Origin of the sequence: Nostoc sp. (assembly GCF_036917455.1) — a bacterium.
Taxonomy (GTDB): domain Bacteria; phylum Cyanobacteriota; class Cyanobacteriia; order Cyanobacteriales; family Nostocaceae; genus Nostoc.
The window spans coordinates 1-57,671 of record NZ_JBALDK010000040.1 but is presented as its reverse complement, the minus strand read 5'-3'; the positions used below and the strand labels follow the sequence as shown (position 1 = coordinate 57,671).

The 57,671-nt window shown below is 41.8% G+C and carries 37 protein-coding genes and 1 pseudogene (1 of these 38 running past the window's edge); 9 read left to right on the top strand and 29 right to left on the bottom strand.

The features are described 5' to 3' along the window. From V7K42_RS04260 to fdxB, 5 genes are all read right to left on the bottom strand, one after another. A protein-coding gene (locus tag V7K42_RS04260) for a hypothetical protein (protein ID WP_334913845.1) crosses the window boundary here: on the bottom strand, window positions 1-414 show its 5' portion. It extends 72 nt beyond the left edge of the window; only the first 414 of its 486 coding nucleotides appear in the window; the start codon lies at window positions 412-414; the stop codon falls past the left edge of the window. A gap of 100 nt (window positions 415-514) precedes the next feature. Next, complete coding sequence (locus tag V7K42_RS04255; protein ID WP_334913843.1) at window positions 515-1,114, bottom strand: cytochrome c oxidase subunit 3; 600 nt, start codon at window positions 1,112-1,114, stop codon at window positions 515-517. A gap of 364 nt (window positions 1,115-1,478) precedes the next feature. Further along, window positions 1,479-3,167 carry a cytochrome c oxidase subunit I gene (gene ctaD, locus V7K42_RS04250; protein WP_334913841.1) on the bottom strand — a complete coding sequence of 563 codons (1,689 nt, stop codon included), beginning with the start codon at window positions 3,165-3,167 and terminating at the stop codon, window positions 1,479-1,481. 111 nt (window positions 3,168-3,278) lie between these two features. After that, entirely contained in the window at window positions 3,279-4,325 is a 1,047-nt protein-coding gene (locus V7K42_RS04245; protein WP_334913839.1) for a cytochrome c oxidase subunit II, read from the bottom strand. Window positions 4,326-4,909: 584 nt separating this feature from the next. Further along, entirely contained in the window at window positions 4,910-5,203 is a 294-nt protein-coding gene (fdxB, locus tag V7K42_RS04240) for a ferredoxin III, nif-specific (RefSeq protein ID WP_334913837.1), read from the bottom strand. Window positions 5,204-6,237: 1,034 nt separating this feature from the next. Between fdxB and V7K42_RS04235 the strand changes: the two genes are divergently transcribed. After that, window positions 6,238-7,833: a helix-turn-helix domain-containing protein gene (locus V7K42_RS04235; protein WP_334913835.1), complete on the top strand. Its 1,596-nt coding sequence runs from the start codon at window positions 6,238-6,240 to the stop codon at window positions 7,831-7,833. 81 nt (window positions 7,834-7,914) lie between these two features. On the opposite strand, the gene V7K42_RS04230 is transcribed toward V7K42_RS04235, so the two are convergent. After that, window positions 7,915-8,583, bottom strand: a complete 669-nt coding sequence (locus V7K42_RS04230; protein WP_334913833.1) for a cadmium resistance transporter — start codon at window positions 8,581-8,583, stop codon at window positions 7,915-7,917. A gap of 329 nt (window positions 8,584-8,912) precedes the next feature. Between V7K42_RS04230 and V7K42_RS04225 the strand changes: the two genes are divergently transcribed. After that, a complete protein-coding gene (locus tag V7K42_RS04225; RefSeq protein ID WP_334913831.1) occupies window positions 8,913-10,190 on the top strand; it encodes an aliphatic sulfonate ABC transporter substrate-binding protein in 1,278 nt (425 codons plus the stop codon). A 245-nt stretch (window positions 10,191-10,435) separates the two neighbouring features. Here V7K42_RS04225 and V7K42_RS04220 read toward each other — a convergent pair whose 3' ends face one another. After that, window positions 10,436-11,413: a sucrase ferredoxin gene (locus tag V7K42_RS04220; protein ID WP_334913829.1), complete on the bottom strand. Its 978-nt coding sequence runs from the start codon at window positions 11,411-11,413 to the stop codon at window positions 10,436-10,438. Window positions 11,414-12,476: 1,063 nt separating this feature from the next. Here V7K42_RS04220 and V7K42_RS04215 point away from each other — a divergent pair. Further along, entirely contained in the window at window positions 12,477-13,229 is a 753-nt protein-coding gene (locus tag V7K42_RS04215; protein ID WP_334913827.1) for a Mut7-C RNAse domain-containing protein, read from the top strand. Continuing rightward, on the top strand, window positions 13,230-14,213 hold the full coding sequence (locus V7K42_RS04210) for an ROK family protein (protein ID WP_334913825.1): 984 nt from the start codon (window positions 13,230-13,232) through the stop codon (window positions 14,211-14,213). Window positions 14,214-14,363: 150 nt separating this feature from the next. Here the strand turns inward: V7K42_RS04210 and proB are convergent, their stop codons facing one another. Both proB and V7K42_RS04200 read right to left on the bottom strand, forming a co-directional pair. Then, window positions 14,364-15,467 (bottom strand): glutamate 5-kinase, encoded by a 1,104-nt coding sequence (gene proB / locus V7K42_RS04205; protein ID WP_334913823.1) that lies wholly within the window; start codon window positions 15,465-15,467, stop codon window positions 14,364-14,366. A 280-nt stretch (window positions 15,468-15,747) separates the two neighbouring features. Further along, window positions 15,748-16,287 carry a YqeG family HAD IIIA-type phosphatase gene (locus V7K42_RS04200; protein WP_334913821.1) on the bottom strand — a complete coding sequence of 180 codons (540 nt, stop codon included), beginning with the start codon at window positions 16,285-16,287 and terminating at the stop codon, window positions 15,748-15,750. A 672-nt stretch (window positions 16,288-16,959) separates the two neighbouring features. On the opposite strand from V7K42_RS04200, the gene V7K42_RS04195 reads away from it, so the two are divergent. Then, window positions 16,960-17,760 carry an RMD1 family protein gene (locus V7K42_RS04195; RefSeq protein ID WP_334913819.1) on the top strand — a complete coding sequence of 267 codons (801 nt, stop codon included), beginning with the start codon at window positions 16,960-16,962 and terminating at the stop codon, window positions 17,758-17,760. Between the two features lie 366 nt (window positions 17,761-18,126). Here the strand turns inward: V7K42_RS04195 and V7K42_RS04190 are convergent, their stop codons facing one another. From V7K42_RS04190 to V7K42_RS04160, 7 genes are all read right to left on the bottom strand, one after another. Continuing rightward, entirely contained in the window at window positions 18,127-18,699 is a 573-nt protein-coding gene (locus V7K42_RS04190; protein ID WP_322639957.1) for a DUF3727 domain-containing protein, read from the bottom strand. 144 nt (window positions 18,700-18,843) lie between these two features. Further along, window positions 18,844-19,320: a Holliday junction resolvase RuvX gene (ruvX, locus tag V7K42_RS04185; RefSeq protein ID WP_334913815.1), complete on the bottom strand. Its 477-nt coding sequence runs from the start codon at window positions 19,318-19,320 to the stop codon at window positions 18,844-18,846. Further along, a complete protein-coding gene (locus V7K42_RS04180; protein ID WP_334913813.1) occupies window positions 19,320-20,558 on the bottom strand; it encodes a GNAT family N-acetyltransferase in 1,239 nt (412 codons plus the stop codon). Before V7K42_RS04180 ends, ruvX begins: the two co-directional genes overlap by 1 nt. A gap of 222 nt (window positions 20,559-20,780) precedes the next feature. After that, window positions 20,781-20,987 (bottom strand): hypothetical protein, encoded by a 207-nt coding sequence (locus V7K42_RS04175; protein ID WP_334887333.1) that lies wholly within the window; start codon window positions 20,985-20,987, stop codon window positions 20,781-20,783. 145 nt (window positions 20,988-21,132) lie between these two features. Further along, window positions 21,133-21,621 (bottom strand): hypothetical protein, encoded by a 489-nt coding sequence (locus tag V7K42_RS04170; RefSeq protein WP_334913811.1) that lies wholly within the window; start codon window positions 21,619-21,621, stop codon window positions 21,133-21,135. A gap of 193 nt (window positions 21,622-21,814) precedes the next feature. After that, complete coding sequence (locus tag V7K42_RS04165) at window positions 21,815-23,974, bottom strand: pentapeptide repeat-containing protein (RefSeq protein ID WP_334913809.1); 2,160 nt, start codon at window positions 23,972-23,974, stop codon at window positions 21,815-21,817. A 182-nt stretch (window positions 23,975-24,156) separates the two neighbouring features. Beyond that, a complete protein-coding gene (locus V7K42_RS04160; protein WP_334913807.1) occupies window positions 24,157-24,501 on the bottom strand; it encodes a hypothetical protein in 345 nt (114 codons plus the stop codon). 464 nt (window positions 24,502-24,965) lie between these two features. On the opposite strand from V7K42_RS04160, the gene V7K42_RS04155 reads away from it, so the two are divergent. Further along, window positions 24,966-25,397, top strand: coding sequence for a hypothetical protein (locus tag V7K42_RS04155; protein WP_334913805.1), 432 nt, complete (start codon window positions 24,966-24,968; stop codon window positions 25,395-25,397). A 136-nt stretch (window positions 25,398-25,533) separates the two neighbouring features. On the opposite strand, the gene V7K42_RS04150 is transcribed toward V7K42_RS04155, so the two are convergent. The 6 genes from V7K42_RS04150 to petB all read right to left on the bottom strand — a co-directional run bounded on the left by V7K42_RS04150 (window position 25,534) and on the right by petB (window position 30,692). Next, on the bottom strand, window positions 25,534-25,905 hold the full coding sequence (locus V7K42_RS04150) for a hypothetical protein (RefSeq protein WP_334714767.1): 372 nt from the start codon (window positions 25,903-25,905) through the stop codon (window positions 25,534-25,536). A gap of 81 nt (window positions 25,906-25,986) precedes the next feature. Continuing rightward, the gene (locus V7K42_RS04145; RefSeq protein ID WP_334913803.1) at window positions 25,987-27,168 is read right to left on the bottom strand and encodes a glycosyltransferase family 4 protein; all 1,182 of its coding nucleotides are present in this window, start codon (window positions 27,166-27,168) and stop codon (window positions 25,987-25,989) included. Window positions 27,169-27,181: 13 nt separating this feature from the next. Then, the gene (locus tag V7K42_RS04140) at window positions 27,182-28,171 is read right to left on the bottom strand and encodes a GDP-mannose 4,6-dehydratase (RefSeq protein WP_334913801.1); all 990 of its coding nucleotides are present in this window, start codon (window positions 28,169-28,171) and stop codon (window positions 27,182-27,184) included. 338 nt (window positions 28,172-28,509) lie between these two features. Next, on the bottom strand, window positions 28,510-28,953 hold the full coding sequence (locus V7K42_RS04135) for an ATP-binding protein (RefSeq protein WP_334714769.1): 444 nt from the start codon (window positions 28,951-28,953) through the stop codon (window positions 28,510-28,512). A 349-nt stretch (window positions 28,954-29,302) separates the two neighbouring features. Then, window positions 29,303-29,785, bottom strand: coding sequence for a cytochrome b6-f complex subunit IV (gene petD, locus V7K42_RS04130; protein ID WP_334913799.1), 483 nt, complete (start codon window positions 29,783-29,785; stop codon window positions 29,303-29,305). A 259-nt stretch (window positions 29,786-30,044) separates the two neighbouring features. Beyond that, a complete protein-coding gene (gene petB, locus V7K42_RS04125; RefSeq protein WP_322643226.1) occupies window positions 30,045-30,692 on the bottom strand; it encodes a cytochrome b6 in 648 nt (215 codons plus the stop codon). A 505-nt stretch (window positions 30,693-31,197) separates the two neighbouring features. Between petB and ctpA the strand changes: the two genes are divergently transcribed. Further along, entirely contained in the window at window positions 31,198-32,442 is a 1,245-nt protein-coding gene (gene ctpA / locus V7K42_RS04120) for a carboxyl-terminal processing protease CtpA (protein ID WP_334913796.1), read from the top strand. A 503-nt stretch (window positions 32,443-32,945) separates the two neighbouring features. On the opposite strand, the pseudogene V7K42_RS04115 reads toward ctpA, so the two are convergent. From V7K42_RS04115 to V7K42_RS04095, 5 genes and pseudogenes are all read right to left on the bottom strand, one after another. Beyond that, window positions 32,946-33,119: pseudogene (locus V7K42_RS04115) on the bottom strand (ATP-binding protein); the annotation flags it as partial. Between the two features lie 229 nt (window positions 33,120-33,348). After that, window positions 33,349-39,561, bottom strand: coding sequence for an ATP-binding sensor histidine kinase (locus V7K42_RS04110; RefSeq protein ID WP_334913794.1), 6,213 nt, complete (start codon window positions 39,559-39,561; stop codon window positions 33,349-33,351). Between the two features lie 87 nt (window positions 39,562-39,648). Continuing rightward, the gene (locus V7K42_RS04105) at window positions 39,649-45,315 is read right to left on the bottom strand and encodes a trifunctional serine/threonine-protein kinase/ATP-binding protein/sensor histidine kinase (RefSeq protein WP_334913792.1); all 5,667 of its coding nucleotides are present in this window, start codon (window positions 45,313-45,315) and stop codon (window positions 39,649-39,651) included. Window positions 45,316-45,389: 74 nt separating this feature from the next. Then, window positions 45,390-51,326: a trifunctional serine/threonine-protein kinase/ATP-binding protein/sensor histidine kinase gene (locus tag V7K42_RS04100; protein ID WP_334913790.1), complete on the bottom strand. Its 5,937-nt coding sequence runs from the start codon at window positions 51,324-51,326 to the stop codon at window positions 45,390-45,392. 158 nt (window positions 51,327-51,484) lie between these two features. Next, window positions 51,485-52,219 (bottom strand): MBL fold metallo-hydrolase, encoded by a 735-nt coding sequence (locus tag V7K42_RS04095; protein WP_334913788.1) that lies wholly within the window; start codon window positions 52,217-52,219, stop codon window positions 51,485-51,487. 177 nt (window positions 52,220-52,396) lie between these two features. On the opposite strand from V7K42_RS04095, the gene V7K42_RS04090 reads away from it, so the two are divergent. Next, window positions 52,397-53,917 carry a site-2 protease family protein gene (locus tag V7K42_RS04090; protein WP_334913953.1) on the top strand — a complete coding sequence of 507 codons (1,521 nt, stop codon included), beginning with the start codon at window positions 52,397-52,399 and terminating at the stop codon, window positions 53,915-53,917. Window positions 53,918-54,235: 318 nt separating this feature from the next. Here the strand turns inward: V7K42_RS04090 and V7K42_RS04085 are convergent, their stop codons facing one another. Continuing rightward, window positions 54,236-54,802 (bottom strand): phycobiliprotein lyase, encoded by a 567-nt coding sequence (locus V7K42_RS04085; RefSeq protein WP_334913786.1) that lies wholly within the window; start codon window positions 54,800-54,802, stop codon window positions 54,236-54,238. A gap of 75 nt (window positions 54,803-54,877) precedes the next feature. Beyond that, window positions 54,878-55,558 carry a HEAT repeat domain-containing protein gene (locus tag V7K42_RS04080; RefSeq protein ID WP_334913784.1) on the bottom strand — a complete coding sequence of 227 codons (681 nt, stop codon included), beginning with the start codon at window positions 55,556-55,558 and terminating at the stop codon, window positions 54,878-54,880. Window positions 55,559-56,337: 779 nt separating this feature from the next. On the opposite strand from V7K42_RS04080, the gene V7K42_RS04075 reads away from it, so the two are divergent. After that, window positions 56,338-57,513 (top strand): tyrosine-type recombinase/integrase, encoded by a 1,176-nt coding sequence (locus V7K42_RS04075; protein ID WP_334913782.1) that lies wholly within the window; start codon window positions 56,338-56,340, stop codon window positions 57,511-57,513. Window positions 57,514-57,671: the final 158 nt, after the last annotated feature.

The following is a 57,671-nucleotide window of genomic DNA, read 5'->3' as shown; positions in this document are numbered from 1 at the left end:
TATCTGTTTGACTCTGGTGCTGATTTCTTTGGCTTGCTCAATTTCTCCTAACTTTGCTAGCACTAATCCAGAAGCAGCATAAGCATTTAAGTACAATCGAATTTGTGAGTCTTCTTTGCGATTGACTAATATCGGCTGAAGTTGCTCCCAGTCATCAGGTAATTGTTCTATTTCTTTAATTTTATCTAATAATTTGACTGTTGTTTGTAATGCAAGAGAATAATTGTTTTTATAATAGAAAAATCTATAGGCTGCTACCAAGACATCTGTATTATCACCAGTCTGGTCTAAAGCTTGTTGAATATATTTTTCGGATTCTGATGTATTTTCCCAGTTTTTTGCAGCTAAAATTAATAGATTTTTGATATCATCTGGAACCTGAAACCATGAGAATTTGTTTGTATTAGCTTGCATATTGGGAATGGGGGATTGGGGATTGGGGATTGAGGATTGGGGATTGGGCAATAACTCAACATAATTACGAATTACGAATTGTTAATGCCCCATGCTTAATTTAAAACAAAGTCAGAACGTACACTAAGGTGAATAAGACAATCCAAATAATGTCTACGAAGTGCCAGTAAATCTCTGTCATTTCGATGAAAGTATGATTGGTTGCTGAATATTCACCAGGGAGACGCGATCGCCACAATGCGCGTAATATCAATAACAGTCCCACAAAAACGTGCAAACCGTGGAACCCAGTCATGATATAAAAGCAGTTAGCGAAGACGTTGGTGGTCAGTCCGTATCCCAATGTTGAGTACTCATAAACCTGACCAGCCAAGAAAATTGCACCCATGATTGCAGTAATTGCGTACCACAGTTGCATTCCCTTGACGTTATTCTTTTTAATCGCCGTATCACCGAAGTGAATCACGAAACTACTAGACACCAGAATAATGGTGTTAATCGTCGGTACAAGTAGTTCTACTTCACTCCCTTCTGGTGGCCAAACTGCTGTAGTACTTTTAAAAAACAAGAAAGTGGCAAAAAATCCCCCAAACATCAGGGATTCAGAGGCGAGGAATGTCAACAATCCCCAAACTCTTAAATCTGGATGTTCTTCGTGTCCTGCACTGTGTTCTTCGCTTGTGGTTGTAGCTATAGTCATAGATTTTTTGACAATACGATCTACTCTGTCTGTGGTGGAAGCTTGAATAAAGAATGAAATCTGAACCAGCAAAATTTCCATTCTTTATCCAAAATCCTTATTTAGCCAAACTCTTGACTTGTTCAGGAATTCTCAAAATTCCGAATTTCGTGTTCTGAACTCGGCCTTTCATGTTCTGAACTCGGTCGTTCGTGTTCTGAACTCGGCCTTTCGTGTTCTGAACTCGGCCGTTCATGTTCTGAACTCGGCCTTTCGTGTTCCAAGCTTGAAGTTTCGGGTTCCAAGCTTGGAGTTTCGAGTTCTCAAATCTAATGACTAGAAGTTTCAGTGACTTGAAGTGCGATCGCAATACTGAATATACCAACTAAGCACTAGCTTCCGGTGTTGCAGATTGCTCTATTTCAAGAGGGTTATCATGACCGTAGTCATAAGGGCCGTGAGTCACAACCGGCAATACTTCCCAGTTTTCAATTGCTGGTGGTGAACTAGTTGTCCATTCTAAAGTCAAAGCTTGCCAAGGATTATCACCAGCCAAAGGCCCTTTCAACCAACTGTAAATCATGTTGATGGCGAAAGGAATTACCGATATCCCCAAAACAATTGAACCGAAGGTACAAATTTGATTGAGGTCGATAAATTGGGGGTCATACATTGCCACTCGTCGGGGCATTCCTTTCAAACCCAACTCGTGCATGGGTAAAAAGGTGAGATTCGTGCCGATAAAGGTAAGGGCGAAATGAATCCGTCCTAAGCTTTCATTCAACATTCTTCCGGTCATTTTGGGGAACCAGTGATAAATGCCGGCATAAATGCCAAACACGGAACCGCCAAACAGAACGTAATGGAAATGTCCAACAACATAATATGTGTCGTGGACGTGAACATCAAAGGGCGCTGTTCCCATCGTCACACCACTTAAGCCGCCCATGACAAACATAGACAACAAGCCAATGGCGAAAAGCATTGCACCTGTGAAGCGGATTTTACCACCCCAAAGGGTAGCAACCCAAGCAAAAATCTTCACACCAGTGGGAACTGCAACGATGAGAGTGGAGATGGTGAAGAACATCCGCATCCAGCCGGGTGTACCACTGGTAAACATGTGGTGTACCCAAACGAACAAACCCACAACGCAGATGGCTACACTAGAGTAAGCGATCGCTTTATAACCAAAGATTGGCTTGCGGGAGTGAACTGGAATTACCTCCGACATAATGCCGAAGATGGGCAGAATCATTAAATATACTGCCGGGTGAGAATAAAACCAGAATAAGTGTTGATAAATTACAACGTTACCGCCTGCATCTGGTTTGAAGAAGGATGTACCAAAGTTGAGGTCAAACAACAGCAGAACTAAACCGGCTGCTAATACAGGTGTGGAGAGAAGTGCTAGCAGGGAGGTTGCCAAGATTGCCCAGCAGAATAGGGGTACTTGATCCCATTTCATGCTAGGAACCTTCATCATCAAAATGGTGATTACGAAGTTCAGCGAACCCAAAATTGAGGAAGTTCCCACCAAAACGATCGCAAGTATCCACATAGTTTGAGCAATTGGTGCTGTCACCAAACTCAAAGGTGGGTAAGCTGTCCAGCCAGATTGCGAACCGCCGAAAATGAAACTACCTAATATAAGCGCACCTGCTGGTGGATTTAACCAAAAGGCGATCGCGTTCAGCTTCGGGAAAGCCATATCCCTAGCACCGACCATCAACGGCACTAAATAGTTACCAAATCCGCCAATAGCGCTAGGGACAATCCACAGGAAGATCATAATCGTCCCGTGATTGGTCATGAAAGCGTTATACAGATTGGGGTCGAGTACGTCTGATTCTGGTGTTGCTAATTCGACCCGCAGAGCGATCGCCATCAGTCCGCCGATGAGATAGAAGACAAACGCCGTCACCAGGTATTGAATACCAATAACCTTGTGGTCAACATTAAATGTAAAATAATCTTGCCATTTCCACGCCTTCGGATGGGAAGCGTGGCCAGCCACCATTTCCGGTTTCTTTCCTTCTGGTGGAGTATTCCGTGGAAATTCTACCTGCGTCATATTTTTGTCCTTTGTCGTTTGTCATTTGTCATTTGTCCTTTGTCTTTTTGTCCTTTGTCATTTGTCCGTTGTCATTTGAATGACTAATGACCAATGACCAATGACCAATGACTAATGACTCATGACTACTGACTCTAGAGTTGCTGCACTGATTCCCATATCATGGGTGTGGGGCGCGAGAAACTCTGATGTTGATAAGTCGGCTGGATTAACCCTTTGGGTTCGCGAGTTCCCCATCGCCGGAAACCGCCAAGACGGGGACTCGCTCACTGCAACAACTTGATTGAGGTTTTGCTGTTGAGCAATCTGGTTTTCTGTCCGCCAGCTTTTATATTCTTCTGGTGTGTGGACAATTACCTGTGTCCGCATTGAACCATGATAACCACCGCACAACTCAGCACAAACTACGGGATATGTACCTGGTTTTGTGGCGACAAATCGTAGTTCAGTAGGGATACCGGGAAGTGCATCTTGCTTCAGGCGGAAGTTTGGAACCCAAAATGAATGAATTACATCTTGTGCTGAAAGATTGAGTTGAACATCAGCACCAACGGGTATGTGCAATTCCCCAGAGGTAATGCCACTATCAGGGTAATTAAATAACCAGGCATACTGTATGCCTTTGACATCAACAACTAAATCAGCTGGTTTGTTTAGGGTTTGAGGAGACGCGCCAATACCGATTGTTGGGGCGATCGCTGGAGCAGTTGTTGCTTCAGAGGTATCGCTAAGTGTAGCTGCGATCGCCGTTCCTGGCTTATGAGCAACATGAGCCGCTGAATGAGGATGACCCGCAGGTTCAAAACCGCCCATTCGGTTAAAAACATCTACACTGTAGATTCCCAAGAGGAGAACAATCACTGTTGGAATTGCTGTCCAGAAGATTTCTAAGGGAACGTTACCTTCCACTTGCACGCCATCGGTATCGTCACCCTTGCGGCGACGAAACTGAATCAAAAAAAGTACAATGGTTCCTTCTACCACCAAGAAGAGTGCGATCGCAATGGTAAACATGACGTTGAAAAAACCGTCTACCAAAGGCGCTTGTAGCGATGCCTGCACCGGCATGAGAGTGTGGTTTTGACCGATCCAAATACTGATTGCTGTAACTACTATCCCAGCAACCAGAGTCCATAGTGAAACAGGAACTTGTTGCATACATGCTACCTGTGTAAACAGTCTTTAAAGGTGTGATTTTCTGGGAATAGGGAATAGGGCATTGGGCATTGGGAATTGGGAATTGGGCATTGAGCATTGAGGTAATAATTAATAGTTCTTCTTCCCCTGCTTCCCCTGCTCCCCCTGCTCCCCCTGCTCCCCCTGCTCCCCCTGCTCCCCCTGCTCCCTCATCCTCCCCATTCCCTTTTCCCTTTTCACTTATTAACTTTCTAACGTGCAGCCATTAAAAATGGGGGAAACTTCCAGATTTTTTCCATATCTTTCCCCCAAAAAAATACAAATTATATTTCAACTCCTATGAAAAAGTTAGCCCCCTGCTTTCAAAAAAGCTCGTTGTTCCAAGAGGGCACTGTTGACCTAATATTGATTAGGCTATATTAGCAGCAAGTTTAAATTTGTTAATAGCTGACATTTTGCGATTTACGGATTTGTTTACTGTGAACTATTTATTAGTTCCGGTAAATACTTAGTATTCCCCTCAAGTTACCTTGCCTAGCGCATTCGCGCTTTTTACAAACAGTGCCTCCTTGAATTAACAACAATTTGGACTAACTCTAAAAACTCTAATTATTTACTGCAACATGGGTGTAGCAATTTTTCGGACAAATCCGTGAACACGCTTCACAACCAATACAGTTTTCTGGAGAGGTAACTGCCATTACTTTCCGTTCAACTTCTTCATCATCTTCGTCTTCTACAAATTCGCCTTCTTCATTGAGCGCCTTTAAACCTAGCACATTGTACCCGCAGACTTTAACACATCTGCCACAGCCGATACATTTATCTTTGTCAATTTCTTGAGCAAATTTTGGTGTCCAAGCTTTACCGCCAAATGTCAAACCTGTTAGTTGTGCCATTAATAATTCCTTGGCTATTTTGCCTATCAATCTGTTTGTGCATTAATCATCATATTATCCTAATCTTTTATTCTTTTGTATTCAAAACTCACTTTCGCTTGATAAAAAATCGATGACTTTGAACACAATGAGAAATTATTTTTTAAATAGAAAATAAATGCAAATTATTGACAATAATAATTATCAATGCTTAAGTTTATCTCGTTCATCTGCTGGCATAAAAACGCATTCATTGAGTCAGAGACTCGATATTTGACTAGAGGCAGCAGCCGCTAATCAGCTATTCCCATACAGCATAAATTACAGGTTTGAAACCTACCCTCGTCGAGAAAGCCTGATGTAAACGCAAGTATATCGATAAAAGTGATGATATTATTTTTCAAATACTTTTAGATTTAGACAACGAAATGTAGATAAACAGTATACATATATACAAAAACAAATGTTCATTAATTACATTCTGATATGTGCAATATGTATTTTGCAAAGCAACAATTTGCAATTTAATCTGATTCAACTATTTATATAAATGATGACAAAATAAATATTAGTTTTACATTTAAATCAATATAATGAATTTATGAAGGGAACATAATCAATTTGTAAAGTAACTGTGATTTTTATGGCAGAATCCGAACCCACCTTAAATATTAAAATTATTAATAAATCAGATAAATTCCAATCTCATCAGGGTTCAATATGTTCTTAAAATACTTTATGTTTAAAGTTAAAATATTCATTCAATACCTAATTAAATGAATCTTAAGATATTTTTCTAAGCTCGGTACAAACAAATTAATGATTTTTTTCATGAAATGTATAGTTAATAAATAAGTTTTGTCCGGCTCGGTTTCAAAGCCTTAAATAGCTTCCGATTGGATGCAAAGTCAAAATATGGATGTGGGGAGTGAATATGGTGAGAATAATTTTTTCTCGCCAGAAAGATTATGTGATAGCGAGTCATGAATAGACAGGACTCATCCAGGGGAGACCTGAGACAGACATCTCAACGATTAGAGTGGGAAAAGAGCCAAATGCCTTATACAATTCCTAACAACAGTTGCGTTGGATGTGACAACTGCCGCCCCCAATGTCCTACGGGTGCAATCAGAATAGAGAACAATGAATATTGGGTTGATCCTGGTCTTTGTAATAATTGTGAGGGCTATTATTCAGAACCGCAATGTGTAATAGCTTGTCCAACTAATTCTCCGATTCTTTGGCAGGCGAAAAAAGGGAGATGCAAAGTTGAACCGAGAGATTCTACCAGTTTAGATTTGTTTTCTAACGGCAAGAATAATCCATTTGCTTCTGCGATCGCAATTTGGGAAGCTTGTAATGTACTAGCACAACGTACATCCCTACATTGGGAAACCGATGAAGATGGCTACATCAGTTACAGCCGACAAGTTAATCAAGGTAAGGGTGCGATCGCTTTCCATATCCAAGATCCATTTAAAGTTAACGACAAAGCCACAGATATAGCAGCAATTGAGGCGCTTGATATCAGAGCCGCTTGCATACATCTAATTTTTGCAGGTTATGCTACAGCTTTAGATCAACCTTGGGAGCAAGAATTTGCGATCGATGAGCGCCAAATCGAGAAATATTTGGGGATGGAGAAACGCAAAGACTTAAGCAAAGCTGCCAAGCTAGCTTTAATGAAAAATCTTGTCCAGCAAGCTTGCTCCCTAATTATCTCCATTGACTGGCCCCAACAAGGTCGAATTAACGGATTCTCTGTTACAAACAGCCGCTTATGGCACTTAGTAGATATTCAGCACCACTTTCAAGAAGACAATCTTGGATGCAAATATCTGATTGGGCTAACTTTTAAAGTCAAAGCAGGCGCATGGGCGCAATATTTCTTAAATAAACAAGCATGTAAAGAGCGAACCGCATTCTATCAATACGGTAGTCTTCCTAAAACACTACTAACCACAGTTATGAGTATTTGGCAGCAACATGAAGGCGCAGTCCGGTTAATGCTGTGGTTGCTGTTTAAAACCAAAATGGGCAAAGAGCAACGCATTACGATTCCTACCTTGCTGCGTATTGCTTACGGTGAAGAAAAAGTCGCCCTTGCATCCAGACAACGGGAAGAACGCAAACGTCTGCTGCGAACCTTTGAAAGCGATTTGGAAATTCTCAATCACTATGGAATGAAGCCACTTTTCGATCCAGTTACTTACCCACCAGAAATTCAACCTTTGTGGGCGAAGTTAATCGATCTTCCCGAAGATCCAGATGAAGCATTAGAATTTTGGACTAACGACGGTGGTGCTGAAACTCGCCTCACAGACACAGGCCCCCGTGGTAAGTGGAATCTCTTAATGAATGCGCGGATTTTAGCTTTTGAACTTCCACCAGAATGGGAACAGCAAATTTCAGAATCGGAAAAAAAGCAACGGCGAACTGCTAAAGCCAAAAGAAAGCCTAAAGCTACAAACGATTTACTGGGTGAAGAGATTTTGCAGGCGCGAAAAAATTTGAATCTTTCCCAAAGAGAATTGGCAAAACTCACAGGTAAAAGCCAAAGCTGGATTCGAGATATCGAAAATGGTCGTTTAAAAGCCAAATTAGAAGACCAAGTTCTGCTAAGGAAAGTCTTAAATATGGCTTCATCTTGATTTTGGATCTAGAATTTTGGTTCTAAGTGAAGAGTTAGGAATTATTTTTCCCCAGTCCCCAGTCCCCAGTCCCCTTTACTGTCAACCCTTCGGTAGAAAAAGCCGATAGGATTCACTATCCATCAAAATTCTATAGCCCAGCCACATTAGTACAAAGGGAAATATCTTACTAGCATAGCGGCTGAGGACTAAAGCAATACCAGGTAGGCGAGTTAAGTTATAGGACATCAATAGCCAGCACAAAATAGTGAAATAGCAAACTGGTATGATTACGGATAGATTTTGGATTGAGCTAGTGGCAAATAGGGGAATATATATCCCCAGATTGTTACCACCGTTGGCAACCGTGACCGCAGAGACACGATAGGTTTGTGGATCGCGGATTACATCCCAGAGCGATCGCTTTCTGGAATCAAATCCTCGATATTTAGAGTTTATTTTCAGATTGGCTGACTTATCTTCATTTGAGTCATCCTGATTAAGGTTGCGTAAATTGTTCAAACCAATGAGTATCGGCAAAATCCCTAGTAGACCAATCCAAGTTGACGGAATTACTAGACCCACTAAGAAACCAATCAAACTTACTGTCAATAATGCTGTGAACCCTAGAAGCTCACCAACTACAACGTGCTGAGGCCGAAAAGTCCGATTAACTGAGCTAAAAAAAGCAGTCAGATAAATATTGTCGTCAAAGGTTGTTGCTACAGCAGCAGCTAGCCCGATCTTAATTGTTGCAATTAACCAATCCATCACCATCACTCGTTCAACACCTGTTTGATGACCGAAATTACCAATCGCTCAACTTGAGCAATCAGCCCCGCAATATCGATAAATAAGGTTTGTTCCACTCGCCATGATCCAAAAACCTAAGTTATTTACCAATTTCTCTAACTTCAAAAAAACGGGGTAAGCCTCAGTAATAATATATAAACAGCCCAAAGAAGTATAACACTCTGGCTGCATTCTCGTATGTAGTGCGCCATTCATTCCCAGCATCAATTAGTAGAGGGGTTTTAGCCCAAATCCTTCACAATCATCCGCCTAACCAAATAGATGGTTATTTCAGCCAAGGACTCATAATGATTAGCCGTTTCATTAACCTTCTGCCTAGAAGCACAGGTCAAAACATCTTACAGTTGCTCAGAGTAGCCATTTGGAGATCGGCTGCCTACAGGTTTGCAGTCTTATTTTGCATTGGTCTTGCTGCGAGTTTGGTCTGGACTCTGGCTTTTGACAGTCATGCTGTTGCCGCTTCTGAATCTGCCAATACACTTTCGTCTCTACTAAATCAGTTCCAAATACCCAAAAATTCGACAACTCGCTTACTAGAAACCGTGGGGCTATTTGTGGGGGGCATAATTTTTTGTATAGCTTTGGATCGCTGGTTTTCTAGCCGTTCTGTTGGATCTAGCAACACGCCCTTAGCTGAACAAGCGCGGCGGCTCAAGCAACTCAAAATTGGGTATCCAGAGGGAATGACAAATCTAGAAGTTCTTCGGACTCAAGGCTTGCTCGAAAATCGTTTGCAACCTTATGGGCTGATTGTCACCTGGACAAGCTTTTTATCAGCCTCTTCTTTGATAGAAGCACTCAGTAACGGGACAATTGACTTCTGCGGTGGTGGTGGTACGGCTAGCATTTTCTCTCAAGCAGCAGATCATGTATTTGTGCGGGTAGCAAAAGAAAAATATACCGCTCCTAAAGGTCAAGCGATTTTGGTACCGGAAGATTCGCCGATTCAGACACTAGCAGACTTGAAGGGTAAAAAGATAGCTTTTGATAAAGGCTCAAGCGCCCATTATGTACTTGTGCGATCGCTAGCGAAAGTAGGTCTCGATTTTAGTGACATTGAGCCAGTTTATCTCACACAGCCGGAGGCGCTGCCCGTATTCCGCCGTGGTGAGATTGATGCTTGGGTGATTTGGGTTCCTTACACAGCAACTCAGTCCCGAAGCTCTTACCCAGGGCGATCGATTGCCGATCTAGAAAGCATATTTGGTGACAAAGCCTCTATAGAAGTTCCGACCTATTACTACGCGATTCCAGAACTTGTACGCGACTATCCCGAACTGCTCAAGGTGATTTTAGAAGAGGTAAACGAAGCTGGAGCTTGGGCTAAGAGACAGGAATTGGAAGCGGTTCAACGAATGGCACAAAACCATGAAATCGATCCATCCATTGTAGAAACTTTACAGCAACGTAGTGCCGAACGTGCAATCATTCCCATTGACGATCAATCGCTCACTGCTCTACAGCATCAGGCAAATGTGTTTAGGGATCTAAATCTGATTCCTGAGCGAGTGAATGTGCAAGATGGAACCTATAGCTTGCAGACTAAGCAAAATTGGACTTATTAATTCGACACTGAGGGAAAAACAAGCCTGGGGAAGAGGAAAGTTGATAGTTATCGTGGATGCAGGGATTGAGTAATTTAATTTCAGTAAATCGAAAAGTATTTTGCAAAAGCGCGATACCTGCGGTGGGCTACGCCTACGCTATAAAAAATGTCATATACTCATTCGGGAATCTTGCTACGCGCAGAATCTCGTCGAGAGCATTATTAAGCGAATTACGAATTTAGGTAGATGCATATCCCAGTCTTTTAGACACTATAACTTATCACCTTATTAGAGGTAAGCCAAAGACTACCTACAGCATATTTAGTAACTACCAACTCTTTTGTTGCATTACATGAACTCTTGAGTTGTTGAGTTCTTGTTTCATCTCTCACAAGTTTAGCTTGGTAAGTGGAGAGAGAACCAGAAGGTTGTTCAAAACTTAGTTCAGCTAGAATACTATTATTATCTAAACTTTGCTCTAAAATTTTACCTGCAACTTTATAGTTAAACCAATCCCATCCGTTTTTAAGGATTAGTTCTCTTTCCAAAACCTGAAGTGCAGCAGGCAGAATTCCCCAGCCTCGATAGACTTTGTGTAAGCATTTAATATCGCCTGTTCGAGTCAAAATTGATCTAAATGAATCTCGATCGAGACGACCATAATATCTTCCTTCTGGCAAATCTATGATTGTTGGCGCAAACCGATGTCCACCAAAGTGGGATGATTTCCAAATTCGCACTTTATCCAAGCAGAAATCAGCATTACTAGCTGTAACATGGAAGTAAAAAGGAGCGCCATATCTCGCACAGCACTTATCATGGCTACCGTGGGTACAAACTAAAATATCTCTAGTCGGACTAGTTTCTACCTCAGAATTAGAGCTAATACCCCATATCCATTTTTGGACAACTGCTGCTACTTGCTCGATATTTCCTAGCTTAAACTCTTGTTTATGGTATCCATCACTTAGTCCCTCTTTCTTTTGATAAATCAACAGCGTAGTGTGATTTACTTTGTGTGAGACATCATTAGCAATTAAAAGAAATCTAATCGGTAATTTAGCACGTTTCACTTCTTCTACCAAAACCCTCAAGTTCTGGGGAACCCATTTAGAATTAAAGGCTTCTGATGTCCAAGGTAAAGGACACTCAACTAAAATATAAGTTTGATAATTAGTGGCGCTACCAATAACATCTTCTCCTACTTGCTGTGACTCATCAGAACAGAAAAAAGTATTCATCTCGCTGTACTCATTAGCTTATTTTTTGGACAAAAGGTATTACAAAATACATTTGTGTTCTTAGCTACAATATCCTTGGCTAAAGGAGATAAAGAACAATATTCATTTCCCAGTTAAAACTAGGTAGCCACTTTATAACATCATTGTTGATCGAGGTCTTTCCGGTTAATAAATTCTCCACAATAAAGATAAACACTGTCAAGATAGATTTTTCCGTATGAACGGCGTTAATTTTGTATCTAGTTTTATTGTTATTTGGTATTTTATAAATTTCCACTTGCTGAAACTCGCCTTTTATGAACTTACTTTCTTTGGTAAAATCAAATATATTAAACCTTGTACATAGGCGCAAAGCTACTTGAAGAATTACCAAGGATTAACTTGCTGATAATATCAATGTAGCTGATATTACAATCCAAAATATTGTTAGTAGTAAAATACTTATTTAAAGTTTTGGTGAAATTATTTACATAGCTAGTTACCAATCCTGTTTTTACATATAGAAATATAATTCGTTGTTTTTTGCAAACAATATCTTTCTAAAGGTATATGTGTAATAACTCGATATAGATTAATGAGATTATTCCTACTATCTACTTTTAATATATCTATCTGTTTAAGCATATTGCAAATAATTCTCAATTAAATCGGAAAAATAAAAACACTGAAACTAGGGAGAAATGCTTTAGTGCTCCATACTTCATGCATTACGAGTTAATGTTAAAACTTAGTGACTAATCACTAGCCGCGTCACTGACATCAACATTAGCAAACCTGTTATTTACCCTTTTATCTAATCTAACTTCCTGAAGCGTATGTCAGGGTTTGATTATATTCATCTGCTTTGACTGTAACTGAACTCAATAATAAATGCAAGTATTTGAGAATCTTTATAATTTCATTATCGTTTGTTGCCTCTAGAAAGTTGGTTAAATCAAGGTAAATGGACATTTTATAGTGGAGATAGCTCACTTGAGGAAGGATCGATTTTTTCAATACAATAGATAAAGCTTCGCAATTGTGAAAAATTGTTGCCAGTAGGGTAATCCGAATATCTGTAGCTATGGCGATCGCATATTTCTCCTTCCATGCAGAATTGAATCATTTTTTACCACGGCATCAGAAGCAGGTGAAAATCTCCCATTTTTTTGAGGAGAAAGCCTCAATCAAGGACATGATTGAGTCGTTAGGTGTCCCTCATCCAGAAGTTGATTTTATAAATGTTAATGATGAATATGTAAATTTTTCTTACATAGTTTCGGATGGAGATACTATCAATGTTTATCCAATTTCAGGTAGGAATGTCATTATACCAAGCATTTCTGTTTTGCCAACACCGCTCAGTATTATTCGTTTTGTTGTAGATATCCATTTGGGGAAGCTTGCGACATCTCTACGACTTTTAGGTTTTGATACTTTGTACCGCAATGACTACGAGGATGAGAAATTAGCCCAAATATCCTCTAGTCAAGAGCGGATTCTCTTGACTCGTGATAAAGGTCTATTAATGCGTAGTTTGGTAACGCACGGATATTATGTTAGAAATACTAACCCTCAAGAACAAATTATAGAAGTACTGCAACGCTTCGACTTATTTAAATTAGTTGCACCATTTAAACGGTGTTTGCGTTGCAACGGATTATTAGAATCTGTAGAGAAAGAATCCATCGTTGACAAGCTACCAGAAAATGTGCGATCGCAGATCGATCAATTCCAGCGTTGCCAAGACTGCGATCGCATTTATTGGAAAGGTTCACATTATGAACGATTGCAACAGTTTATTGATGGAGTATTGGACTCAAGAAAAGGTGAGTGAATGACATTAATTTTAGCTCTCGATTTTGGCGGCACTAAGCTGGCGGCTGCATTGGTAAACATCGGTTCGAGAAAGTGGTTGCGTTATGAACGTCGTCTCTCGCCAGCCAATGCAGATGCTAGCACTGACTTGGAAATTATGCGATCGCTTATTTACTCGCTGCTAGAAGACGCAAAACCTGCTGCGATCGGTGTCAGCTTTGGCGGCCCAGTTGATGCTTCCACGGGGACGGTGCGACTATCTCATCATGTGGCTGGATGGGAAAATATTCCTCTCAAAGGATTGTTGGAGGATGAGTTTGGCGTTTCTGTGAGTGTAGACAATGATGCCAATATCGCTGCTTTGGGTGAACATCGCTTTGGTGCGGGACAGGGATACGATAGCCTGTTTTACATTACTGTCAGCACTGGCGTGGGTGGTGGTTGGATACTCAACGGGCAGCCTTGGCGAGGTGCTGGTGGGATGGCTGGCGAAATTGGACACATCGTTGTAGATCCGGCTGGGCCAGTTTGTTTGTGTGGGAAGCGGGGATGTGTGGAACGTTTGGCTTCGGGGCCTTATATGGCGCAAAATGTTAGGGAAATTTTGGAGAACGAACCGCAGAGGCGCGGAGGACTCAGAGATGGAGAGGTTTTGAGGAGTTTGGTGGGGGATGATTTAACGTTGCTGACGGGGCAGTTGGTAAGTGAGGCGGCGACGGCTGGGGATGATTTGGCTAAGGAAGTTTTGCATAAGGCTGCTTGGGCGTTGGGTGTGGGTATTGGCAATGTGGCGAACTTAATGAATCCGCAGCGCTTTGTGTTGGGAGGTGGTGTGATGAAGGCGGGGGAGGATTTTTGGCAGGTAATGCGTCAGGTGGCGCGGGAGACGGCTTTACCGGAGGTTGATTTTGAAATTGTGCCGGCGGTTCTGGGGGATGATGCACCATTGTGGGGCGCTGTGGCGATCGCTTTGCTCGCAAATCCTCAATTTGTAAATGAGTGAGGCGTGGAGCGAAATGCAAACAGAATTAGTTATTTTTGACTGTGATGGAGTGTTAGTAGACAGCGAAAGATTAGGCAATCGCGTTCTTGTGGAATTTGTCGCTTTTTGACTCTCCCAGTTAGTACTCATAAAATTTATCTTATTTACATTTTAAGTCAAAACTAAATTATCTCGATGAATTACTGTTTCCACACCGGCATAGCCTAAAATTGTGGGAATTTCTCGTGAATGACAGCCACGAATTTTTTGCAGATCGTTGCTATTGTAATTCACAAGTCCTCTAGCAATTTCGTTACCGTTGCTGTCACACAATTGCACAGCATCTTGTGTGTCAAACTCTCCTTCTACTATTTTGATTCCAGCAGCTAATAACGATTTTCCCCCTAGAGAAATTGCCGCGATCGCACCTTCATCTAAATACAATTTACCCGCAGGTAAAAGTCCGTAAGCTATCCAACGTTTACGCGCCGAAGTTGGTTCAGGTTGCGGTTCAAAATGCGTCCCAATAAGTTCACCTTGGATAATTTTTTCTATATTTCGAGGAAATCGCCCTTGGGTAATTACAGTCCGCACTCCCGCAGCGATCGCAATTCTGGCAGCTGAAATTTTCGTCAGCATCCCGCCAGTCCCCCACTGAGAACCTTGGGAACCTATTTGTAATTGAGCTAATTCTTTAATGCTACTAACTAAAGCGATCGGTCGAGCATCTGGAACAGAACGGGGATCGGCTGAGTACAGGCGATCGACATCGGTAAGCAAAAATAACCAGTCTGCTTCTACTAAGCTGGCAACCAATGCCGAAAGGGTATCATTATCACCAAATTTTAGTTCGTCTATCGCTACAGTATCATTTTCATTAACTATGGGGATCACTCCCAGCCCCAATAATTCCTGAAAAGTATTGTAGGCGTTGAGATAGCGGCTGCGCTGTACCAAGTCGCTGCGAGTCAATAATACTTGAGCGATCGCTTGTTGTAGTGTAGTAAATAAATCATCATATATACGGATTAACCTACCTTGTCCAACTGCTGCTACAGCTTGTTTTAGTGCGATCGCTTTAGGACGTTCAGTTAAGCCCAACCGCGCACAACCCACGCCCACAGCACCAGAAGAAACTAAAATTACCCGATGTCCCTGGTGTCTTAAATGGCAAAGTGTCTCCGCCAAGGTAGCGATAGTAGAAAGTGCTAATTGTCCCGTTTCTGGTTGAGTAAGGCTAGAAGTACCGATTTTGACAACAATTGTTTTAGTCATTAGTCATTAGTCATTAGTCATTGGTCATTGGTCATTAGTCACTAGTCATTGGTCATTAGCAACTGACGAATGACAACGGACAAATGACAATTGACTAAATAAATTGTAAAGCGCCAATCCCTCTATAGTGAAGGTTGACGCTTTACGGAAGTATATTTACTTAGTATGAGTTAGGGTCTTTTTTGGCTGACCCTATGTTATTAATACTTATGATCCCCGATTTTTGACTTCCAGTAAGATTCCTTAAGCATTTCTTTAGATTTACTTTCCTGACGATTTCTCAAGTTTTGTGAATCTTGCTTTTCTTGGGGGTAATGGAGGCTCCTAAGATTTCAGATACCCAAACTTCAAAGTTGCGGACGGGATGAGAGCGCAGGGCTTCATCAGCATGGACAATCGGTTCAACTAAAATGGTAAACATCCCCAAGCGATTACCTGCTATGACATCGGTAAATAAGCGATCGCCTACCATTCCCACTTGATGCACTGGTAGATCCATTCCCCTAAGTGCTGCCCTAATTTTGCGTCGGGAAGGCTTCGCTGCACCTAAATAGTAAGGTAGGTTGAGCGATCGCGCAATTCCCCCAATTCGGGCTTCACTTAGATTGTTGCTCACCAAACACAATGCAGTACAGGTGCGAATTTGCTCCACCCACTCTCGTAGTTCTGGGGAAGCTATTCCTACCGTAAAGGGTACTAAGGTTTCGTCTACATCCAACACCAGCCCTTTAAGCCCGTATTTTTGGATAATATCTGGTGTTAGATTCAACACTGAACCTTCTAAAATCAAGTCAGGTTGCAAAAGGTTGTTCCAGGCCATAGTCAACAGTCAAATTTAAATAGCTCAGACAAATGAGCATAACCCAATATAGTTTAGTTAGTCTAACTCCATACTGGAATATCTCCCTGAACATTTTGAGATAAAATCCCTAAAATATTTTATATTTCTTTGATGTAAAAACTATTCAAATCCATAAATATATCGTTTGCTTCTAATTTAAAAAAATTCCAAATATTGTCGGTGATTACCTCACAATAAATTTCCTTAATTTCATTTACTTCCTGTTAATTAAATAATTTTAATGCTAATATTACCGCTAAATATAAATTTATAATTTCCCTGGCAATGCTTGAGATTAGTTGTATTATAAAGTGGTAAATAGAAGTTTTGAATATTAAATAAAAAATGATAAAGTAAACACATACATATTAAGATGTTGACAAAAATTTAAAGTATATTTATTGGCTGATGATTATAAAATTATTTCCCAAGATTGTCAAAATCCTACATTTATGGTTCTCTTAGGGATTTGCTTTATCCAAATTGTTGGGAAAACATTTTTTACCAGTACAGGGTCAAAATACAAACGCACTTTCGGCAGTGCTAAATAAGTTTATTGGTAAGCTGAGATTGTAGCGATCTCCGATAATAGGCATTGGTTGCTATCGCTATCCTCGCAGAGTAGCAGACAGAAAAGCAAATAGGGCGATAATGCAAAAACTCCTTTTTAATGATAGAGATAAATTTAGAGCGCAGGCCCTATTCCTTGGTGAGGATATTCACTTACAGACGTTGGAGAATTACGTTTGTTTGGCGACTATGCCACTAATGGTTACAGTCGGTGAACACGGCTGTGTGGTGCTGCTGGAATATGGTGCAGTTGTCTTGTTTAATCTTGAGCCTGTAGAAAAAGCAGCCTTCTTGACCAAACTATCCTCTCAAGTTAGTGACTCTTTTGCCGACCCAGAAACAGAAGAAGTGGAAGTGCATCTCAACATTGCGGAGAGTGAAAGAGTTAGGGAAGGAAAAATTTTGCTGCATGAATTTAGTGTAGAACGGTTGCAGATAGTGGCTGATATCCTCGCTAAAAGTGTTGTGCTGTCTCATTATGAAACTAGCCTAGCGACCGTATTCGGTCAAATTAAACCATTTGCAGCTAGTCTCCAACGCGAAAACAGAGGAAGAAAGCAGAGTAGGGAATTACTGCGTCAACTTGGGACTGCGCTGTTAGTTCAACATAAGATTGTAGGTCGAGTAGAGATTATTGATAAGCCGGAGTTGCTCTGGGAGTCCCCACAGTTAGAAAACTTATATCTCCGCTTAGAGGATGAATACGAAATCCGTGAGCGTCATAATGCTTTGGAACGCAAACTAGAGCTAATTACCCAAACCGCGCAAACAGTGCTGGAGTTTATGCAGCATAGCAGTAGCCAGCGAGTAGAGTGGTATGTGGTGATTCTGATTGTGGTGGAGATTCTGCTGTCACTGTACGACATAGTTTTCAAAGGCTAACGCTCAATTTGGAGATCGTAAAAATTACTGCTTTTTAGCAGTAGCCTTGAGTCGGGCGATCGCAGCCAACACTACAAAATTCTATGCTTTTTTTAGAATCTTAAACAACAAAAACTATCCCAATTTTGTATCAATGTTTCATTGCTTCCACATTTAGAAACGTCGATTAAATAAAATGCAAAACTTCATCCTCTATCTAACTTCCCTCTCCTTTATAAGGAGAGGGATTGAGGGTGAGGTAAGCCAGGGACATAAATTGTATGTTATTTAATTCTTATTCCTTAACGGGATATGGTAAAAGGTTTAAGTAGTTTTTGATTAAAATAAAAATTCAAAATGAAAATGTTACATTTTGAATTTTAAATTTTATTCTACTTCATTAAAAAGATGTTCCTCTAACAGAGGTTGCACTTGGCGAAACTCTTCTGGAGAGAGTAATTCCGGTTCACCTGTTTTTGCTATTCGTGCAAAAAATAACAGGGGATCGAGGGGTGTATAAATTGCATACTCCTGATCTTCATCATAGAAGCTAGCAAGTAACTGTAACTGCTCTGGATCTAAATCTGCTTCTTCGTCTTCAATTTCTAAGGTAAAGAGTTCTGATTCTTCGACTGGCGGTAAATCACCTGCAACCGTCAAAGCATAAGCTGTATTCTTTAATACCAGATTCTGCTCAGATAGTACAGCTTGAGCAGTTGCAAAAATTTGCTCAATGATATTATCGTCTTCTACCAGAACTGCTTCTTCTTCCTCATCGTCACCTTCCCAAGAAAAAATCTCTACAGGTGAGTCTACTGGAAGAAGTAAAACGTATTCTTGTCCATCTACCTCAAGGGAATGCTCTACATAACATTCGAGCGATCGCCCTTTATCATCGGTTAAAGTGATGGAACTGGTATGAGCGTTATCATTTTCTTCAGGAAATGGAGGGGAAAACATAGCCGAAAGGTAAAAATTTAATAAATATCAGCAAGTTTGGAAATCGCTTAACTATTTAATGACATATTATTATGTCAGTGAAATAGCTTGACACGTAGATACAACTGCTGGCTAATCGTTTTCAGAATATCATGTTAAAAGGTATCAATATTCAATAGCCGCAACTGAACTACGGGAACTAGCACGCTTAACATCCAGCCATTGCTGCAAGATTAGAGCGGCTGCTTTACGGTCAATCAAACCTTTATGGCGTGACGGGGAGCGGTTCTCAGCTATCAGCAGTTGCTCTGCTTGAAATGAAGTTAATCGCTCATCCACATATTCCACAGGCAATTTCAGCGCTTTAGTAAGTCTTGTAGTAAATTTTTGAACTTGACGCGCCTGGAATCCTATTGAGCCATCCATTGAATAAGGTAAGCCCATAACTAGGATTTGCACCTCGCGTTCATTAACTATTTGCCGAATTTGCTCGACATCCTGCTCAAAAGATGTGCGCTCAATTGTGGTTATCCCAGTAGCAATTAAACCCGTGCGATCGCACCCAGCCACACCAATTCGCTTGCGACCAAAATCTAGTCCCAAGGCGGAAATAAAGGGTTTTGGCTGCTCCTGGGATCTCATTAATCCTCCTGCTCTGCATCTGCTGATTCCATAATCGGCGATGCTTCTATACTAGGGTTTTTTACTGGAAAGTTAATCGGTTCTGACATGATTGGCAGTGGTTTATCTGAGGATGGTAGCTTTCCTGGTTGTATCCATGACATTCCACCTGGTATAGGTTTACGTGCTGGTTGTAAACCTTGCAGCATATCAGTCCACTGAATACCTTCTAAAGAGACAAATTTAGACTCCCGTAGCTTGTGCCACACAGAGCGAGACATCACTAATGTATGTTCTATCCGTTTTGCCCCGATTTGTTCCAAGTACTCTTCTCGCTCTGCCTGATAGTCAGAGGAAGCCAATTGTAACCCTTGCTGGGGAAAATCTTGAGCAATCCGAGCTAGTTGAGATAACAATTCTGGATACAGCCAAGTGTAAGCAGGATGAACCGTCAACGTTGCCACGTGGGGAACTTCGCCCTTTCGGTCAAGTTGCACCTGAAAATAGCCGATCGCAGCTTTGCGTTGTGGTTCAAATACGTAACCACTGACTACTTCTGTTTTGGTCAGCCATTGCTTCACTGCATCAGTTAAAGCGCCAAACAAACTGGTTTTAAAGTCGCGGGTATTGCGGTCAAAAACCTGGCGTACCAAAGGTGGCATAGATGCCGTATCTAGTTGGTATAGCAACTGGGCATCAGCATTACTCACTGGCAAAAGATTGGGCAAATCTGGCTCTGCTTGTGCCAATTCAGCCAGTAATTCCGGCCCAATTTCCCAATATGTCATTTCTGCCAGACGCTGGAATCCATTTTGTCGATATAGTGCCAGCGCCTCTATGTCATTGATGTTGACTTCCAGCAGCCAAGTGCGAGCTTCCAAAATCGATTCAAAGCAATGACGCAAAAGTTGCGAGCCAATTCCTTGTTTATCGACACCACGCTCTAACAACACTCGATCAATGCGCCAAGTACTGCGTGTCCGGTTAAATGGTGATACTTGAATCATTCCTAAAAGCATCCGCCCTTGCTCTGCAACATAAGCACAGAGGCGATACTGAAGCGGGTTAGGAAACCAACTCAAAAACTTGAGTAATCCATACCAGCGACGCAGCATGAGCATCTGGCTGATGGCAAAACTTGCTCCTTGGGGAGTAAGGGCTGCGAATGACTCTTGAGTTATGCGCTCAATTCCGTCCAAATCCCGGTATTGGACTGGTCGGATAACAACGCTGAGGTTTCTGGGAAGTAATGAAGTCATTTTTATTCGAGCCGCTATTTAGCCTTAACTAACTGCTCTTCAAAGGAACTGCTGCAATAATATTAACTGCTTTCTGCCATTTACTAGTGCGTCAAAAGTGGGATTTGAGTAATTTGATACTTCAAAAATCAGAAAAAGCAGACCTTGTGAGAACACCATTGACGTTAACCCAACAACATCTGCCTTTATTTTATTTGAATTTTGATTAAAATTTGTATATATTTACAGCCCTTGTCGAGAAACTAGCTTTTCAAAGTTGGCTTGGCTTTGATGGAGTAATTGCTGACGACTATCTACCAGTGTTTGCTTCAGGGATGGAACAAGATTGCGAGCTTGCAGAGTCATGTGAAGTTGCAGGTTGGCGACATATTCACTGAAATCTTGATTCACTTCATCTGTGCCCGCATCTGTTAATAAATTTGATTCCATTGCCACTGTGTTCTCCTGTGTTAATCCTGTGCTGTCTCTCTTCAATAACCAAAAACTATCACGTTGTTTGGACTAACTTATGAATTTGCAATGAAGTTTAACGCTTCTCAGGGATAGCGATCGCAGCAGGGTTTTTCTTTGCCCATTAAAATCTAAAACCAACACCACCTTGTACAGAGATAGCTGTACCACCACTATCACGGTAGGCATCAAAAGCAATGATGGCATTACCAAAAAGGACAGTATTGCTATTCGGGATCATATAATCAATGCCCGGTTGTAAAGCAAAACTGATTTTGTCGCCCACAGGAGAAGATCCACCACCACCAGCCAACACTAACCCAGCACCAAGGTAAGCATCAGCTTGCCAGTTAAGGGGAATATCGTAAGAAACCGTTGGCACAACTGCTGTATTATTACCTATTAATACTTGGGCACGCAGTGAAAGCGGTGCTTCCAAAAGCTTGTAGCGCCCAGCTATTACTCCCCCAAACTGGATACCATCAGTAAAACCAACACTGGGGCCTATACCTATATAACTGCCATAAGCTACTTGAGCCTGTGCTGGTTTCGTAGTCGCCATCAAAACCAAGCTAGCCCCCAAAACTGAAACCAAATATGGAATATATTTCATAACTGACTCCTCACACCATTTTGTTATTGGGCATTGGGCATTAGGCATTGGGCATTGGGCATTGGTATTATTCTTCCCTTGTCTCCCTCTGCTTCCCTTGTCTCCCTCTGCTTCCCCTGCTCCCCTGCTCCCCTGCTCCCCCTGCCCCCCTGCTCCCCTGCCCCATGCTCCCTACTCCCTGCTCCCCTCCATTCTACGGGCAACGAGGATGAATGCCTCCTTGAGTACAAATGTACGCTAATTGCTTGGCATCTAAATTTTTCGCTTGAGAAAAATCAACCCCTTGGACTACGGCAGATACTGAGCCTAAATCTGGGGTTTTGACAAATTGATCTGCTGGATCTTCTTTGCTAGGGGCGAGAATTGCCCCCTTAAAATCTGCTCCTGCCACATTTGCTCCCCGTAAATCTGCAAGACTCAGGTCAGCATTTTGTAAGTTAACGTTTTCCATCTGGGCAGAACGCAAAACAGCACCAGCCAGACGAGTGGCGCTCAGGTTAGCATTGCTGAGATTAGCACGATCCAAATAGGCTCCTGATAAATCTGCTCCTTGCCAATCGGTGTTAGTTAAGTTGGCGAAGGATAATTGCGTTCCTATAGCAGTAACGCGACCTAAACGGGCTGCATAAAGATTAGCTTCGTTCAATTTAGCATCGCCTAAATCAGCCCCAGTTAAGCTAGCTCTTTCTAAAACTGCGTTTCGCAGATCAGCTCCTACTAGTTGGGTGCTGTTAAGTTTAGCGTCATATAGACGCGCGTTGGATAAGTTGGCTCTGTTGAGAGTGGCGCGGCTCAAATCGATCCGGTTCATCAAGACGCGACTAAGGTTAGCATCAGTAAGATTGGCTTGCTGCAACTGAGCTTGGCTTAAATCAGCCATTACATCATCGTAGGTATCCCAGCGTCCATCTTCACCCGCACCCCGAAAGCGGCTACCTTTAAAGCTGGCTTGGTTAAGATTTGCAGATTTAAATTTAACTCCAGATAAATCAAGGTTGTCTAATATCAAGTTGAAGAACGAACTTCCTGGAGTACCGCTTTGACCTAATTGGGTGCTACTAAGGTCAACGCCCTCCATTTTCCCGCTATAAACAGAGAGAATTCTGTTGATCGTTTTCTGGTTTCTTTGTAGCCGCCCTTGCCGCAAATCCCGTTCTTGGATTGCAGTGCTACCCACAGATTCCAGTTCACCCACTAAAAACTGATTCTTATTTTTTAATTCGGGGATAGCTTGGGGGCCGACAGTTGTCAAAGCTTGTTGAATTGTATCCAAGAGGCTGGGGTTGGTTTCGCTAACCAATAAATCCGCGAGAAATTTGATGGATTGTGGATCGTTAAGACCACCCATAGCCAGAATTGCACTTTGGCGTTGCTCATTAGTCGCCCCAGAGTTTGGACTCAATTGTTTGACGAGTTCGAGGAACTGTTGGCCGTTGATTTGCTTAGTTGCTCGCTGGGATTGTTGAATTTGAATATAAACTTGAGTGCCAATTAAAGTTGCCAACACAGCAGTCATACTCGTCAGCCCTACCCCAAACAAAGTCAGATTGGGATTTTGCTGTATCCGCCGCCACAGGTTAGGTGATTGGTTGATTTCATCTGCCGCTAATTCTTCTCCCTCTTGCCATTCTTCTGCTTCATCATTACCGCCAGCAGACTGAGCTTGTCTTTTGCTAGCTAAGAGTGAAGATGGTAAGGGACGAGTTGCATCTATTGTATGAGTCCCTGCAAGTTGATCGTGTAGGGCGCGACGACCCCGACGCGACGGTAAACCTATCCCTTCACCGACAATCATTAATAAAGACAAAAATGTGAATAATCCTAAATTTGGAAAAGCAAAGCTGTAGCGCCACAGTAGATAGGCGATGGAGATAGGTACAGTCCAACGTCCAACTCCTTCTCTAATGACAACTGCCCCCAATCCGGGCGATTTTCCTTGCTCGTTGACAACCCGCACTTTGAACCAACGTTTCGGAATTGTACTACCAGTTTTAGCTAGTAAATACAATTGCCACCATGAGAGAGTTACAGGCGCTAACAGAGCGATTGTCCATAAAATATTGGTTGGCCATGCTACATTACGGATGCCATAGCTCACAGGCAGAGCCAAGGGACGAGCGATCGCTCTTTCCGTAACTACCAGCACGGGGTTAAGCGGCACTCGGTTTAGATCGCTTCTAGAATTGGCGTAGACACCAAGGCCGAAGGGAATCAACCCACTGGCAACCACTAGTGTGATTTCAGCCGCCCAAGCTGCAAAACGCCTACTTGCTAGTAACAGCGAACTGGCTCTTTCCGGTTCTTTGGACTGACCAGATTGATTACTACTTCTTCTAACAATTGGTGATGTCATCGAATAATTCCCTTTGATATTATTTCTACGCCGCGATCGGCACAATTAAAATAGACTCAGCTAATGGGCAAAAAGAAAAGCATATTGAAACACAATTTAGGAGTCATAAGTCAAGAGCCTTTTGTATTATGGCTCCTGACTCTTATAACTCCGGGCAGATTGCCAAGTAAATGCATATCAACTTATTGCTTACGTTGAAAGCTACTAGACACAAAAAATTTGTATCCAACATACACTAACGCTGCTAAAAGTGCCAGAGTGATTACAGATGCAACCAGTTTAAACACTGCTTGCAGCATCGCCAAGCCTACTAGCACCGTCACACCCGAAACTACCAGCTTTTTTGTCCCAGATAAGCCGTTGAACCAAATCTGAAATCGCTCCAGTTGCAAGTTCAAGTTGGCAAAAATAGACTGAGGCATCTGTTTTTGTCCTTGTGGTTGAGATACAACCCCGGATGGGGAATTAATCTCTGCCTCCAGCTTATCGAGACGACGCTGTAAGTCTTCTTCTGGTTGAGGATTCATCAATCTTTTCTACCTCAATTAGCACACTTTTTGAAAAACAGACCAACTAAATTCTATTTTTGGTGGTTGTCTTAGTGATTTTAGCTAATGTCTGTGTGTGCAATACCTTTATGACAGGTAAAAATTATGTTTTTTTGTTATTGCCTGCTAATCACTCTACTTATTTAAGTATTTTTACGTCTTTAAAATGTCAAAAAAGTTTTCTTAAATGATGATTATTATACTGGTGGTTAAATATTTTGGTGGACAAGCGATCGCCACTAATCATCATAGATGAGGTAATTTGCATGACTGAGGTGGAGATGTTGTTTTGCAGCATCTACAGATTGCATCTTCACAAACAATCTTAAAGTTAATGGTATTAGGTTATACGGTAGCTTTTGGAACCAAGGCAAATTGCTGTCGTCTATAAAATTAGACTGTATAACAATATTGCTCTAAAAAAATCTGGAGCATTAATTAAAATGAAAACGCTTCGGCTACTTGCAATTGTTCCCACAGCTTTGGCGATGAGTTTGGTTTTCACTGAGGCTAATTTGGCACAGACACCAACAGTCCAAATTAATCGGAATTCCCAACCAGATCCACTAGTTTTAAACGGAAAGTCTGGGGGAACTGTCAAAAGTAATTGTGGCAATATTTCCACTGAACCTAGTCAAGTTATCCAGGTTACAGAGTCACTACCTTATTTACGATTAACAGCAGAGAGTCAAGGGAAGCCAACGCTGTTGATCGACGGGCCCGGAGGGCGCTTTTGTGTAATGCCAGATAGCTACTCTGGAGGCAAGCCAGAACTTTCTGGTTACTGGAAAACAGGAAAATACTCAGTCTATGTGGGCGAACTATCCCAGCAGCAGTCTAGCTACACCCTCTCAATCTCACAAAGAAATAAGTAGTCATTTTTGACATCCTCCCCCGAATCCACTTCGTTAAATTCGGGGGATTCTAAGCTCAATCAGTGATTGCAAGCAAAGCTTGTCTGACATCACCTAACTTAACATTCGATGCCCCGACTGTGTAAAAAACAAATTACTAATCTTCTAGTGATTTGGCTGGAACTTCAATAGCAGTGACATCAATTGTGCCTTCTGGTGTGAAGCGCTGAAAATGACTATTTTGTACTAACAGTGACTCCCCACAGCTAGGACACTGTAACTGACTGTCATTTAAACCCGTAAATTCATATCCACAGACGGGACACTGGTCAGCGACCAAGTTGCGTTGCAGCCACCAACGAAAGCCAAAAAAAGCCACAATGGGTGCTAAAAACAGCAACCCGACAATAATTAGCAACGAATTAACCAACCAACCCAAGCCCAGTGATGCCAGCAACCAACCAACTGCCAGGAGGGTGAGCCAAGGCCGAAGATTTAAAAGATTCAATTGAAATGACTTAAAGCTCATTTTTTAAATGTAGTCCTGCTCTCCTTCTAGGATAGCGATTTTAGTCATTTGTTATTGGTCACTTATCATTTTTGTCATTTGTCATTTTGACTTTGTGACTGAGGATAAAAGCATTTTTTGCAAGTGCCGTTGGAGGGCATTTATGCCAAACAGAGCGATCGCTTGTTCTCGCAGCCATTCTCCATTACATCGCTGGTCATCCCCTTGAAGCATTTCTATACAAGCTGCTGCTACAGCATCAGGATTGCGGTGTGGTACTCGCCATCCCAGTTTACCATCCTGTAAGGGGTCTGCCGAGCCATCGTCATCACCGGATAACACAGGCACTCCACAAGCCATTGCTTCTAGATAGACAATGCCAAAGCCTTCTTGTGAAGGCATAATATAGGCATCAGCAAGGCGATAATGTTCCATTAATTCTTCTGTGGCAACGAAACCAGCAAATACGACGCGATCGCTCACACCTAAATATGCAGCTAACTGTGCCAATCGCGGTTGGTCATCACCGCGACCGATTACCAAATATTTCACTTCTGGGAAAACCTGAGCGATTTGTGGTAATGCCCGAATAGTCACATCTACACCCTTGTAAATATCCCCTGACCATAGCCGTGCTACTGTCATTAACACCTTAGAACCAGTGAAACCATATTTTTGAACTAATTCGGGCTGCTTGGAACCAGGAGTAAATTTATCCCCATCAATTGCACAAGGCATCATCTCTACCATTTTGGGGTTTAGACCATTGGCAAGACAAGCGCGATCGCGGCTGTAGCGACTAATTGTCCAAATTCTATCTGCTGATGTCAGGGCGCGACGTTCTTGATTTTTCAGAGGTTCCCAGACTTCTTTGCCATAAGTTAGTACGGTGTAAGGAATCCCCAAGGGTTGACAAAGGGTTTGGATTAATACTGCTAAGTTAATGTGACCGCAGAAAACTTGCTGCGGACGATTTTGCAATAAACACTTAAGTAAAGCTGTTGCCATTTGCAGTCTCCCTAAATGAGGAGACTGATTTTTAAAGTAATGAAATTTTAAGTTCTCGTCTTCAAACAAATTTAATCTATCAGCGCTATCTCGCAGCAAAAAGACTTCTGCCTTGTAAACTTGGCTCAATCCCAGATAGGCGCGGAAAATATCTTTTATATATGATTGGATACCACCCTCGTGGGCAAAAATTTCTAAAAACACGAAGACATGGTTAGTTCTTTGATTAACTTTATCACCTACCTTTAGATTTTCTGTCACTTTAGTGATGTGCATAATATTAGGTTATTTATACTTGGGTTAAGGGTGCGATCGCACCGCTTTTTAACCGCTCTAAATCTGTTTTTACCATTTTTTCTAAAAGTTCTTCAAAGCTGACTTGGGGTTCCCAGCCAAGGTTTATTTTAGCTTTAGTGGGGTTAGCGACTAATTGAAAATGCTCGTCTTGTCGTAATAAGCTGGTATTTAAAACTATATGGTGCGTCCAATCCAATCCGACAGACTCAAAGGCTGTGGCAACTAAATCTCTAACACTGTGAAGTTTTCCAGTGCCAATCACATATTCTTCAGGTTCATCCACTTGCAACATCAGCCACATTGCTTCTACGTAATCTCCAGCGAATCCCCAATCGCGTTTGGCATCTAAATTACCCATTTCTAAGGTGTTAGTTAAACCCAATTTTATCGATGCGGCTGCCAAAGAAACTTTTCGGGTTACAAACTGAGGTGCGCGTAGAGGAGATTCATGGTTATATAAAATCCCACTACAGGCAAATAGTCCATAGCGCTGTCTGTGATGTACCATTGTCCAGTGGGCGTGCATCTTCGCCGCAGCATAGGGATTTTTAGGACGAAAAGGCGTTTCTTCGTCTTGTGGCGAAATAAATACATCGCCAAACATTTCTGAACTGCTGGCTTGATAAAATCTGGTAGATAAACCTACCTTTCGCACTGCTTCTAAAAGTCTGGTAGCCGTACCTGTGATCAAATCTAGGGTTCCCAATGGGTCGTTCCAGGAGTCTGGGACAAAACTGGGAGCCGCCAAATTGTAAATTTCTTGGGGACGCAATTGTTCAACTGCGGTCAACAGTGCTGCATTATCTCTCAAGTCAACCGTAAAAATTTCTACTTGATTTGCTAATGTTCCCAGCTTTGTCAAATTAGGTTGTCGATGGGGAGGTACTAATCCTACAACTCGATAACCACGGTTAAGGAGCAAATGGCTGAGATAGTAGCCATCTTGACCAGTTATTCCTGTAATTAGGGCTGTCTTAGTCATATTTGTCCCCTATTCTCTCTATCTCTTTAAGCACTGAATGGGACTTGTTGGAGAACAAAAATTCAGGCTCTCAACACTGCTGACAAATCTTAACAAGGGATCTAGCGTAACTCGAATGCTATGTTTACTGTATTCACCAATTATTTTTATACAAAAACATGCTTTGAGATTTTACAAAAAAATCATAATTACTAAGCAATTTTACGTAAAAAATATATTACTCCAAGTCAAAGACCATTGAAAAAAAGTATACTCTTATCAATCAAGTAACTACATATTTGAGCATAAACCCCTTCTTCTTATGTTTTTGTTTTTAAGTAAGTGACTCAACTTAACTTTTACTTTTGTGTTTCTACAGAGTATTTGACGATGAGAAGGCAATTTCTTCCATCTGCACCACGTTCGTATACAACACGGTCTGCCAACCGTCGGAGGAGAAACCATCCATAGCCACCTACTTGTAGAGTACCTGGGGCTGGCTCTGCGATCGCATCAGGATCGAAAGGTTTTCCATAATCCCAAATTCTAATCTCTAGTCGGTCAATCCATAGATAAACGTTAATCTCAATGGTTGTTTCTGGGGGTAAGGCATGATGAGCGTGACGAACAGCGTTAGTAAAGCCTTCTGCTAATGCTAAATTGAGCCGATCTAGTTGGGTTTTTGACCAGCCAAGTTGAGACAAATGTTGCAGACAAAATTGCTCGAACCATTCTTGCACCTGGTTTAGGAGACTAAGTTCGCTCTTAACCTTCAGATGGTCTTGCTGCACTATAGTAAACATTAACTGTGACTTAAATATAAATAAACCCAAGTTGCTAGTTATTAAATTTTGCACTATTCGCCAAATTTATCCGATACAGAAAAATTTAAATTCAGATATTTTGTGTACCAAAATACAAAATACCGACGATTTTTGCATTTTGAGGATTGTAACTAGCAACTTATGTTAATTAAGTGAAAAATGTTTATATTTGATGTTGGCTGATGACTTGTTGGTTCAGCCTCTGGTAGAGAAGAGGCTAGGATTCATGAATTCTATATCGTTAAAATTGACACCTGTAGATTTATTTCAAAAGCACATGTGTATACTCTTGAAACTCACAGGTGTCAAAGCACTTTGTGGTGACTAATTAGAATAGTCCCAAGGTCAAAGATTTATCCAATGGCAAAGCAGCACCAATACCTAGCCACAAGGTGACAAGAGTACCAACGAGGAAGACTGTAGTTGCGACTGGACGGCGGAAGGGGTTTTGGAACTTGTTGACATTCTCAATAAAGGGAATGAGAATTAGCCCAACTGGTACCGAACCCATTGCTAACACTCCTAAAAGTTTGTTAGGAAGCGATCGCAAAATTTGAAAGACTGGATACAAGTACCACTCTGGCAAAATTTCCAATGGTGTAGCAAAAGGATTTGCTGGTTCGCCGGTCATCGCGGGATCTAGCACAGCTAGAGCCACAATTGCAGCAAAGGAACCCATGATCACGATTGGAAAGACATAAAGTAAGTCATTAGGCCAAGCGGGTTCACCATAGTAGTTGTGGCCCATGCCTTTAGCGAGTTTTGCTCTTAACTGAGGATCGCTCAGATCGGGTTTTTTGTGTGTTGCCATTTTGAAATATGCTCTCCTGCTTAAGTTAAATTAAAGCATTTGTGAAAGCTATCAGCTACTAGGCAACCCTAGCAGGTGGGAAGGAGCGTTTTGTTGATTTACCGTCAGCCACCTGGAGGGAGTTTACAGCTTTAGGCTTCAGATACAAGTGTTTGTTTGTTGGAACTTATGTGCAATTAAATTTATTGTGTTTCATAAGTTTAGAACAAACAACTCGATCTGAAAACTGACAAATCTTGCCTTTCACTAATAACTGAGATTACAAAGGCCCGGAAATACCTTGCTTGCGGATCATTAAGAAGTGAAACAGCATGAAGACTGCAATCAACCAAGGCAGCACAAAGGTGTGGGCGCTGTAATAACGAGTTAGTGTTGCTTGACCAACACTAGAACCGCCGCGTAGCAGGTCGGAGATCAAAACGCCAACTACGGGAATTGCTTCTGGTACGCCGCTAACGATTTTCACAGCCCAGTAGCCAACTTGATCCCAAGGTAGGGAATAGCCAGTGACTCCAAAGGAAACTGTAATTACAGCTAGGATCACACCGCTAACCCAGGTCAACTCGCGGGGCTTTTTGAAACCACCTGTAAGATAAACCCGGAAAACGTGCAAAATCATCATCAACACCATCATGCTGGCAGACCAGCGATGGATGGAGCGAATTAGCCAACCGAAGTTGACTTCATTCATGATGTACTCCACTGAGGAGAAAGCTTCAGTGACTGTTGGTCTGTAGTAGAACGTCATGGCAAATCCAGTGGCAAACTGGATGAGAAAGCAAACCAGGGTAATTCCACCCAGGCAGTAGAAGATGTTGACGTGGGGAGGGACGTACTTGCTAGTAACGTCTTCAGCGAGTGCCTGAATCTCCAGGCGTTCCTCAAACCAGTCGGAAACGTTGGCCATACAATCTCAAGTTCCTAAAAGTCGGTTGCGGTTGATAAATCCCGAAGTTCTAAATTGGCGGCTAAAATTCTGATGATTCCAAGCCTCGGCATCCTGCGGATTCACCCAAGGGGTTGTCGCAGACTAGAGTAGCAACAGAATTGTCTATGAACTTTTCATCAGCCGCCTCTTATGACTTCTCTCCCAATTAGCAATTTTGGGATTTTAGTAAAGGCGAGTTTTTTCGTTTGCTTATCAGCTTTCAGTGTGCTAAGAGTTTTCAGAAACTTTACACTCTGTAAAGAAGGAATATATTGCGATCTCTTTACGCCCCTGCACACAAAATGGTGGACACAAAGTAGATTTTATCCTTTCATGAGTGGATACAACGCACCAGTTGACTGAACAACTTGATGAGAGAAATGCACCACTTCTATAAAAAAAGTAACATAATCGAGAGATAGATTTCATCAACAACAGGGCAACTGAGCATTTCTAGGCAATTTGGGTTGAGGTGGAATTGATAATGGGGTTCATGAATAAACAAGTCTTTCGGGTTGGATTTTCGTTGTTAATGGCGTTTTGGTTGGCGTTTGGTACGCTTACACAGCCTGCGGTGGCAATGACTAGCCAACAAAAGCTGGTTTCGGAAGTTTGGCGAATTGTTAATCGCACTTATCTAGATGAGACATTTAATCATCAAAACTGGGCGGATGTGCGGCAAAAGGTTCTAGAGAAGCCACTGGCAGACTCAAATGCCAGTTATACGGCAATTGGGAAGATGCTCAAGAGCCTTGACGATCCTTTTACTCGCTTTTTAGACCCGGAACAGTACCGTAGTTTACAGGTCAATACTTCTGGGGAACTGACTGGGGTAGGATTGCAAATTGCCCTGAATCCTGAGACTGGAAAGTTGGAAGTAGTGGCTCCTATAGCGGGTTCACCAGCAGATAAAGCGGGAATTAGACCACGCGATCGCATTCTTAAAATTGAAGGCGTTTCTACAAAAAATCTTACCCTAGATGAAGCTGCAACTAAAATGCGGGGCCCTAGTGGCAGCCTGGTAACTCTCCTCATTGAACGTGACGGAGAGGCAGAAACGGAAATTAGATTAACACGCGATCGCATTGCTCTTAACCCTGTGGTTTCAGAATTGCGTGTTTCCACTGATAAAAAACCTATTGGCTACCTACGCCTCACTCAATTCAATGCCAACGCCTCAACGGAATTGGCACACGCTATTTCTAGTCTAGAAAAAAAAGGGGCTGCTGCCTACATTCTGGATTTACGAAATAATCCTGGGGGGTTATTGCAATCAGGAATTGAAATCGCTCGTTTGTGGTTAGACTCTGGTACTATCGTCTACACAGTAAATCGACAAGGCATTCAAGGTAGTTTTGAAGCCTTGGGCCCAGCCTTGACTAACGATCCTCTGGTGATTTTGGTGAATCAAGGAACTGCCAGTGCTAGTGAAATTCTGGCCGGCGCACTCCAAGATAACGGTCGTGCCCAGTTGGTAGGTGAAACCACTTTTGGCAAGGGTCTAATTCAATCTTTATTTGAATTATCAGATGGTTCTGGCTTGGCAGTCACAATTGCTAAGTATGAAACTCCTCAACACCGGGATATTAACAAACTAGGTATTAAGCCAGATAAAGTGATTTCCCAAGACCCAATTAACCGCGAACAGATTGGCACGGAAGCGGATTTGCAATATCAAGCAGCGGTGGAACTTTTGAAGAAAGACTCGGTTGTGGCAGGAAAGGTTTAAAAGTTAGGAGTTATATCATGTCCGTTTAAGAACTTATTATGAAGACCGCAGTTCTTGCTGGAGGCAGAGAGCAGGGGGAAAAGGGGTTTTCCGATTTTTGCACAGATGTGGGAATCATAACTAATTGACCGGACATGATATTAGGAGTTTCGACAAACCTTTGCCTGCCTTTAACTAAAGTTCAAGCCTATCCCTCTCCGATTTGGAGAGGGAAGGTTTTGCGTAGTCGAACCTCTTAGCTCAACTTTATCAAAAATTAAAAACTCGGTTTTCTTTATCTGGTAAAAATCAAATAGTATTGGTATATATTCCTGACTTTTCACGGAATGTGGAAAAGGTCATTTTGAGCGTTTCTTAAGCCCTGATTTTTCCGTTGAATATTCTCATTAACAAGGGAGCTATTGATAATTAGCCTGTGGAAAAAGCCACGCTTTTTCAGGGCTTGAGGACTTACCGTGAAAAGTCAGGTATATATTCAAGTAGAATTAGTAGATTACTTTTGTTTAATTTTTGATAATTGGGAACTCTAATAGAAACTCAATCCCTTTTCCCAGGGTTGAATTTACAGTAATTGAACCTCCATGTTTTTCTACGATAATTTGTCGCGCGATCGCTAATCCTAATCCTGTCCCTTTACCGACAGATTTTGTAGTAAACAAGTGGTCAGATATCTTTTGAGTTCTGCGAGTGCTTGTTCTAGATTTTGTTTTTGTTGTTTGAGTTCTTCTTGTGTTTGGTGACTAAAATCAAGGAGACGGTTGTATGTTCTAGTTGCTGTAAAGCACTTTCACCACTGGTTGCGATAGCTAAAAAATAGATTACTACAATCTGGCATTAGTGGGATAGGCTCATGTGCTTTAGCTTATTCTCAGATATCTGAAGCTGTTTAATAATTAGAGCTAAAAATTATACCGGGATTTCAATGATAAATTCTGTACCCTCACCCAAAACCGAGTTACAACTTAATTTACCACTGTGAGTTGATTCGACAATTTGCCGTGCGATCGCCAACCCTAAACCCGTCCCTTTACCAACAGCTTTTGTAGTAAATAAATGGTCGAATATTTTATATTTAACTGACTCACTCATCCCCTTACCATCATCAGCAATGACAATTTTAACTAGATTATTTCCCGATGAAGTTGTAATTGTAATACAGTTAGGATTGGCTTTAATTTCCTCAAAATCGCGTCCATCATTAGATTCCTCTAATGCATCAATAGCATTTGCCAGAATATTCATAAAGACCTGATTTAACTGCCCATGAAAACATTCAATTTTAGGTAAGTTACCATAGTTTGTGACAACTGCGATCGCCGGACGTTCTTCGTTAGCTTTCAGACGATGTTTGAGAATGAGAATGGTGCTGTCAATACCTTCGTGAATATTAAACGGCACTTTGTAATCGCGATCGGCACGAGAGAAAGTGCGGAGTGAAGTGCTGATATTTTTCAGCCTGTCGCACGCCATTGTCATGGATTCAAGCATTTTTGGCAAGTCTTCTAAGCTATATTCTAAGTCAATTTCTTCGGCATGTTCGAGAATTTCTTCACTCTTATTAGGTAAACTTTCTTGATAGAGTTTCAAGTGTTCAACAATATCAGCGAAAGTGGGTTGAGCTTGTTTAATACTGGCAGCAATAAAACCTAAAGGATTATTCATTTCGTGAGCGACACCAGCAACTAAGTTACCCAAGGCAGACATTTTCTCACTTTGGATCATTTGTAATTGGGCTTGTTGCAGGTTTTGTAAAGCAGTTTCTAACTCTTGAGCTTTTTGTTGAAGTTGGAATTGAGCAACTTTCTGTTCGGTAATATCATCTGCTAAGGAAGTAACTCCAATTAACTCACCATCCGAACTGACAAGCGGATTATTATACCAAGCACAAATAATAATTTTCCCATCCTTAGTTACATTTTCATTAATACTGTAATTGCCACCATCCTGCGATATAATTTCGACACTGACTCGCTCCATTTCTGCTTGAATATTTTGAGGAATGATGAATTTGAATTCACGACCGAAAGCCTCTTGTTTGCTGTAGCCAAAGATTCTTTCTGCTGCTGGATTCCAGTCAGTAACTTGATAATTTGTATCCCACTCTATTACTGCCAGTGGAGTTTGTTGAACTAATAGCTGGAGTCTCTGTTGGGATGCTCGCAGTTGTTCTTCTGCTTGTTTACTTTCGCTAATATCCAACAAGAATCCATCCCAAACTACAGTTTCATCGGCTTTTTGTTCTATTCGGGCTAGGGAGTGAATCCATTTAATAATCCCAGATGGTGTAATAATTCGCCCTGACCACTCAAAAGGGGTTAGGGTTTGCATTGAGTTAGTAATAGACTGCTGGTAAGTTGCGGCATCATCTGGATGTATTGTTTTCAAGAGCAACTGCGCATTAGCGATCGCTTGTTCTGCTGTAATTTCGTATAATTGATAACATTGTCTACTTATGTAGTTTAGAGACATTGTACCATCAGCAGCTATCTGATACTGATAAACAATGCCAGGAACATTATCTACAAGTTTCTCAAACCGAGAGTTACTCACACTCAATTCGGCAAACGATCGCTCTAACTGTTGGGCATATTCTAAGGAACGCTCATAAAGTCGGGCATTTTCTAGGGAAATAGCGGCTTGGGCGCAAAGTAAATTTAGCAGTTCGATGCGATCGCTGGTGAACGCTCCCGTTACTAAATTATTTTCTAGATATAAAATACCCATCAACTTGCCTTGATGCAAAATCGGACTACACAAGATACTCTTGGGCTGTTGACGAACAATATACTGGTCATTAGCTAAGGTTGGATCTGTTGTGGCATCCGCTAGAACAACAGTCTGTTTGTTGTGCTTGACTTTGTAAATTAGCTTCAGAGGAATTTCCTGGCTGTCTTCAACCGGAAGGCGCTGCAACACGACTGGTTGTGTTCCTTCAGTAATCGACCCTTTAATTAGCAAGCGATCGTCTCGCAACAGCATTAATACACACTTATCGGCTCCTGCATTTTCGATGACGATAGAAAGTAACGATGAAAGCAGTTTTTCGAGTTCGATTTCACTGGAGATAGTGTGAGAAGCTTTGAAAATGGCAGCTAGATCAAGGTTGTCTGAAACACTGGTATTAGATATGGCCAAATTGCTTAATGTGACAGTCCCCAAGGTGAAGATGGTTTCGTTAATGGAAAGGGGAGAACGGGTTTGCTGTAATATGGGGGCAAGCAGTTGGGGATAGTGTCTTTCCAAGTCGGTGACTTTAGCTTTTGCACCCCAGCGAGCATAGGCATAGTAGGCTTGAGTAATATACTCCTGAGCAATCCGATCCTTACCCCATTCCAGGTAAAACTTGGCTGCTAGTTCGTTGGCGAGTGCTTCAATTTGGGTAAAGTGATTTTCTTTGGCTGCGGTAATGGCGCGATCGTAACAGGCGATCGCATCTGCGTAGTTACCAGAAACTCTTGCCATTTCAGCCGCCAGCAACAGCGATTGATGCAAAAAGTTCTCTGGACAAGTCTGTGTCCAGGTTTCTAGCAGCTGTCGGTGCTGCTGCATTACATCCCAGTAGTGCTGTTGATTTTCTGGGGTTGCTTGTGGATAAAGCGCGGCTAAACTAAGCGGGTAATAGAAGTGGAATAGAATTATGGGAAACAGACCAAGATTAGAAGCCAGCGTTTTTTCAGCAATAGCAGCGACTTCCAGGGCATCGGCATAGCGACCATACAAATACAATAGCTGGAGTTTCAAGAAGCAATACCAATTGATCCCAGCTTCAAAATTATTCTTTTGCCAAGTATCAAGGCAGAGAATCTGGCGATCGCCGCGATCTACCAGTAAATCGGGTTCAGCCAACAAACCTTGCAGGTGTAAAAGAAATTGCTGCTGTAGGTTAAATGTATGCGTCATATTTACGTTATTTACTTGTTGCACATAGCTCAAGTATTTATCGGTTTCGCCATACACCTCTGATAGGCAATCGCCCTTTAACAGCATCGTCCAAATGAGACATATTACTGCCCAGATGCCAAACCCAATGTCACCTGTTTCATAACTGGTCTGAAAAGATTGTTGGTAAACTGCTATGTTTTCAACCAGTGGTCTATTGTAAGGATTGATTGTATGACCAAAAACGTTATTGGTTTTGGGAATAAACTTGGCGCTATTGAATTGGCGATCGAGCTTTCGTCCCAACGTAGCGAACTCATAAGCACTTCGATAGTCTCCCTGAATCGTGAGCATCATCCCATACAAACAATAAGCGCAACCCGAACTTTCGGCATTGCCATCGGTTAATGAAGTATGAACCATTAAGAGGATGCTTAGAATTGTCAACGCTTGATTGCCACCGACATAAGCAGCTCCCCAGAGATCGGGGAGAATTGACATACATACCTTCTTCGCCGGATCGTTCATCGCAGGTAGGTCAGATAAATCTGCGACTTGTACAGTTGCCAATTTGATGTGGATCTCCTTGAGTATGCTTTCAATCAGCGCTTGCTGACCTTCGTCGGTTGCCGGAATGCTCATACCCATAACACTCAAGCCACTCAGTGCAGCTTCATAAGCGGCGAGTAGATTCTCTCCCTGATTGGATCGCAAGGCTAGTTGCAGGCCATAAATCTCTGCTAGATCGAATTTATTCTCGACGTATTCTAATGCCCGATGGAAGAGTCGTTCTGCCTCGTCAAAGCGTCCTGTGATGTATTCGCACTCTGCACATTCTCGATAAAGCTTAAATGTCAGGTCGTAGGCAGTTTGCCAACTATCTTCGGGAAGCATTTCCATTGCGATCGCACAGTATTTAATGGCTGCCTTATAAGCTGTGGAAACTTTTGCTTTCTTACCAGCAATCAGATTCAACTGCGCTAACTCATAGCGATCGCCGATTTGTTCTACCAGAGCAATTCCATTGTTCAACTGATTAACAATATCAAAAACATTCAGTTCTAAAGCTTCAGGTGCAGTATTTTGCAACAGCAATTGCCCAATTTTGAGATGAGTCGCTTGCTTTTGGTCGTCAGGAATTAGAGAGTAAGCAGCTTGCTGGACGCGATCGTGCAGGAAACGATAGGTCGGATTAACTGTCTCCCCTTGGGACTTTTGGGCATCCTGAAAAAACTTATAAATCTGACTCGTGGGTAAAATCAAGCCTTCCTGCAAAGCTTTCCACAATGCTGTGGCTGCATCGGTTGGCGATCGTTCTGAAACGATCGCCAATGTTTCCAGATCGAACTGTGCCCCCACACAAGCAGCCAGCTTCAGCATCTCTTGAGTGGTTTGTGGCAACTTTTGTAATTGCTGCGCCATGAATTCAACCACATCATCAGTAAGCGAGAGCAATTTCACCGACACTATATCGCATTGCCAGTGTCCAACTTGCAGGTTATATGCAATGTAGTTCTCCTGATGTAAAGCTCTGAGAAATTGGGTAGCAAAGAAGGGATTGCCTTTAGTTTTTTGATAAACTAACTCTGCCAGGGGTTGTGCTATAACTGTGGAACAACTGAGGGTGTCGGCAACTAAACAATCGATCTGAGATTGATTTAACGGGGTGAGGGTAAGGGTACTGATAGTTGCTAAGGCTTTTTTCATCTCCTCCAGTGTCAGCATTAGCGGATGGGCAAGAAAGACTTCGTTATCTCGGTATGCCCCGATTGTTAGGAGGGAATCCACTTCGTTTTGACTCATCAACACTTGCATTAAACTTAGTGAAGCTGAATCTGCCCACTGCAAGTCATCGAGGAACATCACTAACGGATGTTCTAGTGTAGCGAAGGCAGCAATGAATTTCACAAATACCAAGTTGAAGCGGTTCTGGGCGGCACTACCATTGAGTTCTGGGGCTGCTGGTTGTTTGCCGATAATCTGCTCTAGTTCGGGAATAACTTCAATTAGGACTTGCCCATTTTCACCTAAAGCACAGAGGATTTTGTCTTTCCACTGCGCCAGTTGCTCATCAGTTTCGCTTAACAATTGTTCCATTAAATCTCGGAATGCCTGTACAAAGGCACTCAACGGGATATTGCGGTTAAACTGGTCAAATTTGCCTTTGATAAAGTAGCCGCGTTGTCTGACAATCGGCTTATGCACTTCGTTGACAATAGCAGTTTTACCAATCCCCGAAAACCCAGCAACTAGCATCATTTCTGTTGCGCCAAGGCTGACTCGCTCAAATGCTTGCAGTAGAGTTGAGACTTCGGTTTCTCTGCCATAAAGTTTATCGGGAATGATGAAGCGATCGCACACATCCCTTTGTGCAATTTTAAAATTATTAATTATACCATCAACTTGTAGCTGACGTAAACATTTTTCTAAATCAAATTTCAATCCCAAAGCACTCTGATATCTATCTTCAGCATTTTTTGCCATCAATTTACTAACAATCTCTGAGATTACAGACGGGATTTGTGGGTTAATTTCATGTACTAAAGACGCTGGTTTTGCAATATGAGAATGTACCAACTCCATCGGATCGTTTGATTGAAATGGCAAAACTCCAGTCAGTAATTCGTAGAATGTCACACCCAATGAATAAAAATCTGTGCGGTAGTCAATCCCGCGATTCATTCTTCCTGTTTGTTCTGGGGAAATAAAAGCTAGTGTCCCTTCTAAGACATTAGGATTGATTAATGTTTGCGTTTCTCGTGGTAGTAAAGATGCAATACTAAAGTCGATTAATTTAACTTGTTTGGTTTCTGTATTAATTAAAATATTGGCGGGTTTGATATCTTTATGAATAATCCGCTCACGATACAATATATCTAAGGCATTGCAGAGTGCGATCGCTATCTCCAAAAACTCGATCGGAGATTCTACGCTTCCCCCCATTCTCCACTCTTTGAGAGAAATTCCCCCAAAGTCTTCCATCACTAGCGCATAGCCATTTTGATAAGGTTCTAGACTGTAGGTTGCGACGATCAAAGGTGAGTTGAGATTTTGGGCGATCGTGTATTGATTACGAAACGACAAGAGTTCGCTGAAACTGGGATAAGAGTTTTTCAGCAGTTTAATCACTATCGGTAATGAGTCAGTCTCTCGAACCCCTCGATAAACCAGAGTTCTAGAACCATTGTAGAGTTCTTCACTAATGCGATATCCGGGAATATTTATAAAGATACTCACCATGTTGCTAAATCTGTGAAACTTCCAGATTTAGTATTCCCAAAAAAAATCCCCGACTTCACGAAAGTTGTCAAGGAGCTGAGGACTAAACTATACCGGAATTTCAATGATAAATTCTGTACCCTCTCCTGGTGCAGAAATGCAACTTAAATTACCCCCATGTTTTTCTACCACAATCGAATAGCTAGTTGATAATCCTAAACCTGTACCGCTACCTACTGGTTTCGTCGTAAAAAATGGATTAAATATCTTATTCTGCACTGACTTGCTCATCCCTATACCGTTGTCTACAATGCGGATAACTACCTTTTTTACTTCTGTAAATTCAGTCTGAATTATAATAGTTGGTTGCCGATTTATATCTAATTCTTCTAAAGCATCAATAGCGTTGTTGATAATATTCATAAATACTTGATTCAGAGCAGAGGCATAACAATTAACTAAAGGGAGTTGACCATATCTTTCAATAACTGCAATTTCTGGATGTTTACTGTTACTCTGAAGTCGATGCTGCAAAATTAACAGCGTACTATCAATGCCAGAGTGAATGTCTACTGATTTTATTTCTGATTCATCCAAACGGGAAAAATTCCGCAGTGACAGCACAATTTTACGGATGCGGTCTGCTCCTACTTTCATTGAGGACAGGAGCTTTGGTAAATCATTAGATATAAATTCTAGCTCAATATCGACAATTTTTTCGGCAATTTTTGGCAATGGTTGCGGATAAAGTTCTTGATATAAATTATTTAATTCAATTAAAGATGCCACATATTCACTTGCTGGTTGTAAGTTGCCATAGATGAAATTAATCGGATTATTAATTTCATGAGCAATACCAGCAACTAACTGTCCTAAACCTGACATTTTTTCGGCTTGAATTAGTTGGGATTGAGTCGAGTAAAGTTTCTCCAGTGTTGATTCTAGCTGAGTTGCTTTTTCTGTGATTTCCTGGGTGCGCTTTTGTACTTTTTGCTCTAGAGTATGGGAATAATCCTCCAATTTGTGGTATAAAAGTGAGTTTTCTAGAGAAATTGCTGCTTGAGTAGTGAGGAAATTGAGAACTTGTAAGCGATCGCTCGTAAATGCCCCCGTCACTAAGTTATTTTCTAAATATAAAATGCCCATCAACTTACCTTGATGCAAAATCGGGCTACACAAGATACTATACGGTTGCTGACGAATAATATAGGGGTCATTGGCTAAGGTCGGATCGGCACTTGCATCAATTAACACAGTGGTCTGCCTGTTGTGCAAGACTTTGTAAATCAACTTCAGGGGAATATCCTGGCTATCTTCAACGGGAAGGCTCTGCAACACCACTGGCTCTGTCCCTAAGGTAATTAACCCTTCGATCAATAGGCGCTTGTCTTGCAAGAGCATTAACACGCATTTATCAGCCCCCGCATTTTCAATGACGATCGCCAGCAATACTGAGAGCAATTTTTCAAGTTCGATTTCCCCTGACAGAGTTTGAGAAGCTTTGAGAATGGCAGCTAAATCTAAAGCAACAGAGACATTGCTGCTGGAAGTGGGGGAACTAGTGGATGTGACATTCCCCAGTGCCAAGATAGTTTCATTAATTGACACGGGAGAACGGGTTTGCTGAAGAATGGGAGCAAGCAGTTGGGGATAGCGTCTTTCTAAGTCAGCAACTTTGGCTTTCGCACCCCAACGAATATAGCTGTAGTAGGCTTCAATCATGTATTCCCCAGCGATACGTTGTTTGCCCCAGTCAAGGTAAAATTTTGCCGCTAGTTCATTGGCTAAGGCTTCTTCATTAATAAACTGATGTGTTTTAGCCAAAGCAATGGCTTGGTCATAATACTCACTAGCTACGGCTTTTTCACCCAACACTCGATACCGTTCAGCCTCCACCAGATACCATTTATGCAAGTGATTCATCGGGGCATTTTCTGCCCATTGATGCAGAATTGTTTGGTGAGTTTGCGCCTCAAGAAGAGTTTCGGCTTGCTCTGCTTCTGTCTGGGCAAAGAAAAGTGCTAGATATGTGAGGGCAGCATAAAAATGGAAAACGGGAATATGTACCGCCCCTGCTGCTGCCATAAAATAGGGTTTGATTCCGGTGATATACTCAAGGGCAGCGCGATCGTTGCCCCAGAGAGCAGCAAGCATCAGCTTGTAGGTATAGGCGTAGGCGATCGCGGTGAAATCGTTATCCTCCTGGTGCTTTGGCAGCATAATTGTTTCATCGTAGGCATTGCCCATTAAGCGATGGGGTTGCCCCGGATTTCTCACAAGATCGAGGGAAGAGGCAGAGGGGAAAGAACTTGGTATTTGAACTCTCCCCTGCTCCCCTGCTCCCCTGCTCCCCTGCTCCTCTGCTCCTCTGCTCCCCTGCTCCTCTGCACAAGCGCGGGCTTTGAGAGATGTGGTGATAAATCCGGGTTGGCTCTCTGTTTCTCTCAAATTCTCCACCACTTGCCGCACTATATCCAATAAGATACACGCCGCATTTTGTTTCGCCTGAGTCAGAACCACACTATAAGGAGCTAATTCGGCTGACAACGTATTTAAATTTACACCAGCGAACAGCGCTGTATAGGCGTAACCTTGTATGCTGTAGCCAGCGTACAGAAAAGTGCCTGTTTCCATACCATTGGTGTAGCTATCTTTCATTGTCAATAGCGTTGCCAAAAGCGATTGCTGGCGATGTTGGATGAAACCCCCAAAGAAGCTTAAAGGGAGACATATATTCCGCTCGTTAAATTTTTCTAGCAACGAGAGAGCTAAAATACCAAACTTGTAACCAGTTTCAACTTCGCTCAAAAAAGCACATAGCACCATGCCGTGAATCGCATATCCTACCGTCGAAGCGGGGGTATTGCCAAACTGGAGCGACAACCGCACCATTGTTGCGCTCAACAGGGGCATTAAACCCGGATTTCCCAGTAACACTGGTGCAAACAATATTCCTAATAATTGCATTGCGGCGATCGCCCTGCGATCGCTCATCACGGGTAAGTCAATCAGTTCAGGAATTTCTCTGCCTTGGAGTTGCTCTTTTAGGTATTCCAAGGCTTTGTCGATTTCGGCTGACTCTGGCGCATTTGGTAAATCTACCCCTAATTGACTGAGGACATCTGCGCCGACGGCGATCGCCCCTAATATTTGGCTCTGAGCCGTTAGTGCCACAATTTTAATTTCGTAGATTTTCACTTTGTCAAAAATGGTCTGGGCGTTCTGCAAAACCACTCCAGCCATCTCTTCCATGCTCTCAAAGTCACTATTTAAATAGCTAGCTTCGGTTACTGCCAAATGGAGGTTTAAGGCTAATTCGTACTGTGTTTGCCAGCAGTCGGGCTGGAGTAAGGCGATCCCAGTTTGGAAATACACTTTAGCGGCGGTGTATGCAGTAGCATTTTTGGCTTTACTACCGGCTTTGAAGTTGAGTTGAGCTAGAGCTTGGCGATCGCTTGCTTGACTAATTAACTCAATTCCTAAATTCAAATGCCCAACCAGATCGAAGAGTTTTTCTTCAATCTCTAACTCAGACAAGTTTTCTCTCAGTAATTGTCCAATTTTTAGATGAGTTGCTGCTTTTTGCTCATTGGAAATCAAGAAATAAGCTGCTTGCTGTACTCTGTCATGTAAAAATCTATATGAAGCTGTCCTTTGTCTTTTGTCATTTGTCGTTTGGTTGTCATTTTCTAATGACCAATGATTAATGACCAATGACGAATTTTGATAAAATTTATAAACATCACTAATCGGTAAAATCAACCCTTCTTGCAATGCTGTCCACAAAGTATCTGCCGTATTAACTTGGCATTGTTCCGAAACAATTGCCAAAGTTGCTAAATCAAACTGGTTGCCAATACAAGATGCTAACTTGAGGATATTTTGGGTTGCTAATGGTAACTTTTCTAACTGCAACGCCATAAATTCAACGATATCATCTGTAACTGCCTGTTGATGAACTTGGGAAATATCACATTGCCATCCTTCCGTAGCCCTGCCTTGGCAAGGGGGGGTAAACTTAATCAGTTGCTCTTGATGTAATGCCTTCAAAAACTGGATAGAAAAAAACGGATTTCCTTGAGTTTTTTTAAACACTAATCGAGAAAGAGGTGATGCCAAATCCTGAGAACATTTAAGTGTATCAGCAACTAATTGATTGACTGTTTTTTGATTCAGTGGTGCTAAGGTAATTGTATTAATTGTTGTTTGGTTTTTTTCAATCTCATTCAAAGTCAATATTAATGGATGTACTGGGTTGACCTCGTTATCACGGTACGCACCAATTAACAAAAGATGACCTGTATCAGCCATTAAAAGCTGCATTAACTTCAGGGATGCCGAATCTGCCCATTGCAAATCATCTAAAAATATTACTAAGGGATGTTCAGCAGTGGTAAAGATTTGGGTAAATTTTTGAAATAATAAATTAAATCTATTTTCTGCCGCCGTTCCTGATAATTCTATGGCGGGTGGTTGTTCACCAATAATTCTTGATAATTCGGGGATAACTTCAATAATTACTTGTCCATTTTCACCAACTGCTGATAATATTTCGTTTCTCCATTGCTGAATTTGTGCATCGCTTTCGCTTAACAGTTGCCCCATTAAATCTCGGAATGCTTGCACAAATGCACTAAAGGGAATATTGCGTTGAAATTGGTCATATTTCCCTTTGATAAAATAACCGCGTTGTAGCACAATCGGTTTATGAACTTCGTTGACAATCGCTGTTTTACCAATCCCCGAAAAACCTGCTACCAGAATCATTTCGACTCCCCTATGTCCCCCATTAGCAAGGTGGGATTGAGGAGGGTTAGCAACTCGCTCAAATGCTTGGAGTAGGTTTTCGACTTCGGTTTCTCTTCCATAGAGTTTGTCTGGGATGATGAAGCGATCGCACACATCCCGTTCTCCAATTTCAAAACCGCTTATTCTACCATCAACTTGTAGCTGATGTAAACAATTTTCTAAATCAAATCTCAGCCCTAATGCACTCTGATAGCGATCTTTAGCATTCTTCGCCATCAATTTGCTGACAATTTTTGAGATCGCAGATGGAATTTCTAAATTAGTTTCAGATACTAATGGTGCAATTTTTGCAATGTGACAATGCACTAACTCCATTGGATCGTTTGATTGAAATGGCAAAACTCCAGTCAGTAATTCGTAGAAAGTTATACCCAAAGAATAGAAATCAGTCCGGTAGTCAATTCCTCGATTCATTCTGCCTGTTTGTTCGGGAGAAATATAAGCTAGTGTCCCTTCTAGCACATTGGGATTGACGAGAGTTTGCGTTTCTCGTGGTAGTAAAGATGCAATACTAAAGTCAATTAATTTAACTTGTTTGCTTTCTGGGTTAATTAAAATATTGGCGGGTTTAATATCTTTATGAATAACCTGTTCGCGGTAAAGTATATCTAAGGCATTGCAGAGTGCGATCGCTATTTCTAAAAACTCCTGTAGAGATTGTCCCCTTCCCTTGATTCCCCATTCCTTGAGGGAAATTCCCCCAAAGTCTTCCATCACCAGCGCATAGCCATTTTGATAGGCTTGGAGACTATAGGTTTGGACGATTAGCGGTGAGTTGAGATTTTTAGCTATGGTGTACTGATTGCGAAATGACAAAAGTTCGCTGAAACTCGGATAAGGATTTTTCAGCAATTTGATGACTACAGGTAATGAGTCACTGTCTCGATAGCCTCGATAAACTATGGTTCTGGAACCATTGTAGAGTTCTTCGCTAACCTTGTATCCAGGAATATTCGTACTAACCATAATGCTAAATCTTTAAGGCTTCCAGATTTAGTATTCCCAGATGCCTGAAATTGTTTAGCAAAAATCGCCAAAAATTACACCGGAATTTCAATAATAAATTCCGTTCCCTCACCCAAAACCGAGTTACAACTCAATTTACCACTATGGGTTGATTCGACAATTTGCCGTGCGATCGCCAACCCCAAACCTGTCCCTTTACCGACAGTTTTTGTAGTAAACAAATGGTCAAACATTTTTTGCTTAACTGACTCACTAATCCCCTTACCATTATCAGCAATGATAACTTTTACACAGTTACTTTCTAGTGAGGTTGTAATTTTAATTCGATTGCAGTTTAGCTGAATATCCTCAAAAATACGTCCATTATTTGATTCTTCTAATGCATCAATAGCATTAGCAAAAATATTCATAAATACCTGATTTAATTGACCAGGAAAACATTCAATTTCAGGTAGATATCCATAGTTTGTAATTACTTCAATTGCTGGACGCAGATCGTTCGCCTTCAGACGATGTTTCAAAATTAAAATTGTGCTATCAATGCCTTGATGGATATTAAATAGTACTTTGTAATCTCTGTCAGCACGAGAGAAAGTTCTTAAACTGGTACTGATATTTTTGAGCCTGTCACACGCCATAGACATAGAATCAATCATTTTGGGCAAGTCTTCTAAGCTATAATCCAAGTCAATCTCTTCAGCATGTTCAATAATTTCATCACTTTTATGGGAGAAACTTTCTTGGTATAGTCTGAGATGTTCAACAATATCAGCAACAGTGGGTTTAGCCTGTTTGAGACTAGCAGCAATGAAACCTAAAGGATTATTCATTTCGTGAGCTACACCAGCAACTAAATTACCCAAGGCTGACATTTTTTCACTTTGGACTATTTGTAATTGGGCATTTTGTAGATCGTTTAGTACTTGTTGCAAATCGAGTGACTTTTGGCGTAAGTCAAGTTCTGATTGTTTGCTTTGCATAGTTTGCCGATAGGCATCGCTAATATCTCGCATCACAACTACTGCACCAAGTTTGTTACCCGAAGCATCAATAATCGCTTGTCCACTTGCCAACAAAATTCTCGTAGAACCATACTTCGGTGCAATGATCATTTCAACATTTTCGACAATTTCTCCTTGGAAAGCGCGAAACAAAGGAATTTCGGTTGTTGATAGAGGTGTTTGACCATCAGGTTGATAGAGATTGAAGTGTTCTGCCCATTCTTCTGGTGGTAATGATTCTACTGGTAAGCCATGAAATTCACTAGTTGCTTTGTTAAATAGGGTCAATTTGCCACTAGCATCACAAACAACAATCCCATCTCTAATATTTTGAATGATGGCATTCAAGAACTCTCGTTCTTTAGCTAAAGATGCTTCGGTCTGTTTTAATTGTGCTAGTGATGCTTGTAATGACTGGGATTTTTCCTGTTCTCGCTCAAAAAGTCGCACATTTTCTAGGGAAATGGCCGCTTGGGCGCAAAGTAAGTTGAGCAGTTCGACGCGATCGCTTGTAAAGGCTCCAGTTGCTAAATTGTTTTCTAAGTACAATATGCCAAGCAACTTCCCTTGATACAAAATTGGGCTGCACAAGATACTCTTGGGCTGCTGTTGCTGAATGTAGGAGTCATTGATTAATTGCGGATGCACCGTGGCATCAATAATCACTGTTGGTTTTAAGCTGCGTTTGACGGTATTAATTAAGCCAACTGGCACATCCTGAGAGTCTTGCACAGGCTCTGGGTTGAGCAACATTGAGTAAAAATTGACGTGAGTAATTCCCTTATTTTTTACAGGGCTAAAAGAAAGCTGTGCTAGCGCCTGAATCAGTAAACGGCCTGACTCCAAAAGCATGAACACACACTTATCGGCTCCCGCATTTTCAATGACGATATGCAGCAATACCGAGAGCAGTTTTTCGAGTTCGATTTCGCCAGAAAGGGCTTGAGAAGCTTTGAAAATGGTAGCTAAATCTAAAGCAACAGAGACGCTACTACTGGAAGTGGCGGAACTGGTGGAGGTGACACTCTCCAAGGCGAAGATCGTTTCGTTAGTTGAGAGGGGAGAACGGGTTTGCTGGAGAATGGGGGCGAGTAATTGGGGATAACGTTTTTCCAGGTTGGCGACTTTGGCTTTTGCACCCCAGCGAGCATAGCCGTAGTAGGCTTGGGTCATATATTCCCCAGCTACCCGCTCTTTGCCCCAGTTGAGGTAAAATTTAGCGGCTAGCTCATTGGCAAGTGCTTCTTCTTGGATATAGCCGTGTTCTTTAGCAAGAGCGATCGCGCGATCGTATAAATCTATTGTCTCGGCTTTGTTGCCATGCACTTGCTCTCGTTCCGCCTCGACTAGATGAAACTTGTGCAGGTAATTTTCTGGAGCATGTTCAGCCCACTTTTTCATCTTTTCCTGATTTTTAGCCACCCGTTGCAAAATGTGTTGCTGTTCTGTCTCACAAACCTGAGCATAGATTGCCAGATGAGCGAGAGAATCATAGGTGTAGCAGAGCGGAACTATGAATAAGCCTGTAGCGCCATCTATATAGTTTTCAGCAGCGATCGCATTTTCCACCGCCAACTCAGATTTGCCAAACATGTAACACAAACCAAGTTGGCTGGCATAGAAATAATACAGCGCAGTCCGATCGCCCGATCGCTGGAGGGCTGGTATAATTACCTCTCGATTAAAGGCATCTCCACTAAGCTCCCAAGGTTCAGAGGAATCGCCAATCATATTCAAAATTGCTTGCTGAAAAACGGTCAGATGACTGGTAAGACCTTCTTGGTTGAGGTGTGCAAGCTGATCTCGGAAGGCCGCACTCTCTCGGCTGAGATTGCTTAGTTCTTTGCCCATAAACCAACAGTATGAGATGTAAATGAATCCGCAAATAGCAGACGATTCTAAATCTCCCGTTTCCAATCCAACTTCGTAGCCTTCCCGGAGAAACGGTAAGGAGTTCTTGAGCGGCTCTTTCCAATGCCACACACTACAATAAATTCCGACATAGACTCTGGATTTTTGTTCTTTGGCATTGAAATGTTCGAGTAACAAAAGTGCTAGTTGGGCACACTCATAACCAAAGTCAATCTCTCCTACCATCCCACAAAGGATCAATCCATAGTAAGCATAGCCAATGGCAGAAAATGAAGTATTGCCATATTGAACTGATAAATTTACCTGCTCGAGGACAATAAACGGTAAGAGCGCTGGACTGACAACAAAGGCAGCAGAAGAGACAGCAGCAAGAATCCTGATAACCGCTAATTTATTAGGGTTTTCGATTTCGGGCAGAGTCATTAAGTCCAGAAGTTGCCTTCCAGCCAGAATCGATTTAGTCGCCTCGAATGCCTGTGCAATCTCTAATTGACTGGGTTCAGAAGGAAAACTCGTACCTAGACGCTCTACAATCTTCAGAGCAATCTGCACTGCCTCTATAAATTCATGTTGGGCTTGAGCAGCTTGAATTTGAACTTCATAAACCTTGACCGTATCCAACAGGTTTCGAGAGTGTTCTATAATCGCTGTTGCCAATTGTGTCATCTGCTGAAAGTTGCCGCTCAGGTAAGCGGTTTCAATGGCAGTTTCGTAGAGGGCTAAGGTTAACTCATACTGCGTTTGCCACATATCCTCAGCTAACAAGGCGATGCCTGTAGTGCAATACTCAAATGCGGCTGTATAGGCAGTTGCGGCTCTGGCTTTCTTTCCAGCTTTCAAATTGAGTTGGGCGAGTTTTATTTGCTCAGAGAGATCGACAATCAGAGATTTGCCGATATTAAGTTGGTTAACAATTTCAAACAGTTTTTCCTCTTGTTCGGCAACGGGCGTATGAGTTAGTAATAATTGCCCAATTTTTAGGTGCGCGATCTGTTTTTGTTCGTCTGGAATCAGGCAATAAGCAGCTTGCTGGACGCGATCGTGCAAGAATTTGTAAATTGTCCTGTGTCCGTTGTCATTTGGACTTTGCAAATGACCCATGACTAATGCAGAATCTTGATAAAACTTGTAGATATCATTAGTTGGAATGATAAATCCTTCTTGCAATGCTTTCCACAAATCCGAAGCGGTTTGAGTCTGCGACTTTTCAGAAACGATCGCCAATGTCGCCAAATCAAACTGATTGCCAATAGAAGCTGCCAGTTTTAAAACATCTTGAGTGATGTCGGGCAATTTCTGAAGCTGTTGGCCCATAAATTCCACCACATCATCAGTTAGAGCCAGCGATCGCACTTGCGCCACATCACACTGCCAAAAACCTACCTCCCAATCAAAGGTAATCAGTCCATCCTCATACAGCGCTTTTAGAAACTGAGTTGTGAAAAAAGGATTGCCTTTGGCTTTTTGATAAACCAACTCTGTTAACGGCAATGCCTGTTTTGTTGTGCAACTGAAAGAGTCGGCGATTAAATGGTTGACATCTGCTTGACTTAAGGGAGCTAGGGTTAAAGTACTGACACAGGAGGATGCTTTTTCAATTTCATCGAGTATCAACATCAGTGGATGAGCTGCAAAAACCTCGTTATTGCGATATGCGCCGATAATGAATAGATAGCCGCAATCACTTTGGCCCATCAACAGCTTCAGCAAATTGAGTGATGCCGAATCTGCCCACTGTAAGTCATCGACAAACATCACCAACGGATGCTCTCTGGTCGTGAAGACTTGAATGAACTTTTGGAACAGCAGATTGAAACGGTTCTGTGCCCCACTGCCCGATACTTCAGCGATCGCAGGCTGTTTGCCGATTATCTGCTCTAGTTCAGGAATCACCTCAATCAGAACTTGCCCATTCTCTCCAACTGCTGCTAAAATTTTGCTCTGCCATTGCTCTAGTTGGATATCGCTTTCATTAAGCAACTGTCCCATCAGGTCACGAAAGGCTTGCACGAAAGCAGATAGAGGAATATTGCGGTTAAATTGGTCATATTTCCCTTTGATGAAGTAGCCGTTCCACCGAACAATCGGCTTATGTACTTCATTAACGACTGCGGTTTTGCCAATACCAGAGAAACCTGCCACGAGCATCAGTTGGGAGCCACCATTAGCCACATGACCAAATGCCGCCAGTAACGTCTGCACTTCTGATTCCCGTCCGTAGAGTTTTTCGGGTATGAGAAAGCGATCGCTGATATCTCGTCGTCCCAATTCAAACCAGGTGTGCTTGCCTGTTTCTCGCCATTGTTCTAAGCAAGTAACTAGGTCATGTTTAAGTCCCATAGCACTCTGATAGCGGTCTTCGGCATTCTTCGCCATCAGTTTGCGGACAATCTCGCCCAGCATCAAGGGCAAATCGGGGTTGAAATCGCAGATAAAGGGTGGAAGTTTCGCAATGTGGCAATGCACCAACTCCATCGGTTCATAGGACTCAAATGGCAGTTGTCCACTTAGTAGTTCAAAGAAAGTCACACCTAATGAATAAAAGTCACTGCGGTAGTCAATGCCCCTGTTCATCCGTCCTGTTTGCTCTGGCGACAGATACGCTAGCGTTCCCTCCAGTCTGTTGGGACTTTGGATATCCTGGGTTTCTCGTGGTAGAAGCGAGGCAATACTGAAGTCAATTAGCTTGATTTGTTTCGTGTCAGGGTGAATCAGGATGTTGGCTGGCTTGATATCTTTGTGAATGACGCGCTGTTGATGCAACTCGTATAGCGTATCTATCAGTTGTAAAGCAATGGGGAGGAATTGCTCTAAGGTTAGTGGTCGTCCTTGCGTAAATTCCCGTAAGGAAATACCACCAAAATCTTCCATTACTATGACATAGCCATTGTTATAAGATTCTAAGTTGTAGGGTTTGATGATACCGGGAATATCTAGATTTTTGGCGATCGCATATTGGTTGCGAAACTGGACTAATTCGCTAAAACTGGGGTATTCTCGTTTTAAGAGCTTGATGACAACTGGTTGGCGATCGCGTTCTCGTACTGCCCGATACACTTGAGTCCGAGAACCTAAATAGAGTTGCTCTATGATTTGATAGCCAGGGAACCTTAAAGTTTCATCAACTCTTGCAATCATAATTTTTTACTATAATTTCTTGTCTAAGGCTTATAATTCCCCAGACAACATTTTGCTTAACAAGCGTTAGAAAAGTTATTGGTGTTGGGTATTGGGCATTCGGGACTAACAGATCGGCCTTTGAGCTTCGTAAACGAGTTTTTGATCCTTGATAAATCTTAAAGTAGAGACTCTATCCGCAGCAAAGTTGATAAATCTAGAGAGGCTAAGTGTTGATAAGCTCGATCGATGACACGCTTACCTCTGAGAAAACCTGTATTCGCTCCCGGACAAATGTAGCAGAGTGCTTCAGGTGTAAAACGTTCTAATAATAACTGAAGACTCTTAATTTGTCGCCGCCAGTGAAAAGTTTTAGCTGTGCGTAATGGTACTGGCTCACCCTTATGATTAGGAACTAAATGGCGACCAGAAAACAATATACCTCCAAGCTGACTGTAGTATAAGCAAGATGAGCCGGGAGAATGACCTGGTGTCCAAATTACTTGTGTTGCTGCATCAAGAGTGAATTCCTGACTAAAGGTAGTTACGGTTAAGCCTGGTAATAAATAAGCTTCTTGTTCTTGCATCAGCACCTCGCAGCCAAAGGTCTGCTGAATTTCAGAGGTTTTGCCAATCGCGCCGCGATGGGTAAGAAATAACCAACGCACGCCTCCATGCGCCGCTAAAAAATCTTGATTTGTTCGATCTAAGGCAGGGCAATCTATGAGGATATTACCTTCATTTCTTACAATAAAATAAGAGGTTCCTCCTAATGTGTCCCGATTGGGTGGAAAAGCAAAAATGCTCTCTTGTGCGAATTCCGATTGCAGAGAACTTCCGCTAGGTACTTCGTCAACGAACACAGACCTTGGTGGCTTAGTTGGATGACTTGGGTGTTGAGGTAAAGGGCACATAATAAAAGAACCGACTCAGAAGTTGTGGATAATCTAGTTACAGTGGGGAAATTCCCAAAAATTCCATAGCACTGTTAACCGTTCGGAAAAAAATTGGGGTTTGAGGTCTACTTTGTAGTTAATGCTATGGTGCTAAAGCTACTGGTAGGGTGTTTTGTCAAAATTACTGAAGATAATATGGGATTTTGGTTTTTGTTTCTCCTCCTACTGGGGCTAGCTACTTATCTAATGGTGCAGCAAAGCGTCGCTAACATCACCCGCACGCCAGTATGGTTGTTATGGCTGGTTTTAATGACACCAGCATTGCTGTTGAGTGGATGGACGCTGATGTACGGAACTAAACTACCTCCACCACCAGGACTGATCGTCTCGTCGTTATTTGTCTGCACACTGTTGTACTGGATCTTGTTTCAATGGGGGCGGAGAGTGCCAACAGATACACAGACCCAAGCCCAAGCCCAAGCCTCAGAATCACAGCCGACTATCCAACCTACCGCAGAACCAATAGTGCGTCCCATTGAGCCAACGGAAGAAACCCAGCTGCGAAATTGTTTTCCTTGGTCTGTATACTACGTTCAGAATATTGAGTATCGACCACAATCCGTAATTTGCCGCGGTCAATTGCGAACTAAAGCTAGCAACGCCTACCAGCAGATTAAGACTAATATTGAAGCACAATTTGGCGATCGCTTCCTGCTGATTTTTCAAGAAGGTTTAAATGGCAAACCTTTCTTTGTGCTGGTTCCCAACACTCAAGCTGCTAAAGAGAAAAATACACCACGACGCGACCAGGAACGCTTAACTCGACCAGGATTAGCACTTCTATTACTAGTAGCTACTTTGATAACTACTACCTTGGTGGGAATGGAAATTGCTGGTGTTTCTCTTCCGCCTCTTTGGGAAATTAGCTCTTTGTTCAAAGTTCTATCTAACCCAGATGTCCTATTTAAGGGATTACCTTATGCTTTAGGACTGATGACTATTTTGGGCATTCACGAACTTGGGCATTATTTGACAGCTAAATCCTACAAGATTCGCTCCACTTTACCTTACTTTATTCCCGTACCTTTCTTCTTGGGAACCTTTGGTGCATTTATTCAGATGCGTAGTCCCATTCCTAACCGCAAAGCTTTATTTGACATTAGTATCGCTGGGCCAATTGCAGGTTTTGTCGCCACCTTGCCATTACTAATATGGGGCTTGGCTCATTCTGACATAGTTTCTCTAACTGAAAAAACCCGACTTTTGAATCCTGATGCCCTGAATCCAAAGTATTCAATCTTACTAGCACTCCTCTCGAAGCTAGCCTTGGGAAGTCAGCTAACGGCAAAATCAGCCCTTGATTTGCATCCAGTTGCAGTAGCTGGTTTTCTGGGACTAATTGTCACAGCTTTAAATTTAATGCCTGTGGGACAATTAGATGGAGGTCATATTGTCCATGCGATGTTTGGACAACGAACTGCGATCGTCATTGGGCAAGTTGCTCGTATTCTCTTACTATTACTTTCGTTAGTTCGGGAAGAATTTTTGATGTGGGCGATTATCTTATTATTTATGCCGTTGATTGATGAGCCGGCACTGAATGATGTAACTGAACTGGATAACAAACGTGATATTGGGGGATTACTGGCAATGGCTTTGTTGATTGTAATTATTTTGCCATTACCGCAAGCGATCGCTAACTTTTTGCAGATTTAAAAATATCAATGTAGCGATAAAAATATATCTGAATTTTTCCCAACTATGGAATTAACTATAGTATGGTATTTTTTATCGAAATAGAATTTAGGAGCCAAAGACTATTTAAAAGTTAGGGTGTGTTATGGCTTTAGTCGAACGCACCGTGCTTTTTTCGAGTGCATGTTAGTACCCCAAGTAGTGTGCCAGAAGCAATTACCTGCCAGAACATAGTTTAACTAAGCTCTGATTTTTAGGTAGGGGAAATTCATGAATTGCCCCTACAGATAAGGTTTTGCGTAAGTCCTAGATAAATGGGGAAAATATCCTGTATTACAACTAACTCGATACAGAATTAGCCGCCTCGGAAGCCTTCGCAGCAGGTGGAAAACCACCCATACGAATCTCAGAAGTGAAGGAAGTAATACTAAATCCACCAAAACTCTTGAGGACATTTACCCGCATTCGCAAATTTGGGCTAGCAAACCACAGGCGTTCTTCTGACCTGATGTTTTCATCTTCTATAGTTAGAATCAATGCACCATCACTGTCAAATTTATAGTGTCCGGCAACTGGAGTTTTCTTTGCATCGAGTGTTTCCCGCAGTAACTTACCTTCTGACGGATTATCTGCATTAGGTACTGAAACTAATACAGTTGAACCACTGTGTTTTGATTGATCCTTTTCCATTGTGCCATTCCAGTTAATTTTGATAGCACAGGAGGCGGAAATAGGATTAACTTCGTACTGTTGACACAGTTTTATGGCTTCTGGATGATCTACTGCCAGCGTCTCAATGATGATGTCTGACTTACTATTTTCAGATTCATTTAAAGCCAAATGTTGACTAGTTCGATGAGAAAACCATTTACCAGCACTTAACTGAAAAAACTCTTCAATATTCATGAATCAAATTACCCTGCATCAAAATGCTAAAATTCCCACTTAATTATTAAAAGGTAGCAGGAAGCTCTAATCTTATTAAGCTTGATTGCCTATTTCCTCAAGCTTCTTGAGGCCAATTCTGGCTGCCTCAGCAACGTTGAAATGATTGTCTTTTTCTAAATATTTTAAAGCTGAGATACTCTTGGGAGTAGGGAGATTACCCAAGGCTTCTGCCAAACGCTGCCTAACTAACCAATCATCTGATTGGGCGAAGCGCAGAATTTGATCGACAGATTCAATATCTTTAATTTCTCCTAGCGCAGAAATTGCAGCTTGTTGCAACACTACTTCTTTGCTATCCAATGCCTGAAGAAGAATTTGCCGGGCACGGGGGTCTTTAATATTACCTAGAGAAACGGCTGCACTAAAGCGTACTAGCCAATCAGTATCTTCATAAAACGCCCGTGAAAGCACTTCAAAGGCTCTAGCATCGCCCAGATATCCTAAAGCACCAGCAGCATCAGCGCGGATGCCATAATCGGGGTCATTTTCGAGAATTCTGACCAAAATTGAATAACATTCTGGCGTTGGCTTGATTCCAAGGGCAAATATTGCCATCGATCGCAGTTGCAAAGATTCGTCGTCTAGTACCTTTTTAATTAAAGGGACTGCCTCTTCAGGAGAAACATGACGCAGATTAGCAAGAGCTACCATGCGATCGCGTAAGTTCGGACTTTCTAACTGAGTAGAAATTTCTTGTAAGCTGAGAGCTGTCATTGAGTTCAAAGCATTTTCTTTACTTATCTTAATTTACCTGATCCTTTCATCAGGCTGTCACCATCGTGAAGTAGGAGTTTGGCGACTTTACAAAATGGCTCAATTATGAATGAAAAATAAACAAATGTTACCTCCGGCTAGATTGTGCGGGTACTAATAGGTGTCGTTAGGGACTTCCAGAAATTAAATTATTCAATTTTGGAGCGAAGATGATCAATTAGATTCTTCCTCCCCTGCTTCCCCTGCGCCCCCTGCCTCCCCTGCTCGCCAAAGCGATGGGATATTTTTTTAGTTGGAAGTCCCTTAATGCTATGTAAACCACTGGTATAGTGGGCTAAAATAAAAGCAAGGCTCAAAAATGTCTGGTTTGTACGATAACTTTTTTGGGGAAAGCCGCGCGTAGCTTGCTGAAGACAACGGTTACACGAAAACACTTTCAAAGCAATTTTAAGAATATATTTGGCAATATCCGGCTATTTATTTAACCAGACTATTTGTAGAAGTCTGGTTCAAACTATATATTTAGACTAGGTTTGAAAACGGAGAGGGAGGGATTCGAACCCTCGTATACATTTCTGCATAACAGACTTTCCAGGTCTGCTTTAAAGATAGCTAGAATGTCTATATAATAAAGACTCTAGTCGATAAATTGTAAGCTATTGCAAAATATTCAACCATTCTAATATACCACTGTGCTAAAGTAGGTCTATCAATTCAACCTCACTTAGTAAAAAATGGTCGCCTCGAAAGACGGGTACCGATATTTGCATTTAATGACAATGAATACTAGCTCTGGTGTTTTTTATCAGCTAAGACTCATTCAGAGACTTGGCAGAAAAACAATAGGCTGCGGCGGTGATAAACGAAACGCCATAGATATCGCTTATGACGTTGACGATATGATACATCGCATGGTAGTTGCTGGTGATGTCGTAGAACTCGATACGCTTAAGCTTTTTGTGAGAGAAAAATTAGATGCATTGAAGCAGCAAAAGCAAGGAATTATTAAGGTAGTTGAGAAAGACGACCTTCGCGTGCTTTGGGATAAATACGTTGACTTCAATACAAAAATAGGTACATGGAGTCAAACAACTGTATTAACTCGCAACGCAACAGTGACAAGTATTATTGAAAATTGCCCTTTTCAAAGATTAGAGCAAAAGCAAGAAATTGTAGGGTATATTTTTGGCGACAAAAGCAGAACAGTAAAAACCTCGAAAGAAAGGCTTAAAACTATTGTTAGCGCTGTCGATTGGTGTAGTAAGCAAGGTATTATCCCCCGTCGCTGGGGAATTGAATATAGAGATTTACTTAATAGCATCAACATTAAAGGGCATGTCCCTGATAATGTTACTGAGAATGGTGAAATAGATATTTTCAAAGTGAGTGAAGTTTACCGAATAGTAGAAGCTTTGCGCAGTGGTGAACATTGCAAGAGAGGAGCGCATCAACAGTACTGGCGTTACACAGCATTCCTTTGGCTTACGGGTTGCAGACCTTCTGAAGCTATAGCACTTAAATGGGAGAATGTAAATTTAGGAAGCAACAAGATAGTTTTTAAGGAAGGACAGGTAAACGCTAGTGGCAAGATAGTGAAACAACAGGGCACAAAAACGGTAGCGAGCAGACAATTTCCTACTAACGAAGAACTGCATACACTACTGTCTTCTTTGCCCGGCAGTCACAAACCTAAAGAATATGTATTTCAGAATCGTAGAGGCGGTGCGATATCTCAACAAGCTTTTAATAGAGTATGGAAACTGTTGCTTGATGCAATGTGCATCAGACATCGCGTTCCTTATCAATTAAGGCATAGCATGATCTCGTATCACGCTAACAACGATTTTCCTTTACATAAGCTTTCACTACTTGTAGGTAATTCTGAGGAAGTCATTAGAGAGCATTACCTTAAAATGGATATCGAAAGGATTTCACTACCGTCAATTATTAAGTAGAGTAATACCTCTAAAAAAAGTGTCACTTTTTTTGACAAAAAAAATGACATAAATTCTGTCATTAAAAGTGACACTTTGTAGAATACATACCGCTCCATAAAAAAATACCCAGTAACACTATAAAATGTTGCCAGGTATTTTGCTTTCAAATAACATTT

What these genes read in the sequence shown, in the direction of transcription:
- fdxB (WP_334913837.1), bottom strand. Translation starts at nt 5,203, where the DNA reads ATGGCACAACTAACAGGTTTGACATTTGGCGGTAAAGCTTGGACACCA.
- V7K42_RS04100 (WP_334913790.1), bottom strand. Translation starts at nt 51,326, where the DNA reads ATGATTGCAAGAGTTGATGAAACTTTAAGGTTCCCTGGCTATCAAATC.
- V7K42_RS04200 (WP_334913821.1), bottom strand. Translation starts at nt 16,287, where the DNA reads ATGGCCTGGAACAACCTTTTGCAACCTGACTTGATTTTAGAAGGTTCA.
- V7K42_RS04215 (WP_334913827.1), top strand. Translation starts at nt 12,477, where the DNA reads ATGGCGATCGCATATTTCTCCTTCCATGCAGAATTGAATCATTTTTTA.
- V7K42_RS04235 (WP_334913835.1), top strand. Translation starts at nt 6,238, where the DNA reads ATGCCTTATACAATTCCTAACAACAGTTGCGTTGGATGTGACAACTGC.
- V7K42_RS04090 (WP_334913953.1), top strand. Translation starts at nt 52,397, where the DNA reads ATGGGATTTTGGTTTTTGTTTCTCCTCCTACTGGGGCTAGCTACTTAT.
- ctaD (WP_334913841.1), bottom strand. Translation starts at nt 3,167, where the DNA reads ATGACGCAGGTAGAATTTCCACGGAATACTCCACCAGAAGGAAAGAAA.
- V7K42_RS04225 (WP_334913831.1), top strand. Translation starts at nt 8,913, where the DNA reads ATGATTAGCCGTTTCATTAACCTTCTGCCTAGAAGCACAGGTCAAAAC.
- V7K42_RS04165 (WP_334913809.1), bottom strand. Translation starts at nt 23,974, where the DNA reads ATGACATCACCAATTGTTAGAAGAAGTAGTAATCAATCTGGTCAGTCC.
- V7K42_RS04220 (WP_334913829.1), bottom strand. Translation starts at nt 11,413, where the DNA reads ATGAATACTTTTTTCTGTTCTGATGAGTCACAGCAAGTAGGAGAAGAT.
- petB (WP_322643226.1), bottom strand. Translation starts at nt 30,692, where the DNA reads ATGGCCAACGTTTCCGACTGGTTTGAGGAACGCCTGGAGATTCAGGCA.
- V7K42_RS04105 (WP_334913792.1), bottom strand. Translation starts at nt 45,315, where the DNA reads ATGGTTAGTACGAATATTCCTGGATACAAGGTTAGCGAAGAACTCTAC.
- V7K42_RS04145 (WP_334913803.1), bottom strand. Translation starts at nt 27,168, where the DNA reads ATGCACATCACTAAAGTGACAGAAAATCTAAAGGTAGGTGATAAAGTT.
- V7K42_RS04175 (WP_334887333.1), bottom strand. Translation starts at nt 20,987, where the DNA reads ATGGAATCAAATTTATTAACAGATGCGGGCACAGATGAAGTGAATCAA.
- V7K42_RS04170 (WP_334913811.1), bottom strand. Translation starts at nt 21,621, where the DNA reads ATGAAATATATTCCATATTTGGTTTCAGTTTTGGGGGCTAGCTTGGTT.
- V7K42_RS04195 (WP_334913819.1), top strand. Translation starts at nt 16,960, where the DNA reads ATGCAAAAACTCCTTTTTAATGATAGAGATAAATTTAGAGCGCAGGCC.
- V7K42_RS04075 (WP_334913782.1), top strand. Translation starts at nt 56,338, where the DNA reads ATGAATACTAGCTCTGGTGTTTTTTATCAGCTAAGACTCATTCAGAGA.
- V7K42_RS04245 (WP_334913839.1), bottom strand. Translation starts at nt 4,325, where the DNA reads ATGCAACAAGTTCCTGTTTCACTATGGACTCTGGTTGCTGGGATAGTA.
- V7K42_RS04180 (WP_334913813.1), bottom strand. Translation starts at nt 20,558, where the DNA reads ATGACTTCATTACTTCCCAGAAACCTCAGCGTTGTTATCCGACCAGTC.
- V7K42_RS04255 (WP_334913843.1), bottom strand. Translation starts at nt 1,114, where the DNA reads ATGACTATAGCTACAACCACAAGCGAAGAACACAGTGCAGGACACGAA.
- petD (WP_334913799.1), bottom strand. Translation starts at nt 29,785, where the DNA reads ATGGCAACACACAAAAAACCCGATCTGAGCGATCCTCAGTTAAGAGCA.
- V7K42_RS04155 (WP_334913805.1), top strand. Translation starts at nt 24,966, where the DNA reads ATGAAAACGCTTCGGCTACTTGCAATTGTTCCCACAGCTTTGGCGATG.
- V7K42_RS04080 (WP_334913784.1), bottom strand. Translation starts at nt 55,558, where the DNA reads ATGACAGCTCTCAGCTTACAAGAAATTTCTACTCAGTTAGAAAGTCCG.
- V7K42_RS04150 (WP_334714767.1), bottom strand. Translation starts at nt 25,905, where the DNA reads ATGAGCTTTAAGTCATTTCAATTGAATCTTTTAAATCTTCGGCCTTGG.
- ruvX (WP_334913815.1), bottom strand. Translation starts at nt 19,320, where the DNA reads ATGAGATCCCAGGAGCAGCCAAAACCCTTTATTTCCGCCTTGGGACTA.
- V7K42_RS04140 (WP_334913801.1), bottom strand. Translation starts at nt 28,171, where the DNA reads ATGACTAAGACAGCCCTAATTACAGGAATAACTGGTCAAGATGGCTAC.
- V7K42_RS04190 (WP_322639957.1), bottom strand. Translation starts at nt 18,699, where the DNA reads ATGTTTTCCCCTCCATTTCCTGAAGAAAATGATAACGCTCATACCAGT.
- ctpA (WP_334913796.1), top strand. Translation starts at nt 31,198, where the DNA reads ATGGGGTTCATGAATAAACAAGTCTTTCGGGTTGGATTTTCGTTGTTA.
- V7K42_RS04230 (WP_334913833.1), bottom strand. Translation starts at nt 8,583, where the DNA reads ATGGATTGGTTAATTGCAACAATTAAGATCGGGCTAGCTGCTGCTGTA.
- V7K42_RS04085 (WP_334913786.1), bottom strand. Translation starts at nt 54,802, where the DNA reads ATGAATATTGAAGAGTTTTTTCAGTTAAGTGCTGGTAAATGGTTTTCT.
- V7K42_RS04110 (WP_334913794.1), bottom strand. Translation starts at nt 39,561, where the DNA reads ATGGTGAGTATCTTTATAAATATTCCCGGATATCGCATTAGTGAAGAA.
- V7K42_RS04135 (WP_334714769.1), bottom strand. Translation starts at nt 28,953, where the DNA reads ATGTTTACTATAGTGCAGCAAGACCATCTGAAGGTTAAGAGCGAACTT.
- proB (WP_334913823.1), bottom strand. Translation starts at nt 15,467, where the DNA reads ATGACTAAAACAATTGTTGTCAAAATCGGTACTTCTAGCCTTACTCAA.
- V7K42_RS04160 (WP_334913807.1), bottom strand. Translation starts at nt 24,501, where the DNA reads ATGAATCCTCAACCAGAAGAAGACTTACAGCGTCGTCTCGATAAGCTG.
- V7K42_RS04095 (WP_334913788.1), bottom strand. Translation starts at nt 52,219, where the DNA reads ATGTGCCCTTTACCTCAACACCCAAGTCATCCAACTAAGCCACCAAGG.
- V7K42_RS04210 (WP_334913825.1), top strand. Translation starts at nt 13,230, where the DNA reads ATGACATTAATTTTAGCTCTCGATTTTGGCGGCACTAAGCTGGCGGCT.